This is a genomic window from Actinomyces sp. 565, assembly GCF_010365615.1.
Lineage (GTDB): Bacteria > Actinomycetota > Actinomycetes > Actinomycetales > Actinomycetaceae > Actinomyces.
In genome coordinates, this window is record NZ_PIZD01000065.1 from 766 (window position 1) to 57,194 (window position 56,429).

Annotated in this window: 52 protein-coding genes and 3 tRNA genes (1 of these 55 running past the window's edge); 13 read left to right on the plus strand and 42 right to left on the minus strand. The window is 70.0% G+C overall.

From position 1 onward, the window contains the following. Nucleotides 1-927 precede the first annotated feature (927 nt). On the minus strand, nt 928-1,818 hold the full coding sequence (locus GZ997_RS10400; RefSeq protein WP_343212324.1) for a glycosyltransferase family 2 protein: 891 nt from the start codon (nt 1,816-1,818) through the stop codon (nt 928-930). Nucleotides 1,819-2,022: 204 nt separating this feature from the next. Here GZ997_RS10400 and GZ997_RS10405 point away from each other — a divergent pair, with 204 nt between their 5' ends. Next, the gene (locus GZ997_RS10405; protein WP_238994410.1) at nt 2,023-3,249 is read left to right on the plus strand and encodes an LCP family protein; all 1,227 of its coding nucleotides are present in this window, start codon (nt 2,023-2,025) and stop codon (nt 3,247-3,249) included. 479 nt (nt 3,250-3,728) lie between these two features. After that, nucleotides 3,729-4,811: an LCP family protein gene (locus GZ997_RS10410; RefSeq protein ID WP_203234194.1), complete on the plus strand. Its 1,083-nt coding sequence runs from the start codon at nt 3,729-3,731 to the stop codon at nt 4,809-4,811. A 101-nt stretch (nt 4,812-4,912) separates the two neighbouring features. On the opposite strand, the gene galE is transcribed toward GZ997_RS10410, so the two are convergent. The 3 genes from galE to GZ997_RS10425 all read right to left on the minus strand — a co-directional run bounded on the left by galE (nt 4,913) and on the right by GZ997_RS10425 (nt 7,927). Then, the gene (gene galE / locus GZ997_RS10415; RefSeq protein ID WP_162679841.1) at nt 4,913-5,914 is read right to left on the minus strand and encodes a UDP-glucose 4-epimerase GalE; all 1,002 of its coding nucleotides are present in this window, start codon (nt 5,912-5,914) and stop codon (nt 4,913-4,915) included. Between the two features lie 105 nt (nt 5,915-6,019). Next, nucleotides 6,020-6,553, minus strand: coding sequence for a 5-(carboxyamino)imidazole ribonucleotide mutase (gene purE, locus GZ997_RS10420; RefSeq protein ID WP_162679842.1), 534 nt, complete (start codon nt 6,551-6,553; stop codon nt 6,020-6,022). Nucleotides 6,554-6,673: 120 nt separating this feature from the next. Continuing rightward, nucleotides 6,674-7,927: an ATP-grasp domain-containing protein gene (locus GZ997_RS10425; protein ID WP_162679843.1), complete on the minus strand. Its 1,254-nt coding sequence runs from the start codon at nt 7,925-7,927 to the stop codon at nt 6,674-6,676. Nucleotides 7,928-8,175: 248 nt separating this feature from the next. Between GZ997_RS10425 and GZ997_RS10430 the strand changes: the two genes are divergently transcribed. The 3 genes from GZ997_RS10430 (at nt 8,176) to GZ997_RS10440 (ending at nt 10,823) form a co-directional block, all read left to right on the plus strand. Continuing rightward, nucleotides 8,176-9,249 (plus strand): hypothetical protein, encoded by a 1,074-nt coding sequence (locus GZ997_RS10430; RefSeq protein WP_162679901.1) that lies wholly within the window; start codon nt 8,176-8,178, stop codon nt 9,247-9,249. Between the two features lie 13 nt (nt 9,250-9,262). Then, a complete protein-coding gene (locus GZ997_RS10435; RefSeq protein WP_162679844.1) occupies nt 9,263-9,871 on the plus strand; it encodes a GtrA family protein in 609 nt (202 codons plus the stop codon). A gap of 265 nt (nt 9,872-10,136) precedes the next feature. Continuing rightward, nucleotides 10,137-10,823 carry a VTT domain-containing protein gene (locus GZ997_RS10440; protein WP_162679902.1) on the plus strand — a complete coding sequence of 229 codons (687 nt, stop codon included), beginning with the start codon at nt 10,137-10,139 and terminating at the stop codon, nt 10,821-10,823. A gap of 476 nt (nt 10,824-11,299) precedes the next feature. Here GZ997_RS10440 and GZ997_RS10445 read toward each other — a convergent pair whose 3' ends face one another. The 4 genes from GZ997_RS10445 to GZ997_RS10460 form a co-directional block, all read right to left on the minus strand. Beyond that, the gene (locus GZ997_RS10445) at nt 11,300-12,379 is read right to left on the minus strand and encodes a HAMP domain-containing sensor histidine kinase (protein ID WP_161924606.1); all 1,080 of its coding nucleotides are present in this window, start codon (nt 12,377-12,379) and stop codon (nt 11,300-11,302) included. Nucleotides 12,380-12,418: 39 nt separating this feature from the next. After that, a complete protein-coding gene (locus GZ997_RS10450) occupies nt 12,419-13,087 on the minus strand; it encodes a response regulator transcription factor (RefSeq protein WP_162679845.1) in 669 nt (222 codons plus the stop codon). Between the two features lie 63 nt (nt 13,088-13,150). After that, nucleotides 13,151-14,149, minus strand: coding sequence for an adenylate/guanylate cyclase domain-containing protein (locus tag GZ997_RS10455; protein WP_203234201.1), 999 nt, complete (start codon nt 14,147-14,149; stop codon nt 13,151-13,153). A 291-nt stretch (nt 14,150-14,440) separates the two neighbouring features. Continuing rightward, on the minus strand, nt 14,441-15,352 hold the full coding sequence (locus tag GZ997_RS10460) for a biotin--[acetyl-CoA-carboxylase] ligase (protein ID WP_162679847.1): 912 nt from the start codon (nt 15,350-15,352) through the stop codon (nt 14,441-14,443). 93 nt (nt 15,353-15,445) lie between these two features. On the opposite strand from GZ997_RS10460, the gene GZ997_RS10465 reads away from it, so the two are divergent. Next, nucleotides 15,446-16,123, plus strand: coding sequence for a Maf family protein (locus GZ997_RS10465; RefSeq protein WP_162679848.1), 678 nt, complete (start codon nt 15,446-15,448; stop codon nt 16,121-16,123). On the opposite strand, the gene GZ997_RS10470 is transcribed toward GZ997_RS10465, so the two are convergent. The 5 genes from GZ997_RS10470 to GZ997_RS10490 form a co-directional block, all read right to left on the minus strand. Then, nucleotides 16,109-16,891, minus strand: a complete 783-nt coding sequence (locus tag GZ997_RS10470; protein WP_162679849.1) for a MaoC/PaaZ C-terminal domain-containing protein — start codon at nt 16,889-16,891, stop codon at nt 16,109-16,111. The two genes, GZ997_RS10465 and GZ997_RS10470, sit on opposite strands and share 15 nt — an antisense overlap. Nucleotides 16,892-16,995: 104 nt before the next feature. Next, on the minus strand, nt 16,996-17,208 hold the full coding sequence (gene rpmG / locus GZ997_RS10475; protein ID WP_203234195.1) for a 50S ribosomal protein L33: 213 nt from the start codon (nt 17,206-17,208) through the stop codon (nt 16,996-16,998). A 13-nt stretch (nt 17,209-17,221) separates the two neighbouring features. Further along, a tRNA-Met gene (locus tag GZ997_RS10480) sits at nt 17,222-17,295 on the minus strand. A gap of 40 nt (nt 17,296-17,335) precedes the next feature. After that, nucleotides 17,336-17,408: transfer RNA gene (locus tag GZ997_RS10485), tRNA-Thr, on the minus strand. A gap of 118 nt (nt 17,409-17,526) precedes the next feature. Continuing rightward, nucleotides 17,527-17,611: transfer RNA gene (locus GZ997_RS10490), tRNA-Tyr, on the minus strand. Between the two features lie 261 nt (nt 17,612-17,872). On the opposite strand from GZ997_RS10490, the gene GZ997_RS10495 reads away from it, so the two are divergent. Further along, nucleotides 17,873-18,523 (plus strand): hypothetical protein, encoded by a 651-nt coding sequence (locus tag GZ997_RS10495; protein WP_162679850.1) that lies wholly within the window; start codon nt 17,873-17,875, stop codon nt 18,521-18,523. Nucleotides 18,524-18,556: 33 nt separating this feature from the next. Here the strand turns inward: GZ997_RS10495 and htpX are convergent, their stop codons facing one another. The 3 genes from htpX to GZ997_RS10510 form a co-directional block, all read right to left on the minus strand. Then, nucleotides 18,557-19,420 (minus strand): zinc metalloprotease HtpX, encoded by an 864-nt coding sequence (htpX, locus tag GZ997_RS10500; RefSeq protein WP_161924613.1) that lies wholly within the window; start codon nt 19,418-19,420, stop codon nt 18,557-18,559. A gap of 51 nt (nt 19,421-19,471) precedes the next feature. Next, entirely contained in the window at nt 19,472-20,587 is a 1,116-nt protein-coding gene (gene ald, locus GZ997_RS10505) for an alanine dehydrogenase (protein ID WP_161924614.1), read from the minus strand. Between the two features lie 73 nt (nt 20,588-20,660). Continuing rightward, nucleotides 20,661-22,148 carry an FAD-dependent oxidoreductase gene (locus tag GZ997_RS10510; protein ID WP_162679851.1) on the minus strand — a complete coding sequence of 496 codons (1,488 nt, stop codon included), beginning with the start codon at nt 22,146-22,148 and terminating at the stop codon, nt 20,661-20,663. Nucleotides 22,149-23,059: 911 nt separating this feature from the next. On the opposite strand from GZ997_RS10510, the gene GZ997_RS10515 reads away from it, so the two are divergent. Then, the gene (locus GZ997_RS10515; protein WP_162679852.1) at nt 23,060-24,400 is read left to right on the plus strand and encodes a hypothetical protein; all 1,341 of its coding nucleotides are present in this window, start codon (nt 23,060-23,062) and stop codon (nt 24,398-24,400) included. Between the two features lie 43 nt (nt 24,401-24,443). Further along, nucleotides 24,444-24,812 carry a hypothetical protein gene (locus tag GZ997_RS10520; protein WP_162679853.1) on the plus strand — a complete coding sequence of 123 codons (369 nt, stop codon included), beginning with the start codon at nt 24,444-24,446 and terminating at the stop codon, nt 24,810-24,812. A 28-nt stretch (nt 24,813-24,840) separates the two neighbouring features. Here the strand turns inward: GZ997_RS10520 and GZ997_RS10525 are convergent, their stop codons facing one another. From GZ997_RS10525 to GZ997_RS10600, 16 genes are all read right to left on the minus strand, one after another. Then, nucleotides 24,841-25,947 carry a polyprenyl synthetase family protein gene (locus GZ997_RS10525; RefSeq protein ID WP_162679854.1) on the minus strand — a complete coding sequence of 369 codons (1,107 nt, stop codon included), beginning with the start codon at nt 25,945-25,947 and terminating at the stop codon, nt 24,841-24,843. Then, entirely contained in the window at nt 25,944-27,506 is a 1,563-nt protein-coding gene (gene nuoN, locus GZ997_RS10530) for an NADH-quinone oxidoreductase subunit NuoN (RefSeq protein WP_162679855.1), read from the minus strand. Before nuoN ends, GZ997_RS10525 begins: the two co-directional genes overlap by 4 nt. Next, nucleotides 27,503-29,089 (minus strand): NADH-quinone oxidoreductase subunit M, encoded by a 1,587-nt coding sequence (locus GZ997_RS10535; RefSeq protein ID WP_162679856.1) that lies wholly within the window; start codon nt 29,087-29,089, stop codon nt 27,503-27,505. The genes nuoN and GZ997_RS10535 overlap by 4 nt, the downstream gene beginning before the upstream one ends. A 14-nt stretch (nt 29,090-29,103) precedes the next feature. After that, complete coding sequence (gene nuoL / locus GZ997_RS10540; protein WP_162679857.1) at nt 29,104-31,125, minus strand: NADH-quinone oxidoreductase subunit L; 2,022 nt, start codon at nt 31,123-31,125, stop codon at nt 29,104-29,106. A 13-nt stretch (nt 31,126-31,138) separates the two neighbouring features. Beyond that, nucleotides 31,139-31,444 (minus strand): NADH-quinone oxidoreductase subunit NuoK, encoded by a 306-nt coding sequence (gene nuoK / locus GZ997_RS10545; protein ID WP_161924621.1) that lies wholly within the window; start codon nt 31,442-31,444, stop codon nt 31,139-31,141. Then, nucleotides 31,441-32,412 (minus strand): NADH-quinone oxidoreductase subunit J, encoded by a 972-nt coding sequence (locus GZ997_RS10550; protein WP_162679858.1) that lies wholly within the window; start codon nt 32,410-32,412, stop codon nt 31,441-31,443. Before GZ997_RS10550 ends, nuoK begins: the two co-directional genes overlap by 4 nt. Then, complete coding sequence (nuoI, locus tag GZ997_RS10555) at nt 32,409-33,119, minus strand: NADH-quinone oxidoreductase subunit NuoI (protein WP_162679859.1); 711 nt, start codon at nt 33,117-33,119, stop codon at nt 32,409-32,411. Before nuoI ends, GZ997_RS10550 begins: the two co-directional genes overlap by 4 nt. Further along, nucleotides 33,112-34,551, minus strand: coding sequence for an NADH-quinone oxidoreductase subunit NuoH (nuoH, locus tag GZ997_RS10560; RefSeq protein ID WP_343212327.1), 1,440 nt, complete (start codon nt 34,549-34,551; stop codon nt 33,112-33,114). The genes nuoI and nuoH overlap by 8 nt, the downstream gene beginning before the upstream one ends. A 5-nt stretch (nt 34,552-34,556) precedes the next feature. Then, a complete protein-coding gene (locus tag GZ997_RS10565) occupies nt 34,557-37,271 on the minus strand; it encodes an NADH-quinone oxidoreductase subunit G (protein WP_161924625.1) in 2,715 nt (904 codons plus the stop codon). Between the two features lie 4 nt (nt 37,272-37,275). Continuing rightward, nucleotides 37,276-38,562, minus strand: a complete 1,287-nt coding sequence (gene nuoF, locus GZ997_RS10570; RefSeq protein WP_162679903.1) for an NADH-quinone oxidoreductase subunit NuoF — start codon at nt 38,560-38,562, stop codon at nt 37,276-37,278. Between the two features lie 71 nt (nt 38,563-38,633). Further along, the gene (nuoE, locus tag GZ997_RS10575) at nt 38,634-39,359 is read right to left on the minus strand and encodes an NADH-quinone oxidoreductase subunit NuoE (RefSeq protein ID WP_162679861.1); all 726 of its coding nucleotides are present in this window, start codon (nt 39,357-39,359) and stop codon (nt 38,634-38,636) included. Next, nucleotides 39,359-40,738: an NADH-quinone oxidoreductase subunit D gene (locus GZ997_RS10580; RefSeq protein WP_162679862.1), complete on the minus strand. Its 1,380-nt coding sequence runs from the start codon at nt 40,736-40,738 to the stop codon at nt 39,359-39,361. Before GZ997_RS10580 ends, nuoE begins: the two co-directional genes overlap by 1 nt. After that, nucleotides 40,738-41,508, minus strand: a complete 771-nt coding sequence (locus tag GZ997_RS10585) for an NADH-quinone oxidoreductase subunit C (protein ID WP_162679863.1) — start codon at nt 41,506-41,508, stop codon at nt 40,738-40,740. Before GZ997_RS10585 ends, GZ997_RS10580 begins: the two co-directional genes overlap by 1 nt. Further along, complete coding sequence (locus GZ997_RS10590) at nt 41,505-42,125, minus strand: NADH-quinone oxidoreductase subunit B (RefSeq protein ID WP_161924628.1); 621 nt, start codon at nt 42,123-42,125, stop codon at nt 41,505-41,507. Before GZ997_RS10590 ends, GZ997_RS10585 begins: the two co-directional genes overlap by 4 nt. Before the next feature lie 13 nt (nt 42,126-42,138). Further along, nucleotides 42,139-42,498 carry an NADH-quinone oxidoreductase subunit A gene (gene ndhC / locus GZ997_RS10595; RefSeq protein ID WP_162679864.1) on the minus strand — a complete coding sequence of 120 codons (360 nt, stop codon included), beginning with the start codon at nt 42,496-42,498 and terminating at the stop codon, nt 42,139-42,141. Next, nucleotides 42,495-43,793, minus strand: coding sequence for a geranylgeranyl reductase family protein (locus tag GZ997_RS10600; protein WP_162679865.1), 1,299 nt, complete (start codon nt 43,791-43,793; stop codon nt 42,495-42,497). The genes ndhC and GZ997_RS10600 overlap by 4 nt, the downstream gene beginning before the upstream one ends. Before the next feature lie 361 nt (nt 43,794-44,154). On the opposite strand from GZ997_RS10600, the gene GZ997_RS10605 reads away from it, so the two are divergent. After that, the gene (locus GZ997_RS10605; RefSeq protein WP_162679866.1) at nt 44,155-44,901 is read left to right on the plus strand and encodes a demethylmenaquinone methyltransferase; all 747 of its coding nucleotides are present in this window, start codon (nt 44,155-44,157) and stop codon (nt 44,899-44,901) included. Nucleotide 44,902: 1 nt separating this feature from the next. Beyond that, the gene (locus GZ997_RS10610) at nt 44,903-46,297 is read left to right on the plus strand and encodes an isochorismate synthase (RefSeq protein ID WP_343212325.1); all 1,395 of its coding nucleotides are present in this window, start codon (nt 44,903-44,905) and stop codon (nt 46,295-46,297) included. Between the two features lie 386 nt (nt 46,298-46,683). Here GZ997_RS10610 and GZ997_RS12840 read toward each other — a convergent pair whose 3' ends face one another. Next, a complete protein-coding gene (locus tag GZ997_RS12840) occupies nt 46,684-46,842 on the minus strand; it encodes a hypothetical protein (RefSeq protein WP_238994411.1) in 159 nt (52 codons plus the stop codon). Nucleotides 46,843-46,942: 100 nt separating this feature from the next. Between GZ997_RS12840 and GZ997_RS10620 the strand changes: the two genes are divergently transcribed. After that, nucleotides 46,943-47,524, plus strand: a complete 582-nt coding sequence (locus GZ997_RS10620) for a zinc ribbon domain-containing protein (protein ID WP_203234196.1) — start codon at nt 46,943-46,945, stop codon at nt 47,522-47,524. 43 nt (nt 47,525-47,567) lie between these two features. Further along, nucleotides 47,568-48,125, plus strand: coding sequence for a DUF664 domain-containing protein (locus GZ997_RS10625; protein ID WP_162679867.1), 558 nt, complete (start codon nt 47,568-47,570; stop codon nt 48,123-48,125). Between the two features lie 16 nt (nt 48,126-48,141). Here the strand turns inward: GZ997_RS10625 and GZ997_RS10630 are convergent, their stop codons facing one another. The 9 genes from GZ997_RS10630 to atpA all read right to left on the minus strand — a co-directional run. Next, nucleotides 48,142-49,329 (minus strand): amidohydrolase family protein, encoded by a 1,188-nt coding sequence (locus tag GZ997_RS10630; RefSeq protein ID WP_238994416.1) that lies wholly within the window; start codon nt 49,327-49,329, stop codon nt 48,142-48,144. 207 nt (nt 49,330-49,536) lie between these two features. Next, on the minus strand, nt 49,537-50,778 hold the full coding sequence (locus tag GZ997_RS10635; protein ID WP_162679869.1) for a crosslink repair DNA glycosylase YcaQ family protein: 1,242 nt from the start codon (nt 50,776-50,778) through the stop codon (nt 49,537-49,539). A 107-nt stretch (nt 50,779-50,885) separates the two neighbouring features. Next, nucleotides 50,886-51,581: an endonuclease NucS gene (nucS, locus tag GZ997_RS10640; protein WP_162679870.1), complete on the minus strand. Its 696-nt coding sequence runs from the start codon at nt 51,579-51,581 to the stop codon at nt 50,886-50,888. Between the two features lie 143 nt (nt 51,582-51,724). Beyond that, nucleotides 51,725-52,570 (minus strand): SDR family oxidoreductase, encoded by an 846-nt coding sequence (locus GZ997_RS10645; protein ID WP_162679871.1) that lies wholly within the window; start codon nt 52,568-52,570, stop codon nt 51,725-51,727. A 236-nt stretch (nt 52,571-52,806) separates the two neighbouring features. Further along, complete coding sequence (locus GZ997_RS10650; protein ID WP_161924637.1) at nt 52,807-53,208, minus strand: DUF2550 family protein; 402 nt, start codon at nt 53,206-53,208, stop codon at nt 52,807-52,809. A gap of 10 nt (nt 53,209-53,218) precedes the next feature. Beyond that, nucleotides 53,219-53,569: a hypothetical protein gene (locus GZ997_RS10655; protein WP_161925429.1), complete on the minus strand. Its 351-nt coding sequence runs from the start codon at nt 53,567-53,569 to the stop codon at nt 53,219-53,221. 1 nt (nt 53,570) lies between these two features. Then, a complete protein-coding gene (gene atpD, locus GZ997_RS10660; RefSeq protein ID WP_162679872.1) occupies nt 53,571-55,022 on the minus strand; it encodes a F0F1 ATP synthase subunit beta in 1,452 nt (483 codons plus the stop codon). A 94-nt stretch (nt 55,023-55,116) separates the two neighbouring features. After that, entirely contained in the window at nt 55,117-56,061 is a 945-nt protein-coding gene (locus GZ997_RS10665; protein ID WP_162679873.1) for a F0F1 ATP synthase subunit gamma, read from the minus strand. A 5-nt stretch (nt 56,062-56,066) separates the two neighbouring features. Next, nucleotides 56,067-56,429 carry the final stretch of a F0F1 ATP synthase subunit alpha gene (gene atpA / locus GZ997_RS10670; RefSeq protein WP_162679874.1) on the minus strand. Its footprint extends 1,269 nt past the window's final position, so the window shows 363 of its 1,632 coding nt (coding positions 1,270-1,632); its start codon lies beyond the right edge, outside the window; it ends in the stop codon at nt 56,067-56,069.

A 56,429-nucleotide genomic window follows, 5' to 3' on the forward strand; every position in this document is an offset into this window, starting at 1 on the left:
TCGCTCCGGCGTGCACCTTCCCGCGGCGCCTGGGGTGTGGTACTCGCATGCTGTGACCTGGGTGCGCATTGGACACCTCCCCCGGTGCCTGCGATGCGGTAGCAAAATCGCTGGACTCACTGGCCGGAGCCTTCGACAGCTGCCACCTCGGTCCGGCGCCCCGGTCCGGGAACCGCACGGCCTCAACGACTCCAACGATTCGTCCACGCCGCCAACACGGCCGGACCCGTCGGCCCGAGCACAGCGTTTGCCTACTTGGACCATCTGCGCGCGCTTCTGGAGAAGTCCGGGTAGGCGCGGCCGTTCCCAGCCGGGCGCGGGCCAGCCAGCCGTACCCCGGACACCACTCCAACCTCATCCTCGGCGCGCGCACCGGAAGAGCCGAAACAGCGGCTCTTTGCGCTCAAGGCTTGGGCTGCGGCGGCCCGGCGTGAACTCAGCCGCCGTGCGGAGGTCTACATGTCGGCCTTCTGCGGCGGTCAGTACGTGCCAGCGTGCGCGCTGATGACATGGATTGCACCACTTTGGAACTTGCTGCCGCAGCTTCCGCCGACCGCGTCCGCGGAACCATGCGGTTTGTTAGCTCCGGAACACGGCCACTACCTGGAAAGTGGTGCATATTGTGACAGAGCGGACCCGGTAAGCGGGGAGCTGCCGCGGCAAGTCAGTCTCCGCACAGCCCTGAGGGGCCTAGGCGGCGCCTTCGTCGTCACCGCCCATGGCCTGTTCATCTGCGGCCACGCCCGAAACCGCCTCGCGGGCCTCCTCCGCCGCCGACGCTGAGTCTCAAGAACGTCAGCCGGACCGAGGCGTCGGCGGCAACTCACCTTCCCGAACGCGATCTCGGCGACACCAAGCATCCGCGCCAGGTTCGGGCCGTACATGCCGGGCGTGCCGACCCCACGCCCGGATCACAAGAGCGCAGTCTCAGTCGCGACGGGCAGAGCGCACCGCGATCTCCTCGCGGGCCCGCAACCCTGCAGACACCAGCCAGCGCACAGGCGCCTGCCAGGCGGCCGGGTGGCTGGCGTTCACGTAACGGCGCGCGGAGTCGTGATGCGCGCGGATCATGCGCTCGGGCCGACTCTTCCAGCTGGCGCCCTGGGCGTGGACGACTACGGCGTCGGGCACCTGCAGGTTCAGCCAGCCGGCACGTCCCACGCGCGCACCCAGATCCACATCCTCAAAGAACATGAAGTAGTCCTCATTGAAGCCGCCCAGGCGCTTCCAGGCGGCGGCGGGCAGCAGCACGCAGGCGCCGGACAGCCAGCCCACGGCGTGGGTGGCGTCCTCATTCGTGCCGTGGTACCTGGCGGAGAAGGGATTGCCCGGCCACACCCTCCCGAGGACGGCGTGTCCTGCGCCACCTACCAGCGTCGGCAGAGCGCGCCCGGACGGGTAGATGCTGCCGTCCGGGTTGAGCAGCCGCGGCCCCAGGCAGCCGGCGCGGGGCTCGGCGCGCGCGGCCTCGATCAGCGTGTCCAGGCTTCCTGGACGCCAGACGATGTCCGGGTTGGCAACAACGATCCAGTCCTCAGTCAGGTCGCGCGCGGCCAGGTTCGCCCCGCCCCCGTAGCCGCGGTTAGTGCCGTCACCGACCACACGCGCCCCGTAGCGCTCGGCGGTGCTCTCCACCCGCTCATGCTCGGTACCGTTGTCAGCGATCACGACGGCGGGGACCCGTGCGGTGGCGGCACGCAGGGACTCGAGGAAGCGTTCAAGCTCCGGGCCGGGGTTGTAGGCCACCGTGACCACGCGTACCGTTCCCAGCGGCGCCTGGGCGGACTCGCGGGACGGTTGGGACGCTACGTCAGTCACGCTTGGGAGACTACACGCGCCGGGGCCCCATGGCTGCATGCCTGGGCCGCGGGGCGTACCGTAGGGTGGAGCCATTACAGTCACCTAGGATTCCTCCTTGCTAAGGACGGAGAATCGCAGCTCCTCACAGACGGGTTCTTTATGATCATGGCCGTGTCATCCCACGCCAAAGCCAAACCCAACGCGCGGCACTCAGCCAAGGACATGAGCCGGAGCGCTGCGCACAGGTTCCTGCTGGCCGGATTCGCCGTCATACTGTTCATCGTCTCCGGGGTCGGCCTGGCCTGGTATGACCTCCAGTCCCAGGTGAACAAGCTCGGCATCGATGACTTCCTGGGCAAGGACCGCGCCCGCCAGGTAGTGGACAGCTATGAGGGGCGGTCGGTCAACATCCTCATCCTGGGAACCGACTCCCGCGCGGGCGCCAATAACGTGGACGGCTCCGAGGGCAGTGAGGAAGTTGCGGTGGCGCGCTCGGACACCACCATGATCCTCCACCTGCCGGCGGACCGCTCCCGCATCGAAATCGTCTCAATCCCGCGTGACCTGCTGGTGGACATCCCCGCCTGCAAAACCGCCGACGGCGACACCACCGAGGCCATGACCTACACCTCGTTCAACGCGGCCTTCGCCAATGGCGCCGGCGCCAGCGCGGATGACGCCGCCGTCGCCGCCGGCGTGGCCTGCACCGTGGCCACGGTCGAGGACCTCACGGGGCTCTACATCGATGAGTACCTCGTTGTGGACTTCAACGGCCTGACCACCACCGTGGACGCGCTGGGCGGGGTCACCCTCTACGTGGATGAGGACATCAATGACACCGAGTTCACCGGGCTGGTCATGAAGAGCGGCTGCCAGCATCTCGACGGCGCCACCGCGCTGCAGTACGCGCGCGTGCGCCACGGCGTGGGCGATGGCTCGGACCGCCAGCGCATCCCCCGGCAGCAGAACCTGGTATCGGCGATGCTGCGGACCGCGAAGTCGAAGAACTACTTCACCGACGCCGACGCCCTGTACAGCTTCGCCCGCGCCGCCCTGGGCTCGCTGACCACCTCACCCGGGATCGGCTCCCTGAGCACGCTGGCCGGATTGGCCATGTCCATCAGCAACGTCGGGATGGATCAGGTGACCATCATCACCATGCCCAACGAGGAGGCGCCCTGGGATCTGAACCGCGCGCTGCCCACGGATGAGGCCGACTACGTCTGGAAGGCGATCAAGGCCGACACCCCCGTCACGAACGCCCTGCGCGAAGCAGCCGCCCAGGATGCCACCGCTGCGCCGTCGTCGGACTCGACCGAGCAGGCGCAGGCTGACGGTGATGGCGCGGCACAGCCCGACGCCGCGCCGGAGCACTCCTCAGCCCCGACGCAGGCACGTACCCCAACCGCTACCGCGACCACGCAGGACCCCGCCGCGCAGTGCCACTGAACACCCACTGAACACCCACTGACACCCGCCGACGACGTGCCGACCGAGCCGCAGGAATAGGAGTCCAAGCAGCAGTGAGCAGCACAGACGACGACCTCCCCCCGGCATTCAGCCCCGGAGACGACGGGTCTCGGCGTCGCCCCGGCACCGAGAGAACCCCTGCGCGCCGCTCAGAGCGTACCGGTCCCGGCTCCCCCAGCGGCACGCGCTCCACGGGCAGCGCAGGTGACGGCAGTGGCGTACGCAGTGGCGCGGCACCGCGCCGCCCACGCCCCCAGAAGGCCGACTCATCGGGCCAAGCCGACCCAGCCTCCCCTCCTCGCGGACACCACCACGCCGACGGGGCCACAGCCCGCCCCGGAGCAAACCCGAGTACTCCCAAGCGGGTCCCCGTAAGGAGCCGGGCGCGCTCCGGATCCTCCGCTGTGCCACTGCGGTCGGCCCCCGCGGCTGCAGACGGCCGCGCGTCCACCAGGGTCATGCCCGCCGGCACCGCGCCCTCCGCGCGCAGCCGTAACGTCTCCCCGGCTCTTGCCCCGGCGCGCTCATCCCGGTACGCCCCCTCATCGACCCTGAACCAGCACACCCAGCCGGCTCCGCCGCGGCCCCCCGCGCGCAAACGGCACCGACCCCTGCGATGGCTGGCCATCACGCTGGTCATCCTGCTGGCGCTAGTCGGGGCCCGCGCAGCCTGGCTCATACACGACGTCAATTCCAAGCTCTCACGCGTCCAGGCTCTGTCCGGCGTGCAGGCCACACCCGGGGAGACCTGGCTGATCGTCGGCTCGGACTCGCGGGCCGACGGCGCCGTAGTGGACAACACCGACGGCGCCCGCTCCGACTCGATCATGCTGCTGCACCGAGCCCCCGGCGGGCAGAGCTCCCTGACCTCCCTGCCGCGCGACACCTACGTGGAGATACCCGGTTACGGAGGCAACAAGATCAACGCCGCCTACGCCTACGGCGGCCCCACCCTCCTGGTCGCAACGGTTGAGCAGCTGACTGGGCTGACTGTTGACCACTACGTTGAGGTCGGCATGGGCGGAGTGTCCTCCCTGGTGGACGCCGTAGGCGGCATCAACGTCTGCCTGGACTACGACGTCGATGACGCGGACTCCGGGCTCGTGTGGGACACCGCCCAGGGCGAGTGCCAGGACGTCGACGGCGCCAAGGCGCTCGCCTACTCCCGCATGCGGAAATCCGATCCGGCCGGCGATATCGGACGCGCCCTGCGGCAGCGGGCGGTCATCTCCGCCGTCGTCTCCCGCGCTGTCTCACCCACCACACTGCTGAGCTTCACCCGGCAGGACGCCCTCGTAAACGCGGGCACCAAGGCGCTGACGGTTGACGAGGACACCTCGGTACTCGATCTTGGCAAGATGCTGCTGGCCTTCCGCTCCGCCTCGAACGCCGGCCTGACTGGCGCGCCGCCCATCGCCAGCGTGGACTACGAGCCCGGCGGCATCGGCGCGGCCGTGCTGCTACAGGACACCACTGCCCCGGACTTCTTCGCCAAGCTCCGCGCAGGCACGCTGACTGCCGCTGACTTCGACCAGCCCTGAGCCGTCCGGACAGCGCGTCGCTGCCCGGCAAGCGGCGGGCACCGCCGTGGCCGGGGATACCCGTCGGCGGTGCCCGCGTGCACCGGGGACCGGTGCGGTGTTCAGCCGAAGTGAGGCCGGTCCGGGTCGGCCTGCCAAGCGGAGAAGGACGATGCGACGATGTCGTCCAGGTCGTGCTCGGCCTCCCAGCCGAGTACCTCGCGGATACGCGAGGCGTCGCCAATCAGCTGCGGCGGGTCGCCGGCACGGCGGTCCAGCTCCTCCGGCCGCACTTCACGGCCGGTGACGGCAACGACCGCGTCAATCACCTTGGAGACCACCTCGCGCACCGAGGACCCCTGCCCCGTGCCGACGTTGAACACGTGCTCGCGCATCTCCTCATCGCCGGCCAGGTGGTCCAGCGCCGCGATGTGGGCGCTGGCCAGGTCGCGCACGTGGATGTAGTCGCGGATGCAAGTGCCGTCCGCAGTGGGGTAGTCGGTGCCGAAGATCTTCGGGGACTCGCCACGGGCCAGACGATCGAGCACCATGGGGATGAGGTTGAGGGTGGCCATGTCACCCAGGTCGTCCCAGCCCGCGCCGGCTACGTTGAAGTAGCGCAGTCCCGCCCAGCGCAGCCCCCAGGCGCGCTCGCAGTCGGCCATCATCCACTCGCCAATGAGCTTCGTCTCCCCGTAGGGGTTGATGGGACGGCAATCGATGTCCTCGGGCACAACCTCCACGGGCGGCATGCCGTACACCGCTGCGGAGGAGGAGAAGATCATCCGCTCTACGCGGGCCTGCTCCATGGCCAGCAGCATGTTGGCCAGGCCACCCACATTCTGCTGGTAGTACCAGGCGGGTCGGGCAACGGACTCGCCCACCTGCTTGCGGGCGGCGAAGTGGATGACCGCCTTGACGTCCTTACGGTCCATCAGGTCCGCCAGGGCCTCGATGGCGTTGCCGGCGGCGACGTCGAGCTCGACCAGCTCGGCGTCTCCTACGCGCCCGGGGGTTCCGTAGGACAGGTCATCAACGACGACGACCTCATCTCCACGCTCTTGCAGCAGACGAACAACATGGGCACCGATATATCCGGCACCACCCGCAACGAGGATGCTCATGGGGCGATGCTACCGGTGGCGGCATCGCTCCGTATATGCCCAAGGTCCAACTCGCCGGGCCGTGGGGCGTCGGCCCAGCGGGCTGACGCCAGGCGGTGGCGGGCCTCAGTCCCGCCCAGCGACCTCGCGGCGCAAAGCTGCTCCCTTGGCGTGCGCAGTATCGGCGAGCTCGGCCTGGAATGCGCGCATGGCGGCGCGTAGGCGGGCAGCCTCCGCCCCCTCCCCCGCGCCCAGGATGCGTGCGGCTAGCAGGCCCGCGTTGCGAGCGCCGCCAATGGATACCGTGGCGACCGGTACACCGGCGGGCATCTGGACGATCGACAGCAGCGAGTCCATACCGTCCAGGTACTTCAGCGGCACCGGCACGCCGATCACGGGCAGCTCGGTGACGGCCGCGAGCATTCCGGGCAGGTGGGCGGCGCCCCCAGCCCCGGCGATGATGACCCGCAGGCCCCGCCCGGCGGCGTCGCGCCCGTAGGCGAGCATCTCGTCCGGCATGCGGTGGGCGGATACGACGTCGGCCTCGTAGGGGATTTCCAGCGCGTCGAGGGCCTCGGCGGCCGCCCGCATGGTGGGCCAGTCGGAGTCCGACCCCATGACGATGCCGACGACTGGTTGCTGGTCCTGCTGCTGGGTCATGGGGCTGCTCCTACATTGAATCCGCCGCTTGCTGCACCGTCCGCCACGCCGGCCGCGGCGCGGTGCGGGACGGACTCGCCAAGCCTATGACGTGCCCCGTGACCGCCCCAAGGATTCGGCTCAGGCCTCTCCGCGCAGGATCGCGACGACGGCGCGGGCCCGCTCGCGCACGGCGGCGATTTCCGCAGCGCCCGTGGCCGTGGTGGTCATATTGACGTGTCCGAGCTTGCGGCCGGGACGCCACTGCTTGCCGTAAAGGTGCAGGTGGGCCTCGGGCTCGCGTGCCAGAGCACGGGCGAGGGCATCGGCGGGCATCTGCTGCTCCCCGCCCAGGAAGTTGACCATCACGGTGGTGGGGGCCGTCGGCGTCGTCGCTCCCAGCGGCAGGTCGAGGACGGCGCGCATGTGCTGGGCGAACTGGCTGGTCACCGCGCCCTCCTGGGTCCAGTGGCCGGAATTGTGGGGGCGCATGGCCAGCTCGTTTACGTACAGGCGGGTGCCCTGCGGGCCCTCGACGGCGAACAGCTCAACGGCGAGCACCCCGGTGACATCCGCACGCTCGGCAATGGTGCGGCCGATGTGCTCCGCCTGCCCGACGGCAGCGGGCTCCAGCCCGGGGGCCGGGGCCACCGTCTCGACGCAGATGCCGCCGGACTGCACTGATTCGATCACCGGCCAGACGGCGACCTGGCCGGAGGGACGTCGTGCCAGCAGAACCGCTAGTTCACGGGTGAAGGGAACCGCCTCCTCCACCAGCAGGCTGGTCACGGCGCCTCCGCCCAGGCTGCCACCACCGCCAGTACCGGCCGCCGCCCGCCCGGCGCGAGCATCGGCAGTGGACTCCAGCCATGCCGCAGCCTCACCCTGGTCCAGCTCAACCGCGGATCGCACCATGAGCACCCCGTGCCCGTCATAGCCGCCGCGGGGCGTCTTCAGCACTACTGGCCAGCCGTGCGCGGCAGCGAAGTCAGCCACCTGCTCCCGCATCTGCTCGGTAGTCCCGGCCACTTCCGCCCAGGCCGGCTGCGGCAGCCCAGCAGCATCGACGGCACGACGCATGGCGAGCTTGTCGCGGGCCAGGAGCAGCGCCTCGGGCGCCGGCCGCACCGCCACCCCCTCCGCCTGCAGGTGGGACAGCAGCGCAGGATCCTGGTGCTCGTGCTCAAAGGTGAGTGCATCCGCGCCCGCGACCAGGGCACGTACGGCGTCGGCGTCGTCGGCACGGCCAACCGGGGAATCGACCGTCACCTGCGCAGCAGAGCCGTCCGCGGACTCGACGAGGGTGCGCAGATGAATACCCAGCGCGGAAGCCTCCTCCTGCATCATGCGGGCCAGTTGGCCGCCTCCGATAACGGCAAGAACGGGGGTGCTCACGGCTCCACCCTAGTGGCGGTCCCGGCTCGGCCCCGTACGCTGGCGCCGTGTCCGACTCCTCCGCACCCGACGCCGGCGCGGTCACCGCCTCCGGCCCGCATGACGGTTGTCCACCCCCACGTCCACACCGGCGGACGGATCAGGCGCCCACGGGTGCGAGCCGACCCGCCCTCGCCGCCCTGCCCCGCTGGGCCGCGGTGCTGGCGGTGTGGGCCGCGTCCACTGCGCTTTCCCTGCTGCTGCTGCGCATGGGCGCCCAGGATACGGGGGCCACGGTGTGGGCGCCTGAGGCGCCGTCGTGGATGCAGCAGGCCTCATTCTGGGACTCCGGCTGGTATGACCGCATCGCCCGGGAGGGTTATCCGGCTCAGCTACCCACCAGTAGCGACGGGACGGTGCAGCAGAACGCATGGGCCTTCATGCCGCTGCTGCCCCTGGCGGCCTCCGCACTGACGGCCACGGGCTGGTCCTTCTACGCGCGTGCAACGGTGATCGCGCTCGCGGCGTCGGCACTGGCCGCACTGGTCCTGGACCGCTGGCTCGGTCCCCGTGTGGGCGAGCGGGCGTCCCTGTGGGCGGTAGCGCTGGTCTGGTGCTCGCCGTGCGCGGTGGTACTGCAACTGCCTTACGCCGAGTCGCTCGGCCTACTCGCGGTGGGACTGGCGCTCATGCTGGCGGAGCGAGGCCGGTTCCTCACGGCGGTGCCGGCGGTGGTCGCGGGGGCCCTCGCCCGTCCACTCGGCGTTCCCCTGACGGCCGCCCTGGGGCTGTGGTGGCTGTGGGAGACGGTGCGTGCTCACCGCGGCCTTGAGAACGTCAGCAGGGGTGGGCGGCTGCGCCTACTGGCGCTGGCGGGAGCCGCGGCCGCCTCCACCGCCGCCTGGCCGCTGTACGCCTGGATAGTCACCGGCCGTCCCGATGCCTACACGGCCACCGAGACCTCTTGGCGCGGCGGCACGCTGACGCCCGCGCTGCAGTGGCTCACCCGCAGCCAGTGGTGGGTGGGTGACCACCTGGGATGGGCGCTACTGGCCGGCGTCGTGGCGCTGTGCTGCCTGGGCGTGTCGGCGCCCTCGCTGCGGCGGCTCGGCGCCCCGGCGTGGCTGTGGTGCGTGAGCTACTGCCTGTACCTGCTGGTCTTCTTCGACCCGACGACGTCAGTGTTTCGCCTGCTGCTACCGCTCGCCCCGGCGGGGTGGGCCCTGGCCGCCCGGGCTACGCCACGGCTGCGCGCGGCGCTGCTGGCCGCAGGTGTCATAGGCCAGGTGTTCTGGATCAGCTGGGTGTGGGATGGTTACAGCGCAGTCGTGTGGGTGCCGTAAGATCGTAGTCGTGATGAAAGCGAGATCTGAGACGGGGTCCGCCAACCCGCCTGTTTTCACCGAGGCCCCCGGCGCACTCACGTCCTACCAGCCTGAGCCGGGCACGCCGCCCCCCGCGCAGGCGGCACCGGGTGAAGAGGTCACTCGCGCCTCCAGCCCCCACGCCCGGGTCTGCGTCATCGACCGCCTACTGGCGTGGCTGCGGGAGCTGACCCAGTTCGGCCTGGTTGGGGCGCTGGCATTCATCATCGACTCCGGCATGTTCAACCTGCTCCAGCACGGCCCCACGGGGGTGCTCGCCGGGCATCCGAACACGGCCAACCTGGTCTCAGCCGCAGTGGCCACGGCTTTCTCCTGGGTGGCCAACCGCAGCTGGACCTACCGCGGCCGCACGCGCGAGAGCATGGCCCGGGAGGCGGCCCTGTTCGCCTTCGCCAACGCCGGCGGCATCCTGATCACCCAGTTCTGCCTGCTGTTCACCCACCACATCCTGGAGCTGACCGGCCCCCTGGCGGACAACGTCTCCGCCTACGTAGTCGGCTTCGCCCTGGGAACAGCTTTCCGCTTCTTCTTCTACCACTACGTCGTCTTCACCGGCGATGGCGACGCCGCACCCAACTGAGCAGCCAATCCCGCCTCTGCCACTCACAACTCCCGGCTCCGCCCAGAGCCCGCGGGCACGCTCGATGCCCCGGGCCGGACGTGCGGCACGCATCGTCGTGCGGCACACATCGTGGTCATGCAGCACCGCGCACAGCGTGCAAGCTGTCACGGCAAGCCGTTGGGCTCACACGCGCGTGCCCGATTCCACAGCCGAGATGCGGCGCCCGTCTCGGCGGGCACCCAGGGTTTGTTCCTACGCTGAGCGCGTGATTGCGCTGCCTGCTATGCCCGCCCCTGCTCTCGGACCTGAATGGCTCGACGCCGCCAACCTCATCACCAAGATCGTCGAATGGTTCGGCCCCTGGGCCATCGTCGGCGTCATGATGGTCATCTTCGCGGAGACCGGCCTGCTGGTCGGCTTCTTCCTCCCCGGGGACTCCCTGCTGTTCACCCTGGGGATGTTCGTGGCCACCGGCGCCGTTGGAGTATCCATCTGGGTGGCCGCGCCACTGGTATGGGTGGCCGCAATCATCGGGAACCAGACCGGATACGCCATAGGCCGTAAGGCCGGGCCCGCCATCTTCAACCGGGAGGACTCGCGCCTGTTCAAGCAGGAGTACGTAGAGCGCACGTCTGCGTTCTTCGCACGGCACGGCGGGAAGGCAATCACCCTCGCGCAATTCGTGCCAATCGTGCGTACCTTCACCCCGGTGATGGCGGGTGTGGGCCGCATGCATTACTCCCACTTCCTCGGCTTCAACGTGCTCGGCGCCACCTTCTGGGCCTTCGCCATCACCTGGCTGGGCTACCTGCTGGGATCGATCGCCTGGATCCAGAAGAACATCGACGTCATGATCCTGGGGATCGTCTTCGTGTCGGTGCTGCCGATGCTCATTACCGCCCTGCGGAACAAGCTTGGCTCCGCCAAGCGCGAGGCTGCCGAGCCGGTAAGCGTCGAGGCCACCAAGTAGGCCCGGCCGAGTGGCCCCGGGTAGCGACGGGCGTGGATCCTGCGAGCCTGCCCGGGGGCGGCGTCTCTACTTGAACCGCGTTCCGGCGCATGGACCGTCTGAGAACGCGTTTAAGGCGGCCCAACCGCAGATTTGGGGCCCAACCTCAGCATGGCGGTCCAACTGGGGCCGTGGGAGTGCTGCGACGGCGCAGGCCAGTTCCCCGTCACCTTGCTGGCGGCTCCGAGTGGTCCACGGCGCGGGCCAGTTCCCTGCAGCAAGCGCCGGCCAACCCGCGCAGGGGTGGGCCACGCCCACGCACCGTTGGCCCGCCTGCGGCGCCGGCGGCACCGGACTGCGAACGCACGCCGGTAGCAGGACGCCTCTCGGGCAGCCCCGAGTGGGCCCACCGGCAGCTTGACCCACCTGCCCTGCACTGCCTTAGCCCGACATCACTGGCTTGGCCTGACGTCGGCATGGACGGCTCGGCAGGCCCCTCAGATCCGGCGGCGCCGCCCCACGCTGACCAGCGCCCCACGCGGCAGCACGTTATTGGGGTCCAGTGACTTGGGCACCGCATTGAGCAGTATCGAGAAGACGGCGGGCTTGCGCTGGGACAGCTCAATACGCCCGCCGTCGGCCTCCACCAGGTCCTTGGCCAGCGCCAGGCCCACACCGGTGGAGCCGTGCCCGGAGACATTGCGCTCAAAGACGTTCGGGGCGATGTCCTCGGCCACTCCCTCGCCCTCATCCGCAACATCAATGAAGACACCGTGCCCGCCGTTCGCGCTGCGCACGGACACGCTGGTCGTGCCATCGCCATAGCGCAGTGAATTCTCAATCACCGTGGCCAACACCTGGGCCAGAGACCCGGGAGTGGCCAGCACCGGCATACCGACGGCGTCGGAGAAAGTGACCTCGCGCCCGGCGTCGTGGAAGGCCGGCTCCCACTCCTCGCGCTGCTGCTCGAACAGATCAGAAAGGTGCAGCGCCTCGGTAGTGCCGCCGCCGGTACGCCGCGAAATACGCAGAAGGTCCTCCACCACGCCGGTGAGCCGATCGACTTGCTCGATGCAGGCGCGGGCCTCCTCACGCACCTCCTCCTGAGTGGAAAGCAGCTCAATCTCCTCCAGCCGCAGGCTCAGCGAGGTCAGGGGCGTACGCAGCTGGTGCGAGGCGTCGGAGGCGAACTGCCGCTCGGCCGCGATGCGCCCGGCAACGCGCTCGGCACTGCGCACGAGCTCTGCCTGCACCAGGTCGATCTCCTCGATTCCGCTGCTGCGCAGCCGGGGCCGCACCTGGCCGGAGCCGAGCTGCTCGGCCTCGGCAGCCAGGTAGATCAGGGGCGCGCTGATGCGGCGCGACCCCCTGGCGGCCACGATATAGGCGGCAACCAGCGCCACCGCGGCCAGCGCCACGGTGGTCACAACGACTATGAAAATGACGCGTAGATGATCGTCACTGGCGGAGGAGGCCCGGGAGGCGACGGCGATCCACGCCCCGCCCAGGGGCACTCCCAGCAGGACGACGGCGACGGACACGGCCGCCATGGTCATCTGCATTGCTCGGCGTCGCATGGCACCTGCCTTCTTCGGTGGCCTGGCTCAGGCGTGGGCTCAAATCGCCAGCCGGTAGCCCCCACCATCCGCGATCAGCAGCGCCGGGTTGTCGGCGTCGTCGCCGAGTTTCCGGCGCAGCCAGGTGATATGCATGGCCAGCGTGTGCTCGGAGCCGGTGGGGTCCTCACCCCACACTTCCTTGAGGATGTCCTCGGTGGACAGCACCTGGCCCACTCCGCGCACCAGCACACGCAGCAATTCGAACTCACGGGTGGTCAGCTGAAGCTCCTCCCCACGGGCGAAGGCCCGATGGCCGGCCACGTCGACGCGAATATCGCCGGCCACCAGCTCGTCCTCGATCGCCTCACCTGAGGCACGCCGCACCTGTGCGCGCACGCGGGCCAGCAGCTCGGCCAGGCGGAAGGGCTTGGTCACGTAGTCGTCCGCCCCCGCGTCAAGTCCCACTACCAGGTCGGTGTCCTCGCTGCGGGCGGTGAGCATGAGGATCGGGATGGTCAGCCCCTGGGCGCGCACCTGCCGGGCCACATCAAGGCCATCGATGTCCGGCAGGCCGAGGTCGAGGACGATGATGTCCGCCCCGTCCAGATCCTCCAGGGCCCCCTTGCCCGTGCCGTGGGCGTGGACCTCGTAACCCTCACGGCCGAAGGCGCGGGCGAGCGGCTCGGAGATGGCGGGGTCGTCCTCAACGAGAAGCACATTCGTCATGCCCTGGATCGTATGCGACCAGGGCGGGAGGCGTCATCCTCCGCTGGCAGGAAGTGTCGCGCCTCAGGCACGGGCGAGCGCCCATGGGGTGACATTACCCAGACCCTTGGCGACTACTTCGTGACACGGGTGAACCGTGTACAGGTGGGCGTCCGGGCCGTTGATCAGCTCCATGGCGGTTGCCTCATCCATCCGGATGCCCCCGGGCTCAGCGGTGTCAACCAGCCGGGAGGCCAGGTTCACCGGAGGCCCGAAGACATCGCCGGAGCGGGAGACGACCCGCCCCTGTACCAGGCTGGCACGCACCCGCATCATCTCCGGGCCGGACTGGAGCTGCTCAACCAGCGCTGTGACAACATCGGCCGCCGTGCTCAGATCATCGGCGATGTACATCACGGCGTCGCCAATGGTCTTGACCACGCGGGCGCCGCGAGAGGTGACGACGTCCCGCGCGGTGGACTCGAAGTCGTCAAGCATCTCGGCCAGCTCCAGCCGGCCCATGGTCTGGGCGCGCTGGGTGAAGGAGACGATGTCCACGAATCCCAGCGAGCGGATGAGCGGGTAGAAGTCGGGGCCGGCGTCCTCACGACCGCGGCGGGACACCTCCGAATCGGTGCGATCCAGCAGGGAGGCCAGGTGCCTGCGCCAGACGTAGGTCAGCTGCGCGGACAGTGAGTCGATCATCTCGTCGATATGGTCCAGGGCCACCAGCCGGGCGGCGGTGTCATCCAGGTGGAGGCGCTCGGAGATGTCAGCCACCAGCGTCTCAAACTGCCATAGCACCAGCCGGTCCATGGTGAAGGACTGGGCGCGCAGCAGCTCCAGGACACTGCTGGCGGCGAGTCCGCCCCCAGGGGCGTGGGCCGAGGGCAGACCGTCATCATTGTCATCGATCAGGTCGGCCACATTGCGCAGGGCGACCGCATCCTGCGCGGTGAAGCGGACCTCATCGGGATCGACGTCGGCGAAGCCCATGGCCCGCCAGAAACGACGCGCCAGATCCAGCCCAGTGCCGGCGTGCACGGCAATCTCGCGCAGGCTGAGCGTGGGCACGCCCTCCAGTAGCCGCTGCTCGTGGCCGCGGACGGTGCCGGCCGCCTTGCCGGCGGACCCAGCCGCCGAGGCGGCGCCGGCATACGAGTCCCCGGCGGGGTCGCGCGGCTCGGGGGTCTGTGGGGCGGTCACCGCGTAAGAGTAGCGCACATCACAGGCCGGTGATCAATAGGTGAATCAATCAGGGCGGTCACAAGGCCGGCCAGCACTCATCCCAGCTGCCGCCGTATGCGTCGTGCCGCCGCTCGTACCGATACTGCGCAGCGGCGCCGCCCACCCGAGCACTGGCCGCGCCGCGCGTTAATTCCGCTCCCTGACCGCGGTGACATCCCCCGCGGTGACCTCGATACGGCGCGCACCCGCACCGTCACCGACTTGCAGGACCAGACCGGGGCTGAGGTCGACGGCGACGCCCGCCACCTCCCCTGCGGGCCCGTTGACGCGCACCGCCTGCCCTAGGGTGGCACAGGCACTGCGCAGTTGCCTGCCCAAGGCGCCGTCACCGGCGTCAGGATCGCCCCCGACAGACTCCCACAAGGAAACGAGCTCAGCCAGGCTGCGCCCGCAATCGTCCAGCAGCGGGCCGGCGGCGGTGTCCACCGCCCCCAGCGAGGCCAGGGAGGCGGCCCAGGGCACCGGCAGCTGCTGCGCGTCTTGAGCGAGGTTCACGCCGATTCCCACGATCACGGCCACGGCGGCGTCCCGGGAGGCGGGCACGGCGGCCCCCGTCGGCACAGGGCCACGCGCCCCGGGGGTAACCATTTCAGTGAGGACGCCGGCCAGCTTGCGGCTACTCCCCCAGCCGGGTACCGCTGCGGGGGCGCACGTCGCCGGGCCCGGCAGTGCGATCACGTCATTGGGCCACTTGGTGGCCGTGTTCCACCCGCTGCCCGACAGCCTGGGCGCGAGGGCACGGGATACGGCCAGGCCCGCCAGCAGCGGCAGCCAGTGCAGCCGGGTGTTGGGAACCAGTGGCCGCACCACGATTGAAGCGGTCAGCGCCCCTGTTGCCGGCGTGGTCCAGACGTGGTCGGCGCGGCCGCGGCCGGCGGTCTGCGTACGAGCGCGCAGCGCCGACAGGTGCGGCCACCGTACGGAGGCGACGGGGTCGAGGCCGCCGTCGGGGCCGGTCAGGGCCCGCCGCAGATCCGTGTTGGTCGAGCCGGTGCGCTCCACTACCACTAGCCGGCTGAACGGGGAGCGGGCGGTCATGCCAGCAGCCTACGCGACCGCCGAGAACAGTCGAGGCGACGAAGCCCGGCTCCGGCATGGGCTTGCGGGAGACCGGGCACTAGGCTTGAGCGCGTGCTTGTCCTGGCATCCCAGTCCACCGGCCGTCTGGCCACCCTGCGGGCAGCCGGCGTCGATCCGCAGGTACGGGTCTCCGACGTCGATGAGCCCCGAGTCCTGGCCGACCTAGCCGCCGCGCGCCGCGCCGGCGGCTCACCGGCTCCCACACCCGCAGAGCAGGTGCAGGCTCTGGCGCAGGCCAAGGCACTTGACGTGGCGGGCAGCCTCCCGGACGCGGCGGCACAGGCGGACCCGGACCTGGTGGTAGTCGGCTGTGACTCCATGCTGGAGATCGACGGGAACGTGGTTGGTAAGCCGGGCACCGCGCAGTTGGCCCGCGAGCGCTGGCGGGCGATGCGGGGGCGCAGCGGCACCCTGCACACCGGGCACTTCCTGGTGCGCGCCCGCGACGCCGCTACCGCCGCCGGCGTGTCATCCACGATCGTGCACTTCGGCTCCCCCAGCGACGCCGAGATCGACGCCTACGTAGCCTCCGGGGAGCCCCTGTGGTGCGCAGGCGCGTTCACCATCGACGGCCTGGGCGGCGCCTTCATCGACGGCGTTGAGGGGGATCCGCACGGGGTGGTCGGCATCTCCCTGCCACTGCTGCGCCGCCTGCTGGCTCACCTGGGGGTGACCTGGACGGACCTTTGGTCCCCGCCCAGCACCGCACCCGGCTCAGCGGCGCAATAGGGCGCTGTGCCCGCCGGTACTGATACCGCCCCCGGCGTCGACGTGCAGCGCGACAGAGCCGCCTGCCGGCAGCGGCACGGCCCCGGTGAACCGCAGGTCCACCGTCCCGGAAGCCGGCGCTAGCGCGAGGCTGATGGCACCCAGCAGCAGTCCATGGGCGACTACGTCCCCCTCCCCTACGGGCAGTCCTGCCCGCCGCGCCGCGCCGGCACGCAGGTGGATGGGATTGTGGTCACCGGTCGCCCGGGCCCAGTCGCGCACGTGGGCGGCGGTGAGAACGAGCTCACGGACCGGCTCCGCCCCCGACGCCGGAACTGGTCCGCCCGGTGCCGGTGCCGCAGCCGCCGTGCGGCGGGCGAGGTCGTGAGTGACCCGGGCACCGGTCGCCCACCCCGGGCCGGCGGGGCACACGAGCACGGTGCTGTGCACCAGCTCCCAGCCGCCGCGGACGGTGCGGTCCATGGTGGGCTCGAGGTCGCGGGAGGCTGGTCTTCCGCGGGCGTCGGCGGGTACGACGTCGGCCGGGGTGATCCGGCAGCGTCGGTGGATGAATCCGGTCAGGTCCCTGCCACCGGTGCCGTCGGCGGCGTTGCCCGTGTACCGCGGGAGCCGGTCGGCTAATCCGGCCAGTGCCACGACGGCGGGGGCGAGCACGAGCGCAGCAGGCGCCAGGGCCGGGCCGCAGTCCGCTCCGCTCGTGTCCGGGGCAACCGGTTCCCTGTGGGTGGAAGGCAGGCGGGCGAGAACTGCGGCGAGGACTTGCGCCATGTCTGCGGCAAGTGTGTCCGGGACTGCCGTTGCTGCGGGGGTATGGCAAGGCCCCGGCGATCCTGGATCGTCGGGGCCTGCATCCGCGTCGCGCACCGCCACGGTCAGCGGGTCTCGCGGTGCTCCGTGTGCTTGCCGCAGCGCCGGCAGTACTTGGACAGAGACAACCGGTCCGGAGTGTTCCGGCGGTTCTTCTTGGTGATGTAGTTGCGCTCCTTGCACTCCGAGCACGCCAGAGTGATCTTGGGGCGAACGTCGCTGGCCTTGGCCACGTCCTTCTCCTCTCGCTGATCCTCGAGCAGCCCGTTGGGTGCCATGCTCGAACTTGCGTAGCGGGGGAGGGACTCGAACCCTCGACCTCACGATTATGAGTCGTGCGCTCTAACCAGCTGAGCTACCTCGCCAGATGACACTTCAGGGGCCCGTAGGCCCCCGCAGCATCAGAGCCCCGAAAGGGAATCGAACCCTTGACCTTCTCCTTACCATGGAGACGCTCTGCCGACTGAGCTATCGGGGCAACGAGCGGAACTTTAGGCAGATCGGATTTGCCTGCGCAACTCCGTTTCCCGTGGCCTCGCTCACCGCGGTCCCGCCCCTGGGGGCGAGTTCTGGCCGCGGCGTAAACGCCGCAACCATGGTGGCGGGTGAGGGATTCGAACCCCCGTAGCATACTGCGGCTGATTTACAGTCAGCTCCCATTGGCCGCTCGGGCAACCCGCCGGGCTCCGTGCTCGCCGCGGGCCGGTCTTGCCGCCCCACGCCTCTGCTCGGTGCCGTGGAAGGATAGCAAGCCAACGGCTGCGCACGCCAATCCCCACCGTAGGACCCTGCTCACAGCGACGACGGCGCCACGTCCGGCTCCGCAATCACCGAGCTCCTTCTACAGTCGTTGTCATGTCGCAACCTCGGCCCCCTTACCGTCCCGATCAGCGACCCGCACCCCAGGCGCAGCCCATGGCTACGCAGACGCCAGGCGTCCCGATGCCGATGCAACCCGGACAGCCTCAGCACAAGCGTCGTAGTCCCCTAGTCCTCGTCATTGCTGTGGTGGCCGCCATAGCGGTCGCCGCCGGCATCGGCATCGGCATCATCGTCAGCGTGGCATCGCACGGCCGGCCCGTCCCGGCAGCACAGGCCACCGCCGGACAGTGCATCGAGGACCCGGAGGTGAAGGAGCTGGGCCACGTCTACGTCGCTGACTGCGACTCTGCGGATGCCGCCTACAGGGTCACCGCCGCTGCCGGTACCGACTGCACGACCGTGCCAGGAACAACCACCACTTACCAGGATCTATGCATGATCGGCCTTGGCGAGGACCCGAGCGCTTCCTTGATCGAGGTTCAGGAGGGCGACTGCCTGAGTATTGACGACGCCACGCAGGAGGCCGCCGTTGCAGAGTGCACCAGCGGCACCTACCCGGCGCTGAAGGTACTTACCGACGTTGCCGACTCAGATCTCGGGCTGATGGCGGGCGACGAGGACGCCTGCATCGCCGCGGGCGTGGATGAGGATGCTTACTCCTTCTGGTACAAGTGGAACCTGACCTCCTTCATGTTCGACACGGCAGGCGACACGAGGAATCTGCTCAGCCCCAACCAGTTCGTCTTCTGCCTGGGCGATCCCCAGCCGTGACCCGTCATCCCTGACCGGAGGGTGGCAGCCGTCTCAGTAGCCCGCCATCTGCTCCAGGCGGGCGATGCGCTGGGCCATCGGCGGGTGGGTGGCGAACAGGCTCCGCACCCCGCCGAAGGGGTTGGCGATCATCATGGCGCTGACCGGCTCCAGGCGCGGGTCCTGCCGCATGGGTGCGGCGGCCACCCCCGTCTCCAGCTTGTGCAGGGCGCTGGCCAGGGCCAGCGGGTCGTGAGTCAGGACGGCGCCGTCGTGGTCGGCGTCGTACTCGCGGGTGCGGGAGACGGCGAACTGGGTGAGGCTGGCCGCCAGCGGAGCCAGCAGCGCCAGCAGGAGCAGAACCAGGGCGTTGGAGTCGCGCCGGTCCCGGCCCCCGCCGAACCACATGATGCCGGTGGCGATCGATGAGATCACCCCGGCGATGCCCGCGGCTACGGAGCCGGTGAGGATGTCCCGGTTGTAGACGTGGGACAGCTCGTGGCCGAGTACCCCGCGCAGCTCCCGCTGGTTGAGCAGCTGGAGGATGCCCTGGGTGCAGCACACGGCGGCGTGCTGCGGGTCGCGGCCGGTGGCGAAGGCGTTCGGACTCATGGTGGGGGCCACGTACAGCCGCGGCATCGGCTGCCCGGCGGCAGTGGACAGCTCGCGCACAACCGCGTACATGACCGGCTGCTGCACCTCGCTGACCTCGACGGCGCCCATGGAGCGCACCGCGAGCTTGTCGGAGTTCCAGTAGGCGTAGGCCGTCTGCGCCACCCCGATCGCGGGCATGAGCAGCAGCCACACGCTTGAGCCGGTTCCGCGCGCAAGCAGCCAGCCGAGCAGGAGCAGCAGGCCCCACAGTCCCCCCATGAGGACGGCGGTCTTGAGTCCGTTGTGGTGGTTCGTGCCCGTCATAGCGCGAGTGTATGAACGCTCGCTGTGCTGTTCCTGGGAGTGGTGGCCGGCTCAGGCCAGCAGGGCGGCGACGTCGGCGACGTCGAGTCCCAGGGCCTGCCCGACGCCGGCCGTGTACAGGGCGCCGCCATGGGTGGCCAGGCCGCGGGCGAGGTCGGCCCGCTGGCGGCAGGCCTCGTGCCAGCCGCTATCGGCCAGGGCGACGGCGTAGGGCAGGGTCGCGTTGGTCAGCGCGTAGGTGGACGTGTAGGACACGGCCCCGGGCATATTGCCCACGGCGTAGAAGATCTTGCCGTCCACCTCGTAAGTGGGCTCGGAGTGCGTGGTCACGTGGGAGTCCTCGAAGCAGCCGCCCTGGTCGATGGCGATGTCCACGAGTACGGAGCCCGGGCGCATCGCCTCGACCATCTCGTGGGTCACCAGCCGGGGCGTGCGGGCGCCGGGTACGAGCACGGCGCCGATGACAAGATCGGCGGCGGCGACGGCTCCGGCCACGTCCAGCGGGGTGGAGAAGCGGGTGCGGACCGTCCCGCCGGTCAGCTCGTCGATCTGGCGCATGCGGACCGGGTTGATGTCCATGACGGTGACGTCCGCACCCATGCCCGCGGCCACGCGGGCGGCGGCCAGGCCGGCGGTGCCGCCGCCAAGCACGACGACGTTGGCGCGGCGCACTCCCGCGGCACCGCCCAGCAGCACGCCGGAGCCTCCGTTTGGTGCGAGCAGGGCGTCGGCCCCCACCTGCACGCCGAGCCTTCCAGCGATCTCGGACATGGGAGCGAGCAGCGGCAGGCCGCCGTCGTCGGTGGCGACCGTCTCATAGGCGACCGCCGTGACGCCCCGGTCCATCAGGGCCTCAGTCAGGGCGCGGTCGGCGGCCAGGTGCAGGTAGGTGAACAGCAGCAGGCCCTCACGCAGGTAGCCGAACTCGGAGGGCACCGGTTCCTTGACCTTGAGGACCATCTCGGCCCCGCCCCACACCGCAGCGGCATCGGCGGCGATGGTAGCGCCGGCGTCCACGTAGTCGGCGTCGGCAATGCCGGCACCCAGTCCCGCCCCCGCCTGCACGGTCACCTCGTGCCCGTGCCGCACGAGCGTGTCCACGCCGGCCGGCGTGAGCGCTACGCGGTATTCGTGATCCTTTACCTCGGTGGGTACGCCGATACGCATGGGGCTGCCTTTCGCTGCTTGGAGTCCGGGCACTGTGCTCCGGGTGCCTCAGCCTACCGTCCCGACCGGACCGTCAGTCCTGCAGGCGGTGTGCAACTCGCTCGGGCACGCGATCGGGATCCGGCTGGCCGATGAGGTCGGCGGGGGCCTCGGTGCTGCGGGAGATCGCGGTCATCGCTTCACGGGCAACAATCTTGACGCGCTCGCGCGACTTGGCGTCACCGCCGGTGACCGTGACCTCACCGTAGGCCTCGCCCAGCTCGCGCTCGTAGGCGTCCAGCAGCTCCCAACCCTCCCAGGTGGTGTAGGGCACGCCGCGGGAGTCGAGCAGCGCCAGCAGGGCGTCGTGGCCGACCTGGGAGGCGTCGTCGGTGGTGGCGTGCAGCAGGCCGGCGTTGGCATCGGCAACCAGGTTCGTAATTGTCTCCTGGGCGTCGGACTTGGTGGAGCCGATCAGGCCGACCGGGCCGCGGCGGATCCAGCCGGTGGCGTAGATGCCGGTCAGCGGCTGGCCATCATCGTCGAGCACGCGGCCGCCGGCGTTGGGGATCACATGCCGGTCGGCGTCGAAGGGCAGGCCCTCAATGGGACTGCCTGCGTAGCCAACGGCGCGGTAGACGGCCTGCACCGGCCAGTCCCGGAACTCGCCGGTGCCGGAGACGGTGCCGTCACCGTTCAGGCGAGTGCGCTCGGTGCGCAGGGCGCGCACGTGCCCGGCCTCATCGGTGAGAATGGCGGCGGGCGCCTGGAACAGGTGGATGTGGATGGTCCGGGAGGCGGTCAGCTCCTCCGGCTCCTGCATGGCGTAGTTCTCCAGGGCCTTGACCACCTGCCGCTGCTGGTTGGAGGCGGCCAGGGCCTCGCGGGAGCCCTCGTCGTACTCGAAGTCCTCCTCATCGACGGTGACGTCCACATCGGGCTGCTTGCCCAGTTCCCGCAGCTCCAGAGGGGTGAACTTCACCTGGGCGGGGCCGCGGCGACCGAAGACGTGCACGTCGGTGACCGGGGACTGCTGCAGTAACTCGGCCACGTTCGCGGGGATCTCCGTGGTCATCAGGTCGCGGGCGTGCTTGGCCAGGACGCGGGAGATGTCCAGGGCGACGTTGCCGACGCCGATGACGGCAACCTCCTTGGCCTCCAGCGGCCAGGTGCGCGGATGGTCGGGGTGACCGTCGTACCAGGAGACGAAGTCGGCGCCGCCGTATGACTCGGGAGCATCGATACCGGGGATGTCCAGGGGGGCGTCGGTATCCGCGCCAGTGGAGAAGATCAGGGCGTCGTAGTGCTCGCGCAGCTCGGCGACGCTGATGTCACGGCCGACCTCCACGTTGCCGATCAGCCGGATGTCGCCGCGCTGCAGGATCTTGTACAGGGCCACGATGATCTGCTTGATGCGTGGGTGGTCCGGGGCCACGCCGTAACGCACCAGGCCGTAGGGGGCAGGCAGGCGCTCGAACAGGTCGATGTTCACGTCCAGGCCCGACTTCGACAGGATGTCCGAGGCGTAGATACCGGCGGGGCCTGCTCCGATGACGGCGACATTAAGAGGGCGTGCGTTCACTGGTCTTCGTTTCTGGTGACTAAGGGTGGATGGCCGGGCGAGCACCGGGCGGTGCGCTGCTCAGGTCGACCCAAGTGTATGCGGGTGCTCATCAACCGCGGTGTGGCGTGCATCCCGCCCACTTCACTGGCCTCTGCCCCCTCTCCCCCTCGCCGAGACCGGCACAAGTAACACACCGAGACCGGTAGACGTTACGTACCGAGGTTGGTAGAAGTGGCGAATCCCATTCCCGCTGACCTCCTCGTTCTTGTCGCCCGTCCGGAAGCATGCAGACGCAGCACTGCGCGGCTCAAACCACGACGATTCGTGCGCCATGGCGACGGACCTGCGATTCGCTAGGTGACGTGACTCCTCCGGTTTGCGGGTGTGGAGGTGGATTCCGGGGTGATCTCGGGCGCTTAGGCCGAGGGGTCGGCTGGCTGCGACTCTCTGCCGGCACCGAGTCCCGTGCGTGGCGGCCCGAAGTGTCCAGATCTATGCCAAACGAGGTAGGAGGCGGCAGCGGCCGCGAACAGAACGTTGGAATCATGCGGGTGTCAGATCGGCACCAGCGGCCGTAGGCGGTGTTTGTCATCAATTTTGACAACCATAGGAGCATCATTCCGCCCCCGCACCCGAGTCGGCTGCACGCACCCCCGGAGTCGTTTGCCGGCATCCCCCGCCCGGAAGCGGGATCGTCTACAACGCCACTTCGAGGTTAACAACGCCCGTTAACGGCCTGCTGAAGGGCTGCGAGGTATACAGCAGGCCGTTAAGTAGCGTTGTTAACGCCCAACCCGCGTAGCAGACACCCCCAGCCCGCCACACTCTCCAACACGAACAACAGACTGCCGTCTCACCCGAGTCTCCCCACGACGACAAGGCGCCGATATAGTATCGAGACATTTCGTCGCTCCGCGCCTAGGACAACCATGAGACGCCGCCACTTCCTGCTCAGTTCACTGACAGCCACCGCCCTCCCGATCCTCACCGCATGCGGTTCGCGGACGTCGTCGGACCGCGCCACCGCATCCACGGCCGCTTCACCGATCCCGAGGCCCCCGGCTCGCGTCCCCGTGGGCTTCGCCGACGCCGGGAATCTGCCGGGATCAGACTTCCATCCCGAGTCGTTCAGCCGGCTCCGTGGCAGCTACCTAGTGGGTAGCAGCGGCAACACCTGGTGGTACGGGGATCCATCCGCCATGAACTACTGGTATTTCACAGCCGACGGCGCCGACGCCGGCTCCATGGAACTGGTAGCCATGGGCTCCGCCGAAGAGCTTCAGAACCTCGCGCCGCAGGTCGGACCGGCTCAAATTCTCACCGATGAAATCATGGTCGTCGACGCCGCTGCCCACTTCGGCTATGTAGTCGTCACGGCGGTCCGCACCGGGGTGACTCAGGAATCCGCCTGGCAAGCCCATCTGCTCAAGGTGGATCTGGAGGCTGCGGCTGTCGTGGAAGTGCTGCCGCTGGATGTCGACGCCGCGGTCGATACGACAATCGGCAACTGGACGATGGCGCTAGACGCCGACGGCACCAACCTGGGCATCGGTACCGGAAAAATCCGTGGCGACACCCGCATCTGGGCCATCAACACCGAGTCGATGGAGATTGTCCTCAAGGATCCGCATCAAGTTGGTTATGACACCCTCCACCAGGTCAGCGGCGACGCGCTACTGACAGGCACGGCGAGCTCCTCCTACTCCGAGGGCGCATACCCGCCCTATATCGTCTACTCATTCGAGTCCGGCAACCTAGTCACCCAGGAGAACAACCTGGACACCTACTTGTTGGGCTCCTGGCTGTACTGGTTGGAGGCCGCCTACGACGCCTGGCGCATCATGGACGTGACCACCGGCGAGGAGGTGACCCTGGCTGATCAGCCTCCCGTAGGCGCGCTGGACGCGCGCCCGACGGTGTGGGAGACGGGCGGCTACTCGGTCGTACGCACCGATTCGGCGCTGGACGTGCGCCCCCTCGGTTCGCCAACGGCGACACTGTCCCTGTCCGCGGACGCCGGGGACACCATCCCCGCAGCGCTCGCCGTCCACCGCGATGTGGTTTATGCGGCCTATCCCTCCGCCGCGCATGAGCTGCACCTGATCGATCTCGCCACCGGCGAGGAACTGGCCACTGCCAGGCTTGGAACCGAGGAGGACGGAATCGATCGCGAGCCGCAGACGCTAGCCGTCTCCGAGGTCGGTGCCGGCTACTTCTACAGCCGGGGCGGGACCTGCACCTTCCACGCCGCCACCGACTGGCTGACCTAACCGGCAGTCCCGGCGCACAGCGTCCACCGGCCCGGGTGTGCCATTGGTGCGGACTCGCTGGCAGGGCGTCGGGCACCGCATCCCCATTCTTCTACCGCGCACCGCCAGCGCCGACACCGCCATCGCCGGAGTCCTGCCCCGAAGACTTCTCCTCGGAAATGCTGTGGCCGGCGCCGGCGGCTCCTCCGCAATAACCGCCGTGGATGACCACTACCTGGCCGGCACCGCCCACGTGCATGACGCGCTGTTGGGCAGGGATGGGCTGCGCCCCGTCGTCGACCTCAATGGCCCGACCACTTGGGCGGTGCCCAGTGGCGCGACTAAGCCCCCTGGATGGGATGCGGGGCAGCCAGTTCCTCGTGCGGCCCTCGTCTCCGGCAATGCCCTTACCGATACTGGCATTGGCACCTGACTGCTACCGACGTCCGCAAGGGAGCGGGTCAGGCGGCGCGGTCCACCAGCAGGTGCGCGAACTGCACCATGCCATCACGTACCAGGGCCACCCTTTGCCGTGCGTCGGCAAGGGCCGCGTCACGTTCCTCTCCCGTAATGCCTCCGGCGTCCAGACGCTCTACGGTGCCGGCCAGAACCGCGTCCTCCAGGCCGTCTAGCACTGCGACGGCCTGGTCCGCCCAATCCATCGCCATCTTCCGGGTGCGGGCGAGAACCGGGTGGACGCGCAGCTGGGCCACGACGTCCGCCAGCACCGCATCGTCGGACAGGTCGGCGCCGGAGAGAGTGGCCAGGATCGACTGCCCGGCGGCGTCGAGCTCGCCCGCCGCCAGGGCCTGCCGCAGCAGCAGCACCGGCATGGTGTCCACGCCCTCCCGCAGGTCCGTGCCCGGAGTCTTACCGGTGGTGGCAGTATCGCTGGTCAGGTCGATGCAGTCGTCAGCGAGTTGGAAGGCCACCCCGATCTTCTCCCCGAACGCCTCCACGATCGCCTCGGTGGCCTCCCCCGCACGGGAGAGCATGGCGCCATAGCGCGCCGACACGGCAATGAGAGAGCCGGTCTTGTCCGCCAGTACTTGCAGGTAGTGCGCCACCGGGTCCGTACCTGCCGGGCGCGGCAGCGTCTCATGCAGCTGGCCCATGCACAGCCGCTCAAAGGTCTTGGAGTGCGCCAGCACCGCCTGCGGGCCGAGTGCGGCCACGAGCTGGGATGCCCGGGCCACCAGCACGTCCCCGGTGAGAATCGCCGCCGAGTTGCCCCATACCGTCTGGGCACTGGGGGCACCGCGGCGCAGGGGCGCCTCATCCATTACGTCATCGTGGTAGAGAGTGGCGATATGGGTGAGCTCGACGGCGACGCCCGCGTCCAGCACGGGTTCGTCGACCGCCAGGCCCGGGTCACCTAGGTGAGCCGTCAGCAGCGTGAGCACGGGGCGCAGCCGCTTCCCGCCGGCCGCGGCCAGGTGAGAGGTCGGTGCGTTAATGGTTTCGTCGGCGTTGCTGACGACCTCTAGCAGGCGCGCCTCAATGGCTTCGAGTCCCGGTACGATCCGCTCTTCGAGCTGCGGGAGGCTGAGGGGCAGCGTTCCAATCACGGTAGGAGCATAGCGGCGTTAGCCAGCGCCCCCGCTACGGCCTGGGGCAGGACGCCAATGAGCACGGTACCGACGGCCGCCAAGCCGATCGCCAGCGCAGTCGGCCCCATGGAGTCGACGACGGCCACCCGCTCCCCCTCCGGCTCGCGGAAGAACATGAGCACAATCAGTCGCATGTAGAAGAAGGCAGTGGCCACAGAGCTGATCACCGCGGCGACGACGAGCCAGGTAGCCCCGCCTACGACACCCGCGATAAACACCTCGAACTTCGCCACGAATCCGGCAGTCAGCGGGATACCGGCGAATGACAGCAGGAATACGGTCATGGCGCCGGCCAGCCAGGGACTGCGCCGCCCCAGACCGGCGAAGGCCTTCAGGTCCGTGGCCTCGGCGCCGGGGGCGCCGTCGTGGCTCTCCCGCACCAGCGTGACCACCCCAAAGGCGCCGACGGTGGCGATGCCGTAGGTCAGGGCGTACAGCATCAGCGCACTCACGCCGATAGAGTTCCAGGCAATGATGCCGATGAGCATGTAGCCGGCGTGGGCTATCGCCGAGTAGGCCAGCATGCGCTTCACATCGGTCTGCACCACGCCGACCACGGTGCCCACGGCCATGGTCAAGATGGCAACAGCCCACAGGAACGGGGCCAGGTCCCAGCCCAGTACGCCGCCTACCACGTAGTAGAAGCGCACCAGGGCGAGGAAGGCAGTGGCCTTCACCCCGGCCGCCATGAAGCCCGTGACCGGGGTGGGAGCACCCTGGTAGACGTCCGGGCTCCAGGCGTGGAACGGCGCAGCTGCTGTCTTGAACAGCAGGCCGATGGTCACCAGCACGACCCCGGCCAGGGCCAGCCAGTCCATACCGAGCGCTCCCCCGCCGGCGATGGCGTAGGCAATCGCCCTGTAGGACAGCGAGTCGGACACCCCGTACAGGAAGGCGGCGCCCATCAGCAGGAAGGCCGAGGCGAATACTCCCAGCACGAAGTACTTCAGGGCGGCCTCCTGGCTGAGCAGGCGGCGGTGGCGCGCCATGGCCGCCATGATGTACAGGGGCAGCGAGACCAGCTCCAGGGTGACCAGCAGCGTGATCATGTCGTCCGCCAGCGGGAACAGCATCATGCCGCCCAGCGAGAACAGGGTCAGCGGGAACATCTCGGTGGACACCCAGCGGGCGTGCAGGGACTCGGCCTCCTCGGCGCTGCCGGGGCGGTCGGCGGCCTGGGCGGCGAAGGCGCCGTCGTCGGCGGTGGTGCGGTCGGCCATCACCAGGATGGCAAGCAAGCCGATCACCAGCACAATGCCCTGGGCGGCTACCCCGAAGGGGTCCTCCGCGATGCCGGTGGCCAGCTGGCGGCCGATGCCGGGGGACACGATGGACCAGCGGCCCGCCAGTGCCACGCCGGCGCCTAGAACGGCCAGCAGGCTCAGCATGGCCTGTACGACCGGGCGAGCGGCGCGGGGGACGAACGCCTCCGCAAGTACGCCGATGACGCCCGCAAGCAGGATGATCAGTACCGGGATGAGGCCGGCCCATTCGATGACCGGGGCGGTGAGGCTCACTTCGTGTTCCCTTCTGCGATCACGACGGCGACGGCGGGGTCTGCCGGGGCGGGGGCGGTAGCCGAGACGGCCTGGGCCGCCGTGGTTCCGGTGGCATCCAGCGCAGCGGCAACCTGCGCCGCGACGTCCTCGAAGGCGTCGGTCAGCACGGCGGGCGCAAGCCCGAGTGCGAGCATGGCGGCGATAACCGGTACCAGCACGAGCTTCTCGCGGCCGTCCAGGTCGGCGCTGCCCACGCGCTCACGGGCGGGAGCGCCGGTGAACACCCGCTGGTAGGGCAGCAGCACGTACACGGCGGCGATGATGACGCCGAGCACGGCGATCATCCCGAGCGGCACCGACTCGGAGAAGGTGCCGGTGAGCACCATCCACTCCGGAACGAATCCGCTCAGCCCCGGCAGGGCGATGGAGGCCAGGCCGGAGATGAGGAAGGTGCCGGCGATCAGCGGCATGACCCGCTGGATGCCGCCGAGCTCGCTAATGGCAACGGTGCCGGTGCGGCGGGCGAGGAAGCCGGTAACCAGGTACAGGCCGGCGATCGACAGCCCGTGGGCGACCATGTAGACCATGGCGCCGGTCGCGGCGATCTGGTTGCCGATGAACAGTCCTAGCACCATGAAGCCGAAGTGGCTGATGGAGGTGTAGGAGATCAGCCGGTACAGGTTGTCCTGGGCGATGGCGGCCAGGCCCCCGTAGATGATCCCGATCACGGCCAGTACCAGCACTACCGGCGCGGCCCAGGCGGACTCGCGCGGGAACAGGGGCAGCACCAGCGCGGCCATGCCGTAGGTGCCGATCTTGTCCAGCACACCGATCAGCAGCACGGAGGTGCCCGGTGTGGCCTGCTCCGCGGTGTCCGGCAACCACGTGTGCAGCGGCACCATGGGTGCCTTAATGGCGAAGGCGACGAAGAAGGAGATGAAGATCCACCTCCCGGCGGCGGTGGATCCGCCTATCCGGCCGGTCAGGTTCTCAATCAGGTAGGCGCCCTCACCGCCGGGGCCGTAGACGAACAGTGCGACTACCCCCACGAGCATGACCAGCCCGCCGGCCAGCGAGTACAGCAGGAACTTCAGGGCGGCGCGACGCCGGCGCTCACCGCCGAAGCGCCCGATGAGGAAGTACACCGGCACGAGCATGGCCTCGAAGCAGATGTAGAACAGGAAGACGTCGCGGGCCGCGAAGATGACCACGACGAAGGCCTCCAGCACCAGCACCAGGCCGCTGAACAGGGACTGCTGGTCCGCGGGCACCTCTCCCCAGCTGGCCAGGAGCACAAGCGGCACCAGGAAGGCGGTCAGCAGCAGCATGGCCAGGCCGAGCCCGTTCACGCCCAGCGCCCAGGACACGCCCAGCAGCGGGATCCAGGAGTGGGTCTCGGCCAGCTGCGTGGCGCCGGCCTGGGCCACGTCAAAGCGGGTCAGCGCCCAGATGCCTACACCGAGCGTGGCCAGGGAGAAGAGCAGGCCGATGACCCGCCCCTGGCGCCGCAGCGGGGGCATCAGCCACAGCAGCAGTGCCCCGGCGAGCGGGACGACCGCCATGACAGTCAGGATGGGAAAGGTTTCATTCATGGGCTGCATGTGGTCGTGTCCTCTCAGAACCTGCTGGCCAGGACGGCGATAAGTGCTAGGACCGTCCCTCCGAGCATGTAGCCGGCGTAGGAGCGGACGTATCCGGACTCGGTGCGGGCGGTGAGCCGGCCGAGCGCCCCGGTTCCCTTGGCGAGCCCCTCTACGGCGCCGTCGACGACGTAGTGGTCCGCGGCCCCCGCGGCGAGGACGAGCCCCTGACCGGGCCGCATGGCTACTGCCTCGTTGATCGTGTCCTGGTACATGTCGTGGCGGGCGGCCTCCACCAGGAGGTTCGCGCGCTGCACCACCGTGGGCACGTCCTGCCGCACGTACAGGGCCCAGGCGACGACGACGCCGATAATCACCAGGGCGAGCGTGGCCCCCATGATCGCGGTGGCCGGGAGGACGGGCTCGCCGTGCGCGGCATGCCCGGTGACCGGCTCCAGCCAGGTGACGAAGGCGTCACCCATGGTCAGCGCCCCGCCCAGGCCGAGGGAGAAGACGGACAGGATGATCAGCGGAAGCGTCATCATCCAGCCGGACTCGTGGGGGTGGACCTCACCCTCAATGTCCTTGGCGGTGGTCCACCGGGGGCTGCCGTGGAAGATCATGAAGAACAGCCGCGACATGTAGAAGGCGGTGAGCCCGGCGCCCAGCAGGGCGATGGTGCCCAGGATCCAGGGGCGGGCGCCTTCGCCGACGAAGGCGGCCTCAATGATCTTGTCCTTGGACCAGAACCCGGAGAAGGGCGGGATCCCGAGGATGGCCAGCCAGCCGATTCCCATGGTGACCCAGGTGATCCTCATGGCGCGGTGCAGGCCGCCGAAGCGGCGCATGTTCACCTGGTCGCCCATCGCGTGCATGACGCTGCCGGCGCCCAGGAACAGCTGGGCCTTGAAGAAGCCGTGGGTGAGCAGGTGGAAGATGGCGAAGGCATAGCCGATCGGCCCCAGGCCGGCGCCGAGCATCATGTAGCCGATCTGGCTCATGGTGGAGGCGGCCAGCACCTTCTTCATATCGTCCTTGGCGCAGCCGATGACGGCGCCCAGCACCAGGGTGATGGCCCCGACGACGGCGACGGCCAGCTGGGCGTCGGGGGCGCCCTCGAATACGGCGCCCGAGCGCACGATCAGGTACACGCCGGCGGTGACCATGGTGGCGGCGTGAATCAGCGCGGACACCGGGGTGGGGCCCGCCATGGCGTCACCCAGCCAGGCCTGCAGGGGGAACTGGGCGGATTTTCCGCACGCCGCCAGCAGCAGGCTGAAGCCGATTGCGGTGAGCCATCCGGTGGAGATGGCCCCCTCCTGGGCGGCCGGCAGCACCGCGTCGTAGGCGACCGAGCCGACCTGCGCGATGCAGGCCATCATGGCCAGCAGCAGGCCGACGTCGCCGATGCGGTTCATGATGAAGGCCTTCTTGGCGGCGGCCGCGTTCTCCCGGCTGGTGAACTGCTCCGCCTGGGGGGCGTCGGCGTCGGCGGTGTTCCAGAAGCCGATGAGCAGGTAGGAGGCCAGGCCCACGCCCTCCCAGCCGATGAACAGGGCGATGTAGGAGTCGCCGAGTACCAGGGTGAGCATGGCGGCGATGAAGAAGTTCAGGTAGGCGAAGAACCGGCGCCGGTCCCGGTCATGGGCCATGTAGGCAACCGAGTACAGGTGGATGAGGAAGCCGACGCAGGTCACCAGCACCACGAAGGTCAGCGACAGCGGGTCCAGGCGCAGGCCCAGGCTCACGTCCAGGTCTCCGGCGCCGAACCAGCGCCACAAGGGCACGCCCACAACTCGGTCGGCGGCGTCCAGGCCCAGCACCTGGGCGAGGATGACCAGGCCGAGGCAGGCGCTGAATGCGGCGGCAGCCACGCCCAGCCAGTGGCCCCAGGCGTCGGCGGCCCGGCCGAGCAGCAGCAGGATGGCGGCGCAGGCCGCGGGCACGGCTATCAGCAGCCAGGCCAGCGCGGCCGCACCGGTGGCGGGCGCGGCGGCACCAACCACGGACTGGCTCGCGAGCAGCCCGGTGGAGAGCACGAGAGGGGATGCGGTCATGATCTCGGCTCCTTCAGTGCTTGAGCAGGTTCAGGTCGTCAACCGACGTGGACCTGCGGGTACGGAAGATGGACACGACGATGCTCAGTCCGACGACGGTTTCCGCCGCGGCCACGACGATGGCGAAGAACGCGAACACCTGCCCGCTCAGGTCCCCGTACATGCGGGAGAAGGTCACCAGCACGAGGTTGACGGCGTTGAGCATCAGCTCCACGCCCATCAGCTCGATGATCGCGTTGCGCCGCAGCAGCACGGTCAGGGCACCCAGGGTGAACAGCACCCCGGCGAGCACAACATAGGCGGTAATGGGGACGCTCACTTGTGCTCCTCCTCGGTTTCTGCCGGCGCTTCACCGGCGGCCGCAGAGCCGGGCGACGCGGCGGCTGCCGCCGGGGCGACGGGCTGGGTGACAACGGGCGCGGGGGCGCCCGGCATTGCCGGCATGCCTGAGCGACCGACGGTGGCGTCCTCCCGCTGAGTGATGCGACCGGCGCGCTGAGCCGCGCCCATCTCCGGGGACACCTCGGACAGCTCCAGCGCCTGGTCCCGTACCCGCAGCACCCGCGGCACGGACTCCTCCAGCGCCTCGCCGGAGGCCGCCAGGGCGGGTGCGGCGGCGCTGTTGGTGGCCGCGTAGACGCCGGGCATGGGCTTCTGCCCCGGGTGGGTGCCGGAGCTGGCATACGCCCGCATCCGGGCGTCCACCCGGTCGCGCTGGGACAGGCGGGGGCGGACCCGCTGCCGGTGGGTGAGAGTCAGTGCTCCAACCGCGGCAGTGATCAGCAGGATCCCGGTCAGCTCCATGGTGACCACGTGGTCGCCGAACAGGACCACTGCGAGCGACTGGGGGCTGGCTTCGTCACCCTCGGCCAGGCCGACCGCGGTGGGGAAGGCGGTTCGCCACACAACCGCGGCGATCACAGCCACCAAGCCGACTCCGAACAGCGTCAGCAGCCACTTGGTGGCTGCGTTGTGGGTGGCGACCGACTCGTCTCCGCCCACGCCCACAAGCATGATCACGAACAGCACCAGCGTCATCACGGCGCCGGTGTAGACGACCACCTGGATGACCCCCAGGAAGGGGGCCTCATTGGCGACGTAGAGTGCCGCCAGGCAGATCATGATCAGGATCATGCTTACGGCGGCGTTCACGGCGCGCTTCGCGGTCAGCATGATCAGGCCGCAGGCAACCATGATGACGGCCACGACGGCGAACAGGACCGTCTCACCGCCGGACAGCGTGCCGTCCGCGGTGAGGGTCGCGGGCATGGGGTTCATGAGCGTCATGAGTGCACCGCCTCCTTCGGGGCCTTCGCGGGTGCGGGAACCGTGCGTACGGAGGTGAGCGTGGGGTCATCGGGGCGGTTCTCACGCACCCAGTCGACCTGGTCCTGCGTGGGGCCGGTGACGGCACCCCGGTAGTAGTCGCCATCCTCGGTGCCCTCCACCATTGGGTGGGGGGCGGCCAGGGCGCCTTCGGGAACTGGCGCCAACAGGTCCTGCTTCTCGTAGATGAGGCCGGAGCGGGTGGGGCCGACCAGCTCGTCGATCTCGTGGGTCATGGTCAGCGCGCGCGTGGGGCAGGCCTCAATGCACAGGCCGCAGAAGATGCAACGCAGGTAGTTGATCTGGTAAACGCGGCCGTAGCGCTCGCCAGGTGAGTACTGCGCCCCCGGCGCATTGGGCGCGGCCTCGACGTAAATGGCGTCTGCGGGGCAGGCCCAGGCGCACAGCTCACAGCCGATGCACTTCTCCAGGCCGTCGTCGTAGCGGTTGAGCTGGTGACGCCCGTGGTAGCGCGGCATCAGCACCGGCTTCTCGAAGGGGTACAGCTCCGTGACGGTGGGGCGGAAGATGGAGGACAGCGTGACCCCGTAGCCGGCCACGGGGGCGAAAACGCGTCCCAGGGCGCTGGGCTCGTCGCGCAGCCACTGGTCGTGGTCGGCGCCCTCCCGGTCCCCGGGGCGGGACTCCTGGGGTGTTGGGTCAGTCATCGGTTCCCTCCTGAGCGGTGACGTCGGAGTCGGTGGCAGCCGCAGTCAGGGAGACGTCGCTGGCGGCGTCGAGCACCGGTGCGGCAGAGCGGCGGGCGCGGCGGGCACGCGGTGACGGCGGCAGCTTCTGGCCCGGCAGCGGCGGTACCGGGAAGCCCCCGGCAAAGGCGTCCAGTTCCTCACCCGGAACGGTGACGGCATCCGTGTCCGCCGGCTCCCGGCCAGTACCGGTAGCGGGGAGGTCCTCGTCCTCCTCGCCCGCGGGCAGCACCAGCAGGATCACCATGGCCACCAGGAAGATGGCGGCCAGCACCAGCAGCAGCCCCTGGGTGGAGCCGCCGGAGAAGGACCGGTAGCCCTGCACGATGGCGACCAGCACGAACCACACCAGGGCGACGGGGATGAGGAACTTCCAGCCGAACTTCATGAAGTGGTCGTAGCGGATGCGCACCAGCGTCCCGCGAGTCCAGATCATGAACAACATCACGCACCAGACCTTGAGGATGAACCACAGCATCGGCCACCAGCCGGAGTTGGCGCCGTCCCAGAAGCTGGCCAGGATGAAGGAGCGCCAGCCGCCGAGGAACAGGGTGGTGCACACGGCGGAGACGTTGAACATGTTGATGTACTCGCCCAGGTAGTACCAGGCGAACTTCATCGAGGAGTACTCCACCATGTGGCCGGCAACCAGCTCGCCCTCCGCCTCGGGCAGGTCGAAGGGCAGGCGGTTGACCTCGCCGACCATGGAGACCACGTAGATCAGGAAGCTGGGGATCATGGCCACGCACCACCACAGGCGCTCCTGCGCGCCGACGATGCCGGAGGTGGACATGGTGCCGGAGGCGAGGAAGACCGTCAGGATCGACAGGCTCATGCTCAGCTCATAGGAGATGACCTGCGCAGCCGAGCGGACAGAACCGAACAGCGGGTAGGTGGAGTGCGTGGACCAGCCTCCCAGGATGATGCCGTACACGCCGAATCCGGTGATCGCCAGCACGTACAGCACGGAGACGGGGAAGTCCGTCAGCTGCAGCGGCGTGGAGTGGCCGAACATGCTTACCTGCGGGCCGAAGGGGATCACCGCGTAGATCATGAAGGCGCTGAAGGCAGCGATGACCGGGCCCAGGATGTAGATGAGGCTCTCGGCACCCTTGAGCCAGAAGTCCTCCTTCATGATCAGCTTGGCGGCGTCCGCCACCAGCTGCGGCAGGCCGAGCGGACCGTTGACATTTGGCCCGGGCCGGGTCTGCATGCGCCCCAGGACGCGCCGCTCGGCCCAGATGGCGACGATGACGCTGAGGATCAGGAAGACCATGATGAACACGGCCTTGATGAGCGTCAGCCACCAGGTCTCCTCGGTGAAGTCGGCGACCACGCCGCCGCCCTGCGCGGCGAGGGCCGCCGGGACGCGTGAGCTGCTGGCAATTCCGATCGGGTTCACTGGGCCACCTCCGGGCTGTCCGCAGTGGTGAGTGAGAGGGACACACGGGCGCCGTGGCCGACGCCGAGGCTCTGGCGCACCGTGGAGCCGGGCGAGCACTCCGGCAGCCAGACGGTCCCGTCGGGGACTGCGCCGACAGCGGCCGGAAGCGTAATCGTGCCGGCCGCGGTGGTCACGTCGACTGCTTCGCCGCCGACCAGGTGCAGACGGGCAGCCAGGTCGGCGCCGACACGCGCCGTGGGCCGCAGGCCCGTGGCGGCCAGGAAGGGCTCACCGTCCTGCAGGCGGCCGGCGTCGAGCATGGGCTTGTGGGTGGCCAGTACGGCGTCCAGGCCACTGACCGTGGAGCGGCCGGGCGCCTGTGCCGAAGCGTCTGGGGCCTCAGGAGCCGGGGTGAAGCTGACCCGGGGGCGATCCCCGCCCCACAGGCCCAGTGCGTCCACCTGTGCGTGCACCTCCTGAAGCGTGTCGACCTCGAGGTCCACGCCCATCTCGGCGGCCAGTGCGGCCAGCACCTGCCGGTCGGTGCGGGCGCGGGACACGTGGGCCTGCCCGAAGGGCCGCACGCGTCCCTCCCAGTTGACGAAGGTGCCGTTCTTCTCCACCGGCGGGGCCACCGGCAGCACCACGTCGGCGTGCTCGCTGACCTCGCTGCGGCGCACCTCCAGCTGGACGGTGAAGCCGGAGGATGCCAGGGCGGTACGGGCCAGCCCCGGATCGGGGAAGTCGCGCAGGTCGACACCGCCGACCACCAGCCCACCGAGCTCACCGTCGGCCAGCGCGTGCAGTATGGCAGTGGTGTCGCGTCCAGGCTGCGCGGGCAGCGGGTCGGGGGCGCTGATACCGCCAGGCGGGGCCCACAGCTGCTGCACCTCGGCACGGGCGGCGGCGTCGGAAACGGGGCGCCCGCCGGGCAGCAGGTGCGGGAGCAGACCCGCCTCAATGCCGCCGCGCTCACCGGCGCGACGCGGCACCCACGCCAGGCGGGCGCCGGTCGCATTGGCAAGCGTGTCCACCACGGACAGCAATCCGGGAACCGCCGCGGCCCGCTCCCCCACCAGGATGGTGGCACCCTCCCCGCCCAGGGCCCGGGTCAGCTCGGGGTGGGTCTGGGACAGCAGGGCGACGGCGCGCGCCTCGGTTCCGGGGACGGCCAGGACCACTTCGGCGTCGAGCTTGCGCGAGCCGGCCGAGCGGAGGCTGGCCACGGTGGCGACCTTGACGCCGCCGGCGCGCACGCCCTTGCGCAGGCGCAGGAACAGGGAACCGCACTCGTCCTCCGGCTCCAGGGCGATCAGCAGCACCTGGCCGGCGCTCTCCAGCGACCGGTAGGTGACCGTGCCCAGGCCGGTACCGGCCACCCGCGCGGCCAGGAAGGAGTCCTCCTCGGAAGAGTGGGCGCGCACACGCTGGTCGATGTCATTGGTGCCCAGCACGGTGCGGGCGAACCGGGACCAGGCCCAGCCGTCCTCAAGGGTCAGGCGAGCTCCTGGCAGCAGGCCCACGCCGCCGTCCCGGCGCGCCCCGGCAAGTCCGCGGGCGGCCACGTCCAGGGCGTCGGACCAGGAGGTGGGCACCAGCTCACCGCTGGCCTCATCGCGCACGAGCGGGACGTCCAGGCGGTCATCCAGGGATGACCAGGGGAAGGCGAAGCGGTCCTTGTCGGTGATCCACTCCTCGTTGACCTCGGGGTCGTTGCCGGCCAGGCGGCGCAGCACCACGCCGCGGCGCATGTCCACGCGCAGGGCGGAGCCGGAGGCGTCGTGCTCGGTGACGGTGTCCGTGGAGACCAGGTCCATGGGGCGGGCCCGGAAGCGGTAGCGGGCGCTGGTCAGGGCGCCGACGGGGCAGATCTGGATGATGTTGCCGGAGAAGTAGGAGGCGAAGGGCCGTCCGGACACATCCAGCTCCTCGGCCCCACCGAGCGTGCCCGGACCATATACGGTGCCGTCGACGACGCCGGGCTGCCCACCGGGGCCGGCGAGGTCGTCCTCGGGGACCAGGTGCTCCCCGCCGCGGACGGTCTGGGTGTGCCCCGAGGCGACGGCCGCGGGATCGTGGAAGTCCAGGACGCCGGAGTCGAAGCGGCCGATCTGCTCGGAGTAGAGCCCGCCGGTGACCTCCCCGCCGGCGTGGCCGCCGCCGCGTCCCTGCAGGGTGATGAAGCGGTCGCCGGCGATCTGGTCGGCGAAGCGCACGCAGCGCTGGCACAGGATGCAGCGGTCGCGGTCGAGCAGGATGTTGCTGGTCAGGCGCAGCGGCTTGGGGAAGGCGCGCTTGACGTCGGTGAAGCGGGTGGCCGCCTGCGCGCCGGAGGCCATCAGCTCCAGGGCCTGGTTCTGCAGGGGGCACTCGCCGCCCTTGTCGCACACCGGGCAGTCCAGTGGGTGGTTGATCAGGAGGAACTCCATGGTGCCGGCCTGGGCCTTGGCGGCCACCTGGCTGGTGGCCTGGGTGGAGACCTCCATCCCCTCTGATGCGGTCATGGCGCAGGCGGGCTGCGGCTTGGGCATGGGGCGCACGACGCCGTCGCGCCCCGGCATGGCGACTTCCACCAGGCACTGGCGGCAGTTGGCTGAGGGCGCCAGCAGCGGGTGGTCGCAGAAGCGGGGAATGCGCACGCCCACCTGCTCCGCGGCCCGAATCAGCAGCGTGCCCTTGTCCACCTCGACGTTCATGCCGTCGATCGTGATGTTGACCGTGTCAGTCATCTGGTCACCGTCCGCTCTGAGCCTGGCTGTTGACAATGGAGGAGGCCGCGTGGGGGAACAGCTCGGCCGCGGGTGTGGTGTAGCCGGCCTCGAACTCGCTGCGGAAGCGCTTGATGCCGGAGAGCACCGGGGTGGCGGCGGCGTCGCCGAGGGCACAGAAGGAGCGGCCGGAGATGTTGGCGGCGATATCCTCTAGCTTCTCCACGTCGCCGGGCTCGCCCAGGCCCGCCTCCAGGCGGGTCATGATCTGCCGCATCCAGTAGGTGCCCTCGCGGCACGGGGTGCACTTGCCGCAGGACTCGTGCTGGTAGAACTCGGTCCACCGGGACACCACGCGAACCACCGAAACGGTGTCGTCGAAGACCTGCAGGGCGCGGGTGCCGAGCAGCGAGCCGGCACCGACCACGGACTCGTAGTCGAGCGGGACATCCAGCTCCTCGGGGCCGAAGATCGGGGTGGACGAGCCGCCCGGCACCCAGAACTTCAGCTCGTGGCCCGCCCGGACACCGCCGGCCAGTTCAATCAGCTCGCGCATGGTGATGCCGAAGGGCGCCTCGAACTGCCCAGGATTGGCCACGTGCCCGGTCACGGAGAACAAGCCGTGCCCCTTGGAGCGCTCGGTGCCCATGGATGAGTACCAGGCGGCGCCGCGGGCCAGCACCCCGGGCACGGAGGCGATGGTCTCGACGTTGTTGATGACGGTGGGGCGGGCGTACAGGCCCTGCACCGCGGGGAACGGGGGGCGCAGGCGCGGGTGGCCGCGGCGTCCCTCCAGGGAGTCCAGCAGCGCCGTCTCCTCACCGCAGATGTAGGCGCCTGCACCGGCGTGGGCGACGATCTTGAGCGGCTGGCTGCCGTCCAGGCCGAAGCCGTCGTCGAGCAGGCCGGCGTCGGTGGCGTCGTGGATGGCGTGCAGCAGGCGGCGGTAGGCGTGGGCGACCTCGCCGCGCACGTACACGAAGGCACGGTCGGCGCCGATGGCGCGGGAGGTGATGGCTACGCCCTCCACCAGGGCGTGCGGGTTGGCCATCAGGGTGGGCATGTCCTTGCAGGTGCCGGGCTCGGACTCATCGGCGTTGACCACCAGGTAGCGGGGCAGGCCGTCCGGGGCGGGCAGGAAGGACCACTTCAGCCCGGTGGGGAAGCCGGCGCCGCCGCGGCCGCGCAGGTTGGAGGCCTTGACCAGCTCGATCAGCTCTGCCGAGCTCATGGTCTTGGCCCGGGCCAGGCCCCGGTAGCCGCCGGCCTCCCGGTAGGCGTCCAGCGTCCAGGAGCGCTGCTTGTCCCACATGTCGGTGACGACCGGGGTGAGTGTTCCCGGCGCGGTGAAGGCCGGCTCTGCGGAGCCGGGCGTCTGCTCACTCACTTGTCCTCCTCCTGGGTGGGTGCTGTCCAGTCGTGCTCACGGGCCAGCCGCAGGCCGCGCAGGCTGGACTCGCCGGCCGCAACGCCCTCGTCGGCACGGCCGTCCTCGAATCCGGCCAGCAGCCGCTCGTTCTCCCGGAAGGTCGGCACGGTCTCCGGGCCACGGGTGGGGGTCACGTCCTCGCCGCGCTCCAGGCGTGTCACCAGGTCGACGGCGGAGGCGGGGGTCTGGTTATCGAAGAACTCCCAGTTGACCATCACCACGGGGGCGTAGTCGCAGGCCGCGTTGCACTCCACGCGCTCCAGGCTGATGCGGCCGTCCGCGCTGGTCTCGTCGCTGCCGAGCCCGGTGTGCTCACTGACGGCCTGCCAGACCTCGTCGCCTCCCATGACGGCGCACAGGGCGTTGGTGCAAACACCCACGTGGTACTCCCCCGCGGGGTGGCGGCGGAACTGGCTGTAGAAAGTCGCCACGGCGGAGACCTCGGAGCGGGTCAGCTCCAGCTTCTGGGCGACCAGCGCGATGCCGACCGGAGAGACGTAGCCGTCCACGCTCTGCAGCAGGTGCAGCATGGGGATGATGGCGCTGCGCTCGTACCCGGACGGGTAGCGGGACATGATCTCGGCGATATCGGCGTCCAGCTGCGCGGCCACGTCCGGGGCGTAGCCGAGCGCGATCCCGGCGGCGTCGGCCGGGGCAGGGGTGTTCTCAAGGGTGCTCATTAGCGGTCCACGCCTCCCAGGACGGGGTCGATCGAGGCCAGGGAGGGCACGACGTCGGCGATCATGCCGCCCTCGCTCATCATGGCCAGCGATTGCAGGTTGGAGTAGGAGGGGTCCCGGAAGTGGACCCGGTAGGGGCGGGTGCCGCCGTCGGAGACGGCCTGGATGCCCAGGACGCCCTTGGCGTGCTCAACCGTCTGGTACACCTGCCCGGCAGGCACCCGGAAACCCTGGGTGACGAGCTTGAAGTGGTGGATCAGGGACTCCATGGAGGTGCCCATGATCTCCTTGACGTGCTCCAGGGACTGCCCCTGCCCGTCGGTGGCGACGGCCATGCGGGCGGGCCAGGCGATGGTCGGGTCGGCCACCATCGTGGTGTTGGAGGGGTCGTCCCCGCGCCCGGCGATCTCGTCGAGCCGGTCCAGTGCCTGGGAGACGATCTTCAGGGACTGGTAGCACTCGTCGAAGCGGACCCGCAGCCGGTTGTAGCAGTCGGAGCGGTCGTACACGGGGACCTCGAAGTCATAGGTCTCATACCCGCAGTAGGGGCGCAGCTTGCGCATGTCCAGCGGGTAGCCCGCGGCCCTGATGCACGGCCCGGTCAGCCCCATGGCCATCGCGGCGGAAAGGCTCATCTCGCCGATCCCGACGAACCGGGACTTCAGGATCGGGTTGGCCATGAGCAGGGACTCCAGCTCGCCCAGGTCGTTCTTGATGTTCGGCATGACCGAGCGGACGAAGTCGGTGAAGCCCTCCGGCAGGTCCTGGGCCAGGCCGCCGGGGCGCACATAGGCGTGGTTCATACGCAGCCCGGAGGCCATCTCGAAGGCGCGCAGGATGTTCTCACGGCACCGGAAGGAGATGGTCATCAGCGTGGTGCCGCCCATCTCGTTGCCGGCCGAGCCGATGGCCACCACGTGGCTGGCGATGCGGTTGAGCTCCATGAGCACCACGCGGGCCACGGTCGCCTTCTCAGGGACGTCATCGGTGATGCCGAGCAGCTTCTCCACCGCCAGGGCGTAGCCGACCTCCTGGAAGAAGGGAGCCACGTAGTCCATGCGGGTTACAAAGGTCTCCCCCTGCACCCAGGTGCGGTACTCCATGTTCTTCTCAATGCCGGTGTGCAGGAAGCCCGTGCCGGCACGCAGCTCGGTGACGGTCTCCCCGTCGGTCTCCAGCACCAGGCGCAGCACCCCGTGCGTGGAGGGGTGGACCGGGCCCATGTTGACCACTACGCGGTCGCGCTGGAGGCGGTCGGCCTCGTCGCGGGCGGCGATCTGGGCGGCGATGTCATCCCAGTCCCCGCCGCTGGCGGTGAACTGGGGGGCGCCGTCGGTGAGGTCATCGGTGGCGGGGCCGGTGGCGTGCAGTGTGCTCATCAGCGGTATGACCTCCGGGTGTCGGCGGTAGCGGTTGAGGCGCCCTTGTACTCCACGGGGATGCCTCCGAGCGGGTAGTCCTTGCGCTGCGGGTGCCCCACCCAGTCGTCGGGCATGGCCGAGCGGGTCAGGTTGGGGTGGCCGTCGAAGACGATACCCATCAGGTCCCAGGCCTCGCGCTCGTGCCAGTCATTGCCCGGATAAACCGGTACCAGCGAGGGTACGTGCGGGTCGGATTCGGGGCAGGTGACCTCCAGGCGCAGGTCACGGGCGCCGTGGGTCAGGGAGATCAGCTCGTAGCAGGCGTGCAGCTCGCGGCCGGCGTCGCCCGGGTAGTGCACGCCGGTCACGCCCAGGCACAGCTCGAAGCGCAGGTCCTGGTCGTCGCGCAGCGGGCGGGCCACGTCCAGCAGGTGCTCGCGGGTGATGAACAGGGTCAGCTCGCCGCGGTCCACCACCACCTTCTCAATGGCCGCGGCGGGGTCCACCCCGGCCTCCGTGAGGTCCTCGATGAGGGCGTCGACGACGTCATCGAACCACTCCCCGTAGGGGCGCGTGGACGCCGGGGCGAGGGCGACCACGCTGGCGGTGCCCCCGTAGCCGGTGGTGTCGCCGGCGTCACCGGCGCCGAACTGGCCGGTGTGCGTGCCGATGACCTCCAGCCGCAGCTCCTCGCGCACCGGCTGGCCGGCAACCTCCGGTACGGCGGCGGCCTCGGCGACGGCGTCGGAAGCGGCGTTGTTCTCAGCGTTCCCAGCGTTGGCGGTCATGCGAGCAGACCCTTCATCTCGGCGGTGGGGACGGCCTTGAGGGCGGCGGCCTCAACGGCGCGGGCGATCTCCTCGCGGTGGGCGAAGATCGGCTTGCGCTCGATCTGGCGGGTGAGCTCGAGCATGGCACCCAGCAGCATCTCCGGGCGCGGCGGGCAGCCGGGCAGGTAGATGTCCACCGGGACGATGTGGTCGGCGCCCTGGACCACGGCGTAGTTGTTGAACACGCCGCCGGAGGAGGCACAGGCCCCCATGGAGATGACCCACTTGGGCTCGGGCATGGAGTCGTAGACGTTGCGCACTACCGGCGCCATCTTGTGGGAGACGCGGCCGGAGACGATCATGACGTCGGCGTGGCGCGGCGAGGCGCGGAAGACCTCCCAGCCAAAGCGGGCCATGTCGAAGCGGGGCGTACCGGTGGCCATCATCTCGATGGCGCAGCAGGCCAGGCCCATGGTCACCGGCCACAGCGAGCGCGCCTGCGCCAGGTCGGCCAGCTTCTCCACGGTGGTGAGCATGAAGCCGGGCCCCTCAACGCTCTCCAGCGCCTGCGCCTGCAGGTCATCCCGCTTGGAGGGGATGTGGAGCATCTTCTCGTTGTACTCACGCATGTTCATCGGGCTTGCTCCCTTACTCCCAGTCCAGGCCGCCGCGGCGCCACTCCAGGAGGTAGGGCACCGTGATCAGGGCGATGAAGGCGAGGGCGGCGCTCAGCCCGAAGAAGCCCAGCTGCGTGAAGGCGGTGGCCCACGGGTAGAGGAAGACGACCTCGACGTCGAAGATGATGAAGGTCATGCCGACCAGGTAGAAGGACACGGGGAACCGGCCCTGGTCGACGTTGGTGGGGGTGGGGTCAATGCCGCACTCGTAGTTGGCGACCTTGACCCGGTTGCGCCGGTTCGGGCTCACGATCGCAGACAGCACCAGGCCGCCGACGGCGACGACCATGGCGACTGCCGCCATGATGAGCAGGGAGACGTACGGGTTCATGCTGCCGGCACCATCCTTGTCAGAAGTTGGATGAAGTGGTCGATTCCGTCGCCGCCGCGGCGCTCCCAGCCATCGGACAGGAGCTTGGCGACGAGCCGCATCAGGCGCTTGCGTGGCAGCCCGTAGCGGGTGCACACGCGCATCACCTCAGGGTGCTCAATCAGGGCGACGAAGATGCGCCCGAGCGTGTAGTAGCCGCCCATCTGCGCCTCCAGGGCGGCGGGGTACTGGGCCAGGGCGAGCTCGCGCCCGGAAGCCGTGGTGCGGGCCGCAGCCTGCGCGGCAGCCTCGGCGGCCAGGCGCCCGGCCATAAGCGCCTGGGCGATGCCCTCCCCGTTGAAGGGGGAGACCATGCCGCCGGCGTCACCCAGCAGCATGAGCCCGTCGGCGTAGTGGGGCTTGCGGTTGAAGGCCATGGGCAGTGCAGCGGAGGCGACGCGGCCCACCCGGTTCTCGGGGCTGAAGCCCCAGGCGGCAGGCACGTGCTCCAGCCAGCGGTTGAAAACGGCGCGGTAGTCGATGCCGCGCGCAGACGCCGCGGCCGGCGTCGAGGCGACCGAACCCAGGCCCACATTGACCAGGCCGTCACCCACGCTCCAGATCCAGCCGTAGCCGGGCAGCAGGTCAGAGCGTCGGGCGGGGCCGTCCCACAGCTCCAGGCGGGACTCCATCCAGGCGTCGTCGGCACGCGGGGAGCGGAAGTACGCGCGCACGGCCACGCCCAGCGGCCTGCGCTCGTTCTTCCGGCGGCCCGCGGCGGTGGCCAGGCGGGCGGAGACACCGCCGGCGTCCATGACCAGCGGGGCGCGCACGGTGGCCGGGGCCTCGATACCCGGCTCCGGACTGCGCGGGGTGGGGGCGATCCTCACGCCGGTGACGCGGCCCGCGGCACTGGTGACCGGCTCAGTTGCGGTCACGCCGGTGATCAGGCGGGCGCCGGCGGCTACGGCGCGGGTGGCCAGGTCCCGATCCAGCTCGCTACGGCGCCGGGCCAGGCCGTAGGAGGGCAGGCTGGGCTGCTCCGGCCAGGGGATGTGCAGAAGGTGTCCGCCACCGATTACCCGCAGCCCCTGGTTGCGCTGCCAGGTGGAGGTGTCCACGCCCATGCGCACCAGCTCGCGCACGGCAGCGGGGGTGAGCCCATCGCCGCAGACCTTGTCCCGCCCGAGCTCCTGACGCTCCAGCAGCAGCACGTCCAGTCCCAGCCTGGCCAGGTGGTAGGCGGCGGAGGAGCCCGCGGGGCCGGCGCCCACAACTACGACGTCAGCACTGAGATCGCCTGCGGCTGCTGCCATTACTGCGCGCCTCCTTCGCGTGCCACTCGTGCGGATCGGGATGTTGGAACTGTCCTGCGACTGCCGGGGAGGGCAGCCGGAACCCGGCAGCCCTGCAACAGACCGGGACCTGCCGAGACATTACCGGCTGACCTCGGCTAGTCATCCGCAGGCTCCGCCAGCACCCTCGCCGAACCCGGTTATTCCCCGCGATTTCCATAATAACGCGAAGACATACGGAACGCCCGCGAGAACGCCGCGACGGCACTAGACGCGCAATTAGAGATACCTACCCTTGCGAATTAGCGTCGTCGGCGCAGGGCCGCCCACCCGGGGGCGGGGCCCGCTCCGGAGCGGGCCCCGGATCTGCGAGGATCACCCCATGAGCCGAGCCTCCCTAGCCAAGGACCCCCGTGAGGTCGCGGGCATGTTCGATGCCGTCGCCCGCCGCTATGACCTGACCAATGACGTGATGAGCCTGTGGCAGGTGCGCATGTGGCGCGCCGTAACCCGCGCCGCCGTCGCCGCCGGCCCCGGCATGCGGGTGCTGGACCTGGCCGCAGGCACCGGCACCTCCGCCGCCGACTACGCCGCCGCCGGTGCGGACGTGGTTGCCTGCGACCTGTCTGCGGGCATGGTGGCGCAGGGGCGTCTGCGCCACCCGGAGATCGAGTTCGTGGTCGGTGACGCCACCGACCTGCCCTTCGCCGACGCCACCTTTGACGTGGTCACCATCTCCTACGGGCTGCGCAATGTGCAGGACACCGCCAAGGCGCTGGCGGAGATGACGCGCGTGACCCGTCCGGGCGGGCGCCTGGTGATCGCGGAGTTCTCCACACCCGTGAATGCGGCCTTCCGCCGCCTTTACCGCTTCTACCTGGGCACGGCCCTGCCCGCGGCCGGAAAGCTGCTGTCCTCCAACGCCGATGCCTATAGCTACCTGGGCGAGTCAATCCTGGACTGGCCGGACCAGGAGGCCCTGGCGGAGTTGATCCAGCGCGCCGGCTGGCGCACGGTCGGCTACAAGAACCTGTCCGGCGGGATCGTCGCCATCCACCGCGCCACCAAGCCGGGGGTACCCGCGGCCAGCAGCGCCGGCAACGCCGCGCCGACGGCCCCGGAGGCCTGAGGTGACCGTGGCGGTACCCGCGGGGACCTCCGCCGGCGGCCTGCGACTGCCTGCGGCGCAGGCCGCCGCCGCTCCGCCGCGCATGTCCTTCCGCACGGTCGCACTACCCGCCGGCAGCATCACCCCGGAGGGCGGCGGCGGCACGGGGCTGCTTGAGCTGCTGGCCGGGCGCCAGGACCCGGTGTCCTGGGTGCGTCACGGGCGCGGGCTGGTCGGCTGGGGACGCGCGCTGTGCCTGGAGGCCGCCGGCACCGACCGGATCGAGGCGCTGCGCGCCGCCTGGCGGGCCACGGTCTACGCCTCATGGTGGCGCGACGCCCTGGTACGCCCGGGCACCGGGCCGGTCGCGCTGGGGACCATCGCCTTCTCCCCCGACTCCGCCGCCGCCTCGGTACTCATCGTGCCGCGCGTGATCGTGGGTCTGGATGACGCCGGGGCGTGGCTGACCACTGCCGTGGCAGAGGGCGAGGCGCACCCGGACGCGGCGGAGGTCCTGGCCCAGATGCGACCACCAGCATCCGGAGGGGCAACTGCCTCCTCCCCCGGCGCCCCCGTGATCTCGCCCGGGGCGCTGTCCGAGACCGACTACCTGGCCACCGTCGCAGAGGTACAGCGGCGCATGACTGCCGGGGAGGCCCGCAAGGTGGTGCTGGCGCGGGATCTGCTCGTAACACCGGCCGCACCCCTGGCGACCGGCGACCTACTGCGCCGACTGGGCGCGAGCTACCCGTCCTGCTGGACCTTCGCCGTGGACGCCATGGTGGGGGCGACCCCGGAACTGCTGGTGCGGCTGGAGAACCGGCATCTTGCCAGCCGGGTGCTGGCGGGTACCGCGCGCCGTCACCCGGGCGACGCGGCGGCCCGCGCGCGCGAGGCCGAGCGGCTGGCGGGCTGGCTGGCGGCTTCGGCCAAGAACCGGGCCGAGCACGAGCTGGCGCGGGCCTCCGCGATCTCGGCCCTGGAGCCCCTGTGCTCCACGGTGGAGGCACAGCCGCCGCGGGTACTGACGCTGCCGAACGTGCTGCACCTGGCCACCGACATCACCGGCGTGGTTGCCGGGGACACGGGGGCGTTGTCCCTGGTGGGCGCACTGCACCCCACTGCGGCCGTATGCGGCACCCCCACCGCCGCGGCCGCCCGCATCATCGCCGAGGTGGAGGGCATGGACCGGGGGAGGTACGCCGGCCCCGTGGGCTGGGTGGACTGGCACGGCGAGGGCGAGTGGTGCATTGCGCTCCGCAGCGCCGCCCTGCCGCCGGGCGGGGCGGGCCCGCAGGCGCCGGCGCGAGTCTTCGGCGGCGGCGGGATCATGCCCGACTCGGTGCCGGCCGACGAGCTGGCCGAGACGAAGGCCAAGATGCGCCCCGTGCTGGCCGCCCTGGGCGCGAACATCTAGCCGTCCAGCGGGAAAAGTGTCACAGTCTGCACCACTTTCCTTGGTGGATCGTTCGCGCCGCACCAGGAAAACCCCGTAATCATGCGGATCACGCGCCAGGCTGCGGTTACCGGGATCGGGAAAGTGGTGCATTTCGTGCCAACGCATGGCCTCAAGGGTGCTCGAAGTACGGTTTCGGGAGTCCTGGCACAAGCCGTGCGCCTTGCGGTCGGCCCTGGCGGACGGCCCACCCGGCGGAGTCGGTAAGCGCAGCAAGGCCTGGTCCGCGAGGATCAAGCGGCGGACCGGGCTATCGGCGCCACCTCCCGGCACCTGCAGCTCAGCCCGCACGCGCTCCGCTACTACGAACATGTTGGACTGGCCACCGCCACACGCGACTCGGTCGGTCACCGGCGCCGCACCCCGGCGACTATTCGTTGCTTGCTTCTCCTTACCCGTATGCAGGCCTCGGGCGGGTCGAGCATGGGGGCCAGGGCGAAGCCCTCATCGGCTCGCTCGCCGGCATCAACATCGGCATCTGTCAGCGCGGCATCGATCGCACCCAAGCACGTGGACCGCTGGACCCGCACTGTCCCCGTTCCCGATTCGTGATTATGTGCGTGGTCGGTTAAGGTTAAGCGTCCTTCCCCAACCGGAGGTCCGCCCATGACCAGCAGCCCGGCGCCCGACCAGCAGTCGCACTATCAGCACTCACCGTACGCGAGCAACGGTGACCGGCCGCGCCGCTATGACGTACCAACGTGGCGGAAGGCCGCCTACTACGGCGGAGCCTTCCTCCAGGGACTCGGCCTGCTCATGTTCTTCAGCGTCTTCATCGCCGGCTTTGGCGCCTTCGCCGGGATCGGTGACGTATTCGGCTCCGGCGACCACACGGCTATCGGAAGCGGCATCGGCCGCGTCTTCCAGTTCTTCCCCGTGGCATTCCTAGGAGTCTTAGTCATCAGTGCCGGCCAGTGGCTGCGACGCGTGGGCAGGCAGGGTCTGGCCGGCGCCGGCGTGGTGCTGTCGCCCCAGGGCGAGGCCCGCGACGCCGAGCCGTGGAAGCGCTCGGAAGGCGCTCAGGACCAGATGCGGCTCGAAGAGATCCCTGCCCTGCAGGCGGCGCTTGAAGGCGCTTCCAAGCCGGCCGAGTCCCCGGCACAGGTGGTCAGGCTGCGCTGCCGGTCCTGCGGTTACCTGGAGACGGAGGACGCCACCTTCTGCTCCCAGTGCGGCCAGCGGATCTGACCCGCACCTAGCCTGGACGCCGACCCGCGCCTACCGTGGGGGCATGAGCGAACTCACCGACTCCCCTGCACCCCCCAACGCCTACCTCGAGCTGCTACTGGCCTCACTGGACCGCTCCCGCGAGCGCTTCGACCGCGCCCTCGACGGCGTGAGCCTGGAGCAGGCGAACACACAGCCCACCCCGCAGCTCGCCCCGCGTATCGACTCCCTGAGCTGGCTGGCCTGGCACACCGCCCGGGAGATCGACCTGCAGATCTCCGCCCTGGCGGGCATCGAGACGCTGTGGACATCCCGTGGCTTCAAGGAGCGTTTCAACCTGCCCCTGCCCGATGACACCGAGGACTGGCGCCACACCCCGGAGCAGGCGGCACTGGTGCGCGTGGAAGACCTCACCGTCCTGACCAGCTACCTCGACGCCGCCTATGACCTGGCCCGCGACTACCTGCGCTCACTGCACCCGCAGGCGCTTGAGGAGGTCATCGACCGCGCCTGGACGCCGCCGGTGACTCGCGGGGTGCGGCTGGCCTCGATCATCGACGACGCTGCCCAGCACTCCGGGCAGGCCGTTTACACCCACCGGCTGCTGGGTCTGCCCGGCTGAGCGACCCTTGCCCGCGTCAGTCCACCGCCTCACCGCGGCGGAACACCGTGACCGGGTTCAGGTCCGCGTCGGTTACCACCACGTCGGCCCATAGACCGGGCTCCAGCGCGCCGATGGAGTCCTCCCCGAGGATCTCGGCGCCCTGGCAGGAGGCGGCGAAGACGGCGTCGACCAGGTCAACCCCGCCGCGCCAGGTGGTGCGCACGACGTCAATCAGGTGCGCCGTGCTGCCGGCCAGTGCCCCGCCCTCGATCAGGCGGGCCACCCCGGCGGAAACCGTGACGGCCTGGGAGCCAAGCACGTAGTCGCCGTCGGGCACGCCGGCGGCGGCGAGCGCGTCGGTGATCAGCACGACGTTCTCCCGCCCCAGCGTTTCAAACATGTCCCGCACGATGGCGGGGTCCAGGTGGACGCCGTCGCCGATCAGCTCCACAATGCACTCCCCGCTCGCCGCGGCGGCCAGGAACTCGGGTACGGGTCCGGGCTTGCGGTGGTGCATGGGGCGCATGCCGTTGAACAGGTGGGTGGCGGTTACGCGCGCGGAGCGGGCCGGCTCACTGGACGCCGCGCGCGCGGCGATGCGGGCGGAGGCGTCGGCCAGGGCGGCGCGCACTGGGGCGGCCTCGGCATCGGTGTGGCCGAAGGAGGGCAGTGCGCCGCCGTCGATCAGCGCGGCGACCACGCCGTCGTCGCCGGTGATGTGCGGCTTCTCGGGGGCGATCGTCATGGTGGCCACGTGTCCGCGGCCGAGCTCGATCAGCTCGCGGGTGAGGGCGGCGTCGGGGTCCGTGATGTATGTGGGGTCCTGGGCGCCGCAGCGCTCGGCGGACACGAACGGTCCCTCGAAGTGGATCCCGGCGAGCTCGCCGGCGTCGCACAGGTCGGCCAGTACTCGCGTGCGCGCCTTGAGCACCTCGGGGGCGGCGGTGACGCAGGAGGCGACCAGGCTCGTCGTTCCGTGCCGGCGGTGCTCACGGACGGCGGTCATGGCCTGGGCGCGGGTCTCAGCGTTGGGGAAGGACTCCCCGCCACCGCCGTGGCAGTGCACGTCAACCAGGCCGGGCAGCAGGTAGCCGCCCGCCGGGGCGCTGCGGGCCGAGGCAAGCAGATCCGCCCAGCCGGCCCGAGCGGCCTCCGGGGCCGGCCCGACCCAGGCGAGGTGACGTGCGGCGATGACGACGACGCCGTCGTCAATGATCTGCATTGGTGTGACCACGCGTCCACGTAGGGCGAAGGGGGTATCGGCGGCTGCGGCGGAGGCCGCGGTGGAGCGCGGCTTGGAAGAGACCGACGCGGAGCCTGTGGGTGTGGCGGCACTGCTCATGCAGCGAGTCTACCGCAAGAACCCGCAGACATCAGATGTCTGTTGTCTTGCCGGGTTGGTTCCGCTGCGGCCGCCAAGCCGCGGCATTCAGCGGCTCAGTCTGCGCTCCACGCGCCGCACCACCCGGTCCACCGCGGCATCCAGCCGAGCCGAGCGGCGGGCGCCGTCGGCCCACAGCAGCCCCTCCCCCACGGGACGCACGGCCACCACTCGCCCCCGGTCCACCAGCAACGGCCGGAACATGCCGTTGGCCGCCGGGCAGATCAGCCGCTCCCCGGCGGCGTCGGTCAAGCAGAGCCGGTCCTTGTAGCCCACGTGCAATTCGTCGAAGGACGGCAGGAACAGGGTGCGGCCGACGGCGCGCGCATTCGCCTCCAGCAGTTCGGGCAGGTCGGCGCGCAGGTAGAGCACGTCGCGCCCGGGCCCCGCCCCCGCATCGGCTCCGAGCAGCCGGACGCTCCCCCGCAGCCCGCCCTCCGCACGGGCGCGCACCAGCGGCACGCGAGCGGCGGCCGGGTCCACCGGGTAGGCGGCGGCGTTCGTGACTTCGACGGCGTCCTCGAGGGCGCGCGTGGCCTGCGCCAGTGGCAGCGTGGTCCAGCGGGCGAGGTCGGCGGCACTCACCGGCCCGTGACTGGTGGCGTAGCGGCGGGCGATCTCCGCCAGGGCGGCGCCATGCCCGCCAGTACCGCGCGCGGCTCCCCCGCTGCCTCCGGGGCCGGTCTCGGCACCCGGCAGGGCGCGGGCGTCCACGATCAGGTGCTCGTTGCCGCGCCTGGGCCCCTGCACCAGTACGCCCTCACGCTGCAACCGCACCAGCAGGTGCCGCCGGTGCCAGGTCCCCGGGGTGGATGCGTCCGCCGAGTCAAGCAGGCCGGCCTCCTGCCAGGCCCTGATCAGCCGGGTGCGGGCCACCGGCCCCTCCCGGCCGATGAGCCCCAACGCGGCATCGGCGGCGCGCCCCAGGACGGCGTTGTCAATCCCCAGGCGCGCCTCGGTCTGTCGCGTCCAGGCGTCCGAGCGGTGCATGAGTGCCTCGCGCAGCCAGTGGTGGTCGGCGGCGGTGGTGATGTGGATCGTGCCGCGCATGGGCCAGGAGCGCACCAGGTGGCCACCGGCGAATGCGGCGTCGACGTCGGAGCCGGTGGCGCCGTCGGCCCGGATGATCAGCGCGTGCGGGACGGCGGAGGGCTGCTGGCCCTGCATGGCCAACTGACGGCGCACCGTCTCGACGACGTCGGGGGCGGTGGTGACGGGAACGAGACCCTGGGCGACAATGCGCAGGTAGGACATCTCGCGCGGGGCGGCAACGGGGCGTGCGGCGGGCATGGGCAGATGCTAAGCGCCCGGCGAGGGTGCGGCACGATGAGGAGAGATAACGGCGCACGCGCCGTGATTCCGGCCCGGTCCCGTGCCGCCGGGGTGGTGCCGGCCCGTCAGAACAGGCGGGAGGAGGGGTCGTCCAGCCCGCGCATGGCGTCGTAGTCCAGCACGACGCAGCGGATGCCACGGTCCTCGGCCAGCACGCGCGCCTGCGGCTTGATCTGCTGGGCGGCGAACACGCCGCGCACCGGGGTCAGCAGCGGGTCGCGGTCGAGCATGTCCAGGTAGCGGGTCAGCTGCTCGACGCCGTCGATGCCGCCCACCCGCTTGACCTCCACGGCCACCGCGGCGCCGGCGGCGTCACGCACCAGCAGGTCGACCGGGCCGATGGGGGTGGGGTACTCGCGGCGCACCAGGCGGAAGCCGGGGCCGAGCACCTCCACCTGCTCTGCGAGCAGCTCCTGCAGGTGGGCCTCGACCCCGTCCTTGGTCAGTCCGGGGTCGACACCGAGTTCCACGCTGGCGTCCGAGACGATCTCGAACAGTCGGATGACCAGGCGGTCGTCGGTCTTGGCTGCGGTCACCTCCCAGCGGGCCGTAACGCCGGCCTCGGCGTCCTCCTCATCCGGGGCGACCTCCGCCAGGCGGGCGGGCGGGCTCATCCAGTTCAGCGGCTTGTAGGAGCCGCCGTCGGAGTGGACCAGCACCGAGCCGTCGGCCTTGACCATGATCAGGCGGGTGGCCCGGGGCAGATGAGCGTCCAGGCGACCGGAGTAGTCCACGGAGCAGGAAGCAATGACGACGCGCACCCCGGCAGCCTACCCGCACCCCTCGCCCCGACGCTCACGCATCCGGTCGGCACCCCACTCACCGAAACCGGCACTCGTAACACGCCGAAACCGGCACTATTGACGCACCGAAACCGGTCGACATGACGCGGCGGCGCTGTCTCTCAGTTCGCCCCGCCCGCGGACAGCGGCCCGTAGTACCAGGAGGCGGTCACGCCTCCGTCGGCCAATACATCGGTGCCGTTGATGTAGCCGGCCTCGGGCCCCATGAGGAAACCGGCCAGCGCGGCGATCTCATCGGGCGTGCCGGCGCGCCCGGCCGGGGAGAACTCGAGCTGCTTGCGGTAGCCGGCGCCGCGCGGCCCCTCGAGCTCGTCGCGCGCGAGCGGCGTAATGACGATGCCGGGGCTGATGGAATTGATGCGGGCACCGCGCTCACCCCAGGTGACGGCGTTGGCCCGCACGCGCAGGCCGTTAGCACGCTTGGACATCTGGTAGGCGTGCAGGGTGGAAGTCACGGCGCCCTCAGCGAGCATGGGCAGTGCGAGTAGCTCGTCCACGGGGGTGGTCGCCAGCAGGGCGTCCTGCTCACGGGTGAGCGCGGGCATGCGGTAGCCGGACTGGCTGGAGATGACGACGCCGGAGCCGCCCGGGGCGATGACCTTGCCGAATTCCTCCAGCGCGACGGCGAAGCCGTACAGGTCTACCCGCAAAATAGTGGGGATGTCGGCCTGCGACGGCGACACTCCGCCGGCGAGGATGACGCGGGTGACCGGCCCGAGTGAGGCGGCGTGCTCCGCAAGGGCCCGGATGGAGGCGGGATCGGCCAGGTCCGTCGTCGTCGCCTCGGCGCTGTAACCGGCGTCGAGCAGCTGCTCACGGACCTTCTGTGCGTTCTCCAGCCGCAGGTCGGCGACGACGATGTGGCCGCCGTTGGTGACGCGGCGGGCGATGGCGGTGCCGATGGCTCCGGCACCAAGCAGAACAGTTACGGGACGTTGTGTACTCATGGCATCGATTGTTGACCCGGTGAGCCGCTGCCGCTAGCGACTGGGCAGGCAGTGTCAAAGGGGGTCTGGCTGTGCCCCTGTAACCGCCTCTGTGCCGTGGCGGTAGCCCTCCTGGAGGAGCGCGGTGCACGCACCACCATGTCGACCGGTCTCGGTGCGTTACTTGTGCCGGTCTCGGCGAAGGGGTGGGGCGGCGCAGAAGAGGAGTAGGGGCGAGAGGAGTAGGGGTCAGAGCGCTAGAAGAGGGTGGGCTGGGAGGGGGCGGCGGATTCGATCCAGGCGACCAGCGCGGAGTGGGAGTCCTCCACCATGGCCAGCTCGAAGCGCTCCCCGCGGTACTTGCACGGCACGTCCACCACGTGCCCGCCCTGGCCGCGGTGGTGCACCGGGCCGAGCTCAAGGTCATCGCGCCTGAAGCGACGACGGCGACGCAGCCCGAAGGAGACAAGCCGGTGCCACTCCAGATCGTCGTCGCCGAATACCGCGATACCGCTGATCCAGCGCGCACTTCCCTGCGGGCGCAGCGCGCATTCGAAGGACCCGACCCGCCCGGCCAGAAAACGCAGCCGCAGGAGAAAACCTCCGGTGAGGGCGATGACCACTAGCGCCACGGCGACGACCACTTCCCACACCGGCATGTCTCCCCCCTCAGTCCCGCATGCCTACGCCCGGAATCACGATTGTCTCGGCCAGGACGTCGCTGACGGTGACGCCGGAGTCGGTGGTCTCCGCGCCGGCGGCGTCCGCCGCCACGGTGACCACATCCGCATAGACGGAACAGAATCCTCCGGCCACCGGCACGCTGACTTCCTGACCGCCGTCGGCCGGGGCGATCCGCACGTCGCCGCGCCCGAGCACCGCCAGGATGGGCTGGCGCCCGGGCAGCACGCCGAGCTCGCCGTCGGGCAGCGGCACCGAGACCCGGGTGGCCCTACCCGCCCAGGCCTCGCCCCCGTAGCGGGAGACCACCTCCACTTGAAGCATGCGTTCACCGGGCATATCAGGCATCCGCCATCTCTGCCGCGCGGCGCTCAAGATCCTCGATGCCGCCGATGTTGAAGAACGCCTGCTCGGGCAGGTGGTCGTAGTCGCCCTCGGTGATGCGGCGGAAGGCCTCGATGGTCTCCGCCAGCGGCACCGTGGATCCGGACACGCCCGTGAACTTCTCCGCCATGTAGGTGTTCTGGGACAGGAACTGCTCGATACGCCGCGCCCGGCCCACGGTGACCTTGTCCTCCTCGGAGAGCTCATCCACGCCGAGGATCGCGATAATGTCCTGCAACTCCTTGTTCTTCTGCAGGATGGACTTCACGCGGGTGGCAACGTCGTAGTGCTCCTGGCCCACGTACTGAGGGGCGAGCAGCCGGGAGGTGGAGGCCAGCGGGTCCACCGCCGGGTAGATGCCGCGGGAGGCGATGTCGCGCGACAGCTCCGTGGTGGCATCCAGGTGGGCGAAGGTCGTGGCCGGGGCGGGGTCGGTGTAGTCGTCGGCGGGCACGTAGATCGCCTGCAGCGAGGTAATGGAGTGCCCCCCGGCCGAGGTAATGCGCTCCTGCAGCTGCCCCATCTCATCAGCCAGGTTGGGCTGGTAGCCGACGGCCGACGGCATGCGGCCCAGCAGTGTGGAGACCTCCGAGCCGGCCTGGGTGAAGCGGAAGATGTTGTCGATGAACAGCAGCACGTCCTGGTGCTGGACGTCGCGGAAGTACTCCGCCATGGTCAGCGCGCTCAGCGCCACCCGCAGGCGCGTACCCGGCGGCTCGTCCATCTGCCCGAACACCAAGGCGGTCTTGTCGAAGACGCCTGCCTCCTCCATCTCACCGATCAGGTCGTTGCCCTCACGGGTGCGCTCGCCGACGCCGGCGAACACGGACACGCCGCCGTGGTTCTGGGCGACGCGCTGGATCATCTCCTGGATCAGGACCGTCTTGCCGACGCCGGCACCGCCGAACAGGCCGATCTTGCCGCCCTGCACGTAGGGGGTGAGCAGGTCGATGACCTTGATGCCGGTCTCGAACATCTGCTCCTTGGGCTCTAGCTGCTCGAAGGTCGGCGGCTGGCGGTGGATGGGCCAGCGCTCGCTGATCTCCAGGCGCTCACCCGCGGCGAGGTTGAGCGCCTCACCGGTCACGTTGAAGACGTGCCCGAGGGTGGCGTCTCCGACCGGCACGGAGATCGGGGCGCCGGTGTCGCGTACCTCCGAGCCGCGCACGAGCCCGTCGGTGGGCTTGAGCGAGACGGCGCGCACGATGTTGTCACCCAGGTGCTGGGCCACCTCGAGGGTGATCTCATGGGCGACGTCGCCCTCACCGGTGGCGTTTACGGTCACCTTCAGCGCGTTGTACATCGCCGGGATCGCGTCCGGCGGGAACTCGACGTCGACGACGGCGCCGATGATCCGGGTGACGTGCCCGATGGCGGGGGTGTTCCCTTGGGGAGTCGTGTCGGTCATGATGCGTTCTTCCATCCGTTCTGCCAGAAGCTGCGGTGGTCGGTGGGTGAGTGGCTTTGATGCGCGGGTACGCCGGGCGTCATGTGCCGGGCCGCTATTGCGAGCCCAGGGCGTCCGCGCCCGAGACGATCTCGGTGATCTCCTGGGTGATGTCTCCCTGGCGGGCGGCGTTGGCCAGGCGGGTGTAGGTGGCGATGAGGTCCTCGGCATTGGACGTTGCCGTGTGCATGGCCTGCTGGCGGCTGGCCAGCTCGGAGGCGGCGGCCTGCAGCAGGGCGTTGCGGATGCGGCTGCGCACATAGCGGGTTAGCAGGGCGTCCAGGACGGCATCGGCACTGGGAGTGAACTCGTACAGGGGTCGGGCTCCGGTCCGCTCGGCCCGCACGCGCTCGACGTCGGGGGCCAGGTCCTCCCGGTTCAGCTCGCCGGGGCCGTCCACGTCCACGACTTTAAGCGGCAGCATGCGCCGCACCTCTGGCACCTGGGAGACCATTGAGACGAAGCGGGTGAAGACGATGTGCACCTCCGCCACGCCGCCGGCCTCCGGGCTGGACAGGAAGTAGTCCAGCATGACCGTGGCGACCTCCTCGATGGAGGAGTCACTGGGCCGGTCGGACTCACCGGTCCAGGAGAACTCCACGGGGCGGCCGCGGAATGCGAAGTACGCCGCGGCGCGCCGTCCGTAGGTGAACAGCACCGGCTCCTTGCCGGCGTCGACCAGCTGCTCGATCAGCCGCTCGGTCTCCCGCAGGATGGTGGCGGAGTAGGCGCCGGCCATGCCGCGGTCGGAGGTGAGCACGAGGACGGCCACCCTATTGGTGTCCTCCCGCTCCCGGGTGAGCGGGTGGTCCAGGGCGGCGTGCGTGCCGACGGCGGCAACCGCCTGGCTCAGGGCGTGGTCGTAGGGGCCGGCCTCCTGGGCGTTATTGCGTGCGGAACCGATCCGGGAGGAGGCGATCAGCTCCATGGCCCGGAAGACCTTCTGCAGCGTCTGGGTGGACCGGATACGCTGCTTGTAGATGCGCTGGTTCCCTGCCACGTCGGTCAGCCCCTCTTGACCACGATCTGCTCGGCGGTGTGCTCAGCAGGCACCTCTTCCTCAAGCGCCTCGACCTCGCCGGAGAGCATGCGCCCGCCGGCCAGGTAGGTGGTGCGGAAGGACTCCACGGCTTGGCGCAGCGCCGCCTCGGTGTCCTCGTCCAGGCAACCAGTGGTCCGGATGGTGTCCAGGATGTCGGTGTTGCGACGCAGGTGGTCCAGCAGGCTGCGCTCAAAGGGCAGCACATCGGCGACGTCGAGGTCATCGAGGTAGCCGTTGGTGCCGGCCCAGACGCTGGCGACCTGGTCCTCCACGGCGTAGGGGGTGAACTGCGGCTGCTTGAGCAGCTCCATGAGCCGCTCGCCGCG

Excerpts from the sequence above, each read along its gene's own strand:
- GZ997_RS10600 (WP_162679865.1), bottom strand. The coding sequence starts at position 43,793 with ATGGCAGCAGCCGCAGGCGATCTCAGTGCTGACGTCGTAGTTGTGGGC.
- GZ997_RS10655 (WP_161925429.1), bottom strand. The coding sequence starts at position 53,569 with ATGCCCGGTGAACGCATGCTTCAAGTGGAGGTGGTCTCCCGCTACGGG.
- GZ997_RS10405 (WP_238994410.1), top strand. The coding sequence starts at position 2,023 with ATGAGCCGGAGCGCTGCGCACAGGTTCCTGCTGGCCGGATTCGCCGTC.
- GZ997_RS10635 (WP_162679869.1), bottom strand. The coding sequence starts at position 50,778 with ATGCCCGCCGCACGCCCCGTTGCCGCCCCGCGCGAGATGTCCTACCTG.
- purE (WP_162679842.1), bottom strand. The coding sequence starts at position 6,553 with ATGACCCAGCAGCAGGACCAGCAACCAGTCGTCGGCATCGTCATGGGG.
- nuoI (WP_162679859.1), bottom strand. The coding sequence starts at position 33,119 with ATGACTGACCCAACACCCCAGGAGTCCCGCCCCGGGGACCGGGAGGGC.
- GZ997_RS10445 (WP_161924606.1), bottom strand. The coding sequence starts at position 12,379 with ATGCGACGCCGAGCAATGCAGATGACCATGGCGGCCGTGTCCGTCGCC.
- rpmG (WP_203234195.1), bottom strand. The coding sequence starts at position 17,208 with ATGGCACCCAACGGGCTGCTCGAGGATCAGCGAGAGGAGAAGGACGTG.
- nuoF (WP_162679903.1), bottom strand. The coding sequence starts at position 38,562 with ATGTGGGACAAGCAGCGCTCCTGGACGCTGGACGCCTACCGGGAGGCC.
- GZ997_RS10430 (WP_162679901.1), top strand. The coding sequence starts at position 8,176 with ATGGGCGCCCAGGATACGGGGGCCACGGTGTGGGCGCCTGAGGCGCCG.
- ndhC (WP_162679864.1), bottom strand. The coding sequence starts at position 42,498 with ATGAACCCGTACGTCTCCCTGCTCATCATGGCGGCAGTCGCCATGGTC.
- GZ997_RS10515 (WP_162679852.1), top strand. The coding sequence starts at position 23,060 with ATGAGACGCCGCCACTTCCTGCTCAGTTCACTGACAGCCACCGCCCTC.
- ald (WP_161924614.1), bottom strand. The coding sequence starts at position 20,587 with ATGCGTATCGGCGTACCCACCGAGGTAAAGGATCACGAATACCGCGTA.
- GZ997_RS10535 (WP_162679856.1), bottom strand. The coding sequence starts at position 29,089 with ATGCAGCCCATGAATGAAACCTTTCCCATCCTGACTGTCATGGCGGTC.
- GZ997_RS10625 (WP_162679867.1), top strand. The coding sequence starts at position 47,568 with ATGAGCGAACTCACCGACTCCCCTGCACCCCCCAACGCCTACCTCGAG.
- GZ997_RS10620 (WP_203234196.1), top strand. The coding sequence starts at position 46,943 with ATGACCAGCAGCCCGGCGCCCGACCAGCAGTCGCACTATCAGCACTCA.
- GZ997_RS10470 (WP_162679849.1), bottom strand. The coding sequence starts at position 16,891 with ATGGCGCAAGTCCTCGCCGCAGTTCTCGCCCGCCTGCCTTCCACCCAC.
- GZ997_RS10450 (WP_162679845.1), bottom strand. The coding sequence starts at position 13,087 with ATGACGAATGTGCTTCTCGTTGAGGACGACCCCGCCATCTCCGAGCCG.
- GZ997_RS10630 (WP_238994416.1), bottom strand. The coding sequence starts at position 49,329 with ATGCAGATCATTGACGACGGCGTCGTCGTCATCGCCGCACGTCACCTC.
- GZ997_RS10650 (WP_161924637.1), bottom strand. The coding sequence starts at position 53,208 with ATGCCGGTGTGGGAAGTGGTCGTCGCCGTGGCGCTAGTGGTCATCGCC.
- GZ997_RS10565 (WP_161924625.1), bottom strand. The coding sequence starts at position 37,271 with ATGACTGACACGGTCAACATCACGATCGACGGCATGAACGTCGAGGTG.
- GZ997_RS10580 (WP_162679862.1), bottom strand. The coding sequence starts at position 40,738 with ATGAGCACACTGCACGCCACCGGCCCCGCCACCGATGACCTCACCGAC.
- GZ997_RS10645 (WP_162679871.1), bottom strand. The coding sequence starts at position 52,570 with ATGAGTACACAACGTCCCGTAACTGTTCTGCTTGGTGCCGGAGCCATC.
- atpD (WP_162679872.1), bottom strand. The coding sequence starts at position 55,022 with ATGACCGACACGACTCCCCAAGGGAACACCCCCGCCATCGGGCACGTC.
- GZ997_RS10460 (WP_162679847.1), bottom strand. The coding sequence starts at position 15,352 with ATGACCGCCCGCTCCCCGTTCAGCCGGCTAGTGGTAGTGGAGCGCACC.
- GZ997_RS10590 (WP_161924628.1), bottom strand. The coding sequence starts at position 42,125 with ATGAACATGCGTGAGTACAACGAGAAGATGCTCCACATCCCCTCCAAG.
- GZ997_RS10585 (WP_162679863.1), bottom strand. The coding sequence starts at position 41,508 with ATGACCGCCAACGCTGGGAACGCTGAGAACAACGCCGCTTCCGACGCC.
- htpX (WP_161924613.1), bottom strand. The coding sequence starts at position 19,420 with ATGACGGGCACGAACCACCACAACGGACTCAAGACCGCCGTCCTCATG.
- nuoE (WP_162679861.1), bottom strand. The coding sequence starts at position 39,359 with ATGAGCACCCTTGAGAACACCCCTGCCCCGGCCGACGCCGCCGGGATC.
- nuoL (WP_162679857.1), bottom strand. The coding sequence starts at position 31,125 with ATGACCGCATCCCCTCTCGTGCTCTCCACCGGGCTGCTCGCGAGCCAG.
- GZ997_RS10410 (WP_203234194.1), top strand. The coding sequence starts at position 3,729 with ATGCCCGCCGGCACCGCGCCCTCCGCGCGCAGCCGTAACGTCTCCCCG.
- GZ997_RS10605 (WP_162679866.1), top strand. The coding sequence starts at position 44,155 with ATGAGCCGAGCCTCCCTAGCCAAGGACCCCCGTGAGGTCGCGGGCATG.
- GZ997_RS10435 (WP_162679844.1), top strand. The coding sequence starts at position 9,263 with ATGAAAGCGAGATCTGAGACGGGGTCCGCCAACCCGCCTGTTTTCACC.
- GZ997_RS10440 (WP_162679902.1), top strand. The coding sequence starts at position 10,137 with ATGCCCGCCCCTGCTCTCGGACCTGAATGGCTCGACGCCGCCAACCTC.
- GZ997_RS10550 (WP_162679858.1), bottom strand. The coding sequence starts at position 32,412 with ATGACGCTCATGAACCCCATGCCCGCGACCCTCACCGCGGACGGCACG.
- galE (WP_162679841.1), bottom strand. The coding sequence starts at position 5,914 with ATGAGCATCCTCGTTGCGGGTGGTGCCGGATATATCGGTGCCCATGTT.
- GZ997_RS10495 (WP_162679850.1), top strand. The coding sequence starts at position 17,873 with ATGCCGATGCAACCCGGACAGCCTCAGCACAAGCGTCGTAGTCCCCTA.